The sequence below is a fragment of the Micromonospora sp. LOL_021 genome (assembly GCF_048060215.1).
GTDB lineage: Bacteria > Actinomycetota > Actinomycetes > Mycobacteriales > Micromonosporaceae > Micromonospora_E.
In genome coordinates this window covers 1-56951 of the sequence record NZ_JBHMIN010000022.1, presented here as the reverse complement: position 1 = coordinate 56951, position 56951 = coordinate 1, and the positions used below count along the sequence as shown (strand labels likewise).

The 56951-nt window shown below is 71.7% G+C and carries 48 protein-coding genes, 1 pseudogene and 1 riboswitch (1 of these 50 running past the window's edge); of the genes and pseudogenes, 18 read left to right on the top strand and 31 right to left on the bottom strand.

The features are described 5' to 3' along the window. Positions 1 to 913: the 5' end (the start) of a diguanylate cyclase gene (locus ACFHWT_RS16340; protein ID WP_416595508.1), read on the bottom strand. It extends 2591 nt beyond the left edge of the window; only the first 913 of its 3504 coding nucleotides appear in the window; its start codon is at positions 911 to 913; its stop codon lies off the left edge, out of view. Positions 914 to 1197: 284 nt separating this feature from the next. Here ACFHWT_RS16340 and ACFHWT_RS16335 point away from each other — a divergent pair, with 284 nt between their 5' ends. Next, positions 1198 to 2769 carry a S8 family serine peptidase gene (locus tag ACFHWT_RS16335; protein WP_416595506.1) on the top strand — a complete coding sequence of 524 codons (1572 nt, stop codon included), beginning with the start codon at positions 1198 to 1200 and terminating at the stop codon, positions 2767 to 2769. Positions 2770 to 2786: 17 nt separating this feature from the next. Here the strand turns inward: ACFHWT_RS16335 and arfB are convergent, their stop codons facing one another. The 5 genes from arfB to ACFHWT_RS16310 form a co-directional block, all read right to left on the bottom strand. Beyond that, positions 2787 to 3215, bottom strand: a complete 429-nt coding sequence (arfB, locus tag ACFHWT_RS16330; protein WP_416595505.1) for an alternative ribosome rescue aminoacyl-tRNA hydrolase ArfB — start codon at positions 3213 to 3215, stop codon at positions 2787 to 2789. Positions 3216 to 3260: 45 nt separating this feature from the next. Continuing rightward, positions 3261 to 4157, bottom strand: a complete 897-nt coding sequence (locus tag ACFHWT_RS16325; RefSeq protein WP_416595503.1) for a S1C family serine protease — start codon at positions 4155 to 4157, stop codon at positions 3261 to 3263. A 71-nt stretch (positions 4158 to 4228) separates the two neighbouring features. Further along, positions 4229 to 5191 (bottom strand): VWA domain-containing protein, encoded by a 963-nt coding sequence (locus ACFHWT_RS16320; protein ID WP_416595501.1) that lies wholly within the window; start codon positions 5189 to 5191, stop codon positions 4229 to 4231. Then, positions 5191 to 6195, bottom strand: coding sequence for a DUF58 domain-containing protein (locus tag ACFHWT_RS16315; RefSeq protein ID WP_416595500.1), 1005 nt, complete (start codon positions 6193 to 6195; stop codon positions 5191 to 5193). Before ACFHWT_RS16315 ends, ACFHWT_RS16320 begins: the two co-directional genes overlap by 1 nt. Further along, a complete protein-coding gene (locus ACFHWT_RS16310) occupies positions 6192 to 7238 on the bottom strand; it encodes an AAA family ATPase (RefSeq protein ID WP_416595498.1) in 1047 nt (348 codons plus the stop codon). The genes ACFHWT_RS16315 and ACFHWT_RS16310 overlap by 4 nt, the downstream gene beginning before the upstream one ends. Positions 7239 to 7443: 205 nt before the next feature. Between ACFHWT_RS16310 and ACFHWT_RS16305 the strand changes: the two are divergent. Then, positions 7444 to 8445: pseudogene (locus ACFHWT_RS16305) on the top strand (endonuclease/exonuclease/phosphatase family protein); the annotation flags it as partial. 3 nt (positions 8446 to 8448) lie between these two features. Here ACFHWT_RS16305 and cimA read toward each other — a convergent pair. Continuing rightward, a complete protein-coding gene (gene cimA / locus ACFHWT_RS16300; protein WP_416595497.1) occupies positions 8449 to 10053 on the bottom strand; it encodes a citramalate synthase in 1605 nt (534 codons plus the stop codon). Between the two features lie 336 nt (positions 10054 to 10389). Here cimA and ACFHWT_RS16295 point away from each other — a divergent pair, with 336 nt between their 5' ends. Beyond that, positions 10390 to 10851 (top strand): PRC-barrel domain containing protein, encoded by a 462-nt coding sequence (locus tag ACFHWT_RS16295; protein ID WP_416595495.1) that lies wholly within the window; start codon positions 10390 to 10392, stop codon positions 10849 to 10851. Positions 10852 to 10949: 98 nt separating this feature from the next. Next, on the top strand, positions 10950 to 11690 hold the full coding sequence (locus ACFHWT_RS16290; protein ID WP_416595494.1) for a tyrosine-protein phosphatase: 741 nt from the start codon (positions 10950 to 10952) through the stop codon (positions 11688 to 11690). Between the two features lie 60 nt (positions 11691 to 11750). Here ACFHWT_RS16290 and ACFHWT_RS16285 read toward each other — a convergent pair whose 3' ends face one another. Further along, complete coding sequence (locus tag ACFHWT_RS16285; RefSeq protein ID WP_416595493.1) at positions 11751 to 12848, bottom strand: branched-chain amino acid aminotransferase; 1098 nt, start codon at positions 12846 to 12848, stop codon at positions 11751 to 11753. A 359-nt stretch (positions 12849 to 13207) separates the two neighbouring features. Then, positions 13208 to 14239, bottom strand: coding sequence for a 3-isopropylmalate dehydrogenase (locus tag ACFHWT_RS16280; RefSeq protein ID WP_416595550.1), 1032 nt, complete (start codon positions 14237 to 14239; stop codon positions 13208 to 13210). 240 nt (positions 14240 to 14479) lie between these two features. Here ACFHWT_RS16280 and ACFHWT_RS16275 point away from each other — a divergent pair, with 240 nt between their 5' ends. Next, complete coding sequence (locus ACFHWT_RS16275) at positions 14480 to 15400, top strand: FAD:protein FMN transferase (protein WP_416595492.1); 921 nt, start codon at positions 14480 to 14482, stop codon at positions 15398 to 15400. A 247-nt stretch (positions 15401 to 15647) separates the two neighbouring features. Continuing rightward, positions 15648 to 16016, top strand: coding sequence for a hypothetical protein (locus ACFHWT_RS16270; RefSeq protein ID WP_233605690.1), 369 nt, complete (start codon positions 15648 to 15650; stop codon positions 16014 to 16016). 63 nt (positions 16017 to 16079) lie between these two features. Here ACFHWT_RS16270 and serA read toward each other — a convergent pair whose 3' ends face one another. The 6 genes from serA to ACFHWT_RS16240 form a co-directional block, all read right to left on the bottom strand. Next, complete coding sequence (gene serA / locus ACFHWT_RS16265) at positions 16080 to 17678, bottom strand: phosphoglycerate dehydrogenase (RefSeq protein ID WP_416595490.1); 1599 nt, start codon at positions 17676 to 17678, stop codon at positions 16080 to 16082. 270 nt (positions 17679 to 17948) lie between these two features. Continuing rightward, the gene (gene mpgS / locus ACFHWT_RS16260) at positions 17949 to 19184 is read right to left on the bottom strand and encodes a mannosyl-3-phosphoglycerate synthase (RefSeq protein ID WP_416595488.1); all 1236 of its coding nucleotides are present in this window, start codon (positions 19182 to 19184) and stop codon (positions 17949 to 17951) included. Positions 19185 to 19360: 176 nt separating this feature from the next. Beyond that, positions 19361 to 20374 (bottom strand): ketol-acid reductoisomerase, encoded by a 1014-nt coding sequence (ilvC, locus tag ACFHWT_RS16255; RefSeq protein ID WP_416595486.1) that lies wholly within the window; start codon positions 20372 to 20374, stop codon positions 19361 to 19363. 103 nt (positions 20375 to 20477) lie between these two features. Next, positions 20478 to 20993, bottom strand: coding sequence for an acetolactate synthase small subunit (gene ilvN / locus ACFHWT_RS16250; RefSeq protein WP_416595484.1), 516 nt, complete (start codon positions 20991 to 20993; stop codon positions 20478 to 20480). Between the two features lie 46 nt (positions 20994 to 21039). Next, a complete protein-coding gene (locus tag ACFHWT_RS16245) occupies positions 21040 to 22932 on the bottom strand; it encodes an acetolactate synthase large subunit (RefSeq protein ID WP_416595482.1) in 1893 nt (630 codons plus the stop codon). Positions 22933 to 23129: 197 nt separating this feature from the next. Next, complete coding sequence (locus tag ACFHWT_RS16240) at positions 23130 to 25457, bottom strand: putative bifunctional diguanylate cyclase/phosphodiesterase (protein WP_416595549.1); 2328 nt, start codon at positions 25455 to 25457, stop codon at positions 23130 to 23132. 150 nt (positions 25458 to 25607) lie between these two features. On the opposite strand from ACFHWT_RS16240, the gene ilvD reads away from it, so the two are divergent. The 3 genes from ilvD (at position 25608) to ACFHWT_RS16225 (ending at position 29568) form a co-directional block, all read left to right on the top strand. Next, positions 25608 to 27455: a dihydroxy-acid dehydratase gene (gene ilvD, locus ACFHWT_RS16235; RefSeq protein WP_416595480.1), complete on the top strand. Its 1848-nt coding sequence runs from the start codon at positions 25608 to 25610 to the stop codon at positions 27453 to 27455. Between the two features lie 90 nt (positions 27456 to 27545). Further along, positions 27546 to 28775, top strand: a complete 1230-nt coding sequence (gene dinB / locus ACFHWT_RS16230; protein WP_416595479.1) for a DNA polymerase IV — start codon at positions 27546 to 27548, stop codon at positions 28773 to 28775. Between the two features lie 55 nt (positions 28776 to 28830). Continuing rightward, positions 28831 to 29568: a carbon-nitrogen hydrolase family protein gene (locus tag ACFHWT_RS16225; RefSeq protein ID WP_416595477.1), complete on the top strand. Its 738-nt coding sequence runs from the start codon at positions 28831 to 28833 to the stop codon at positions 29566 to 29568. Between the two features lie 9 nt (positions 29569 to 29577). On the opposite strand, the gene ACFHWT_RS16220 is transcribed toward ACFHWT_RS16225, so the two are convergent. The 4 genes from ACFHWT_RS16220 to ACFHWT_RS16205 form a co-directional block, all read right to left on the bottom strand. Next, a complete protein-coding gene (locus ACFHWT_RS16220) occupies positions 29578 to 30234 on the bottom strand; it encodes a hypothetical protein (protein WP_416595475.1) in 657 nt (218 codons plus the stop codon). 80 nt (positions 30235 to 30314) lie between these two features. Continuing rightward, the gene (locus tag ACFHWT_RS16215) at positions 30315 to 30890 is read right to left on the bottom strand and encodes a GNAT family N-acetyltransferase (protein ID WP_416595473.1); all 576 of its coding nucleotides are present in this window, start codon (positions 30888 to 30890) and stop codon (positions 30315 to 30317) included. 145 nt (positions 30891 to 31035) lie between these two features. Beyond that, a complete protein-coding gene (locus tag ACFHWT_RS16210; protein WP_416595471.1) occupies positions 31036 to 32580 on the bottom strand; it encodes an RNA polymerase sigma factor in 1545 nt (514 codons plus the stop codon). Positions 32581 to 32617: 37 nt separating this feature from the next. Beyond that, positions 32618 to 33439 (bottom strand): hypothetical protein, encoded by an 822-nt coding sequence (locus ACFHWT_RS16205; RefSeq protein WP_416595469.1) that lies wholly within the window; start codon positions 33437 to 33439, stop codon positions 32618 to 32620. A 318-nt stretch (positions 33440 to 33757) separates the two neighbouring features. Between ACFHWT_RS16205 and ACFHWT_RS16200 the strand changes: the two genes are divergently transcribed. After that, entirely contained in the window at positions 33758 to 34678 is a 921-nt protein-coding gene (locus ACFHWT_RS16200; RefSeq protein ID WP_282234400.1) for a helix-turn-helix domain-containing protein, read from the top strand. Further along, the gene (locus ACFHWT_RS16195) at positions 34675 to 34860 is read left to right on the top strand and encodes a DUF397 domain-containing protein (protein ID WP_278167694.1); all 186 of its coding nucleotides are present in this window, start codon (positions 34675 to 34677) and stop codon (positions 34858 to 34860) included. The genes ACFHWT_RS16200 and ACFHWT_RS16195 overlap by 4 nt, the downstream gene beginning before the upstream one ends. A 92-nt stretch (positions 34861 to 34952) precedes the next feature. Here ACFHWT_RS16195 and ACFHWT_RS16190 read toward each other — a convergent pair whose 3' ends face one another. The 6 genes from ACFHWT_RS16190 to ACFHWT_RS16165 form a co-directional block, all read right to left on the bottom strand. Then, positions 34953 to 36974: a cellulase family glycosylhydrolase gene (locus ACFHWT_RS16190; RefSeq protein WP_416595467.1), complete on the bottom strand. Its 2022-nt coding sequence runs from the start codon at positions 36972 to 36974 to the stop codon at positions 34953 to 34955. Positions 36975 to 37008: 34 nt separating this feature from the next. Beyond that, positions 37009 to 37983: an ROK family protein gene (locus ACFHWT_RS16185; RefSeq protein ID WP_416595465.1), complete on the bottom strand. Its 975-nt coding sequence runs from the start codon at positions 37981 to 37983 to the stop codon at positions 37009 to 37011. Next, a complete protein-coding gene (locus ACFHWT_RS16180) occupies positions 37980 to 40511 on the bottom strand; it encodes a glycoside hydrolase family 2 protein (RefSeq protein WP_416595463.1) in 2532 nt (843 codons plus the stop codon). The genes ACFHWT_RS16185 and ACFHWT_RS16180 overlap by 4 nt, the downstream gene beginning before the upstream one ends. Before the next feature lie 56 nt (positions 40512 to 40567). Next, positions 40568 to 41425 carry a carbohydrate ABC transporter permease gene (locus ACFHWT_RS16175; RefSeq protein ID WP_416595461.1) on the bottom strand — a complete coding sequence of 286 codons (858 nt, stop codon included), beginning with the start codon at positions 41423 to 41425 and terminating at the stop codon, positions 40568 to 40570. Next, the gene (locus tag ACFHWT_RS16170; RefSeq protein ID WP_416595460.1) at positions 41422 to 42402 is read right to left on the bottom strand and encodes a carbohydrate ABC transporter permease; all 981 of its coding nucleotides are present in this window, start codon (positions 42400 to 42402) and stop codon (positions 41422 to 41424) included. The genes ACFHWT_RS16175 and ACFHWT_RS16170 overlap by 4 nt, the downstream gene beginning before the upstream one ends. Positions 42403 to 42525: 123 nt before the next feature. Next, positions 42526 to 43806, bottom strand: coding sequence for an ABC transporter substrate-binding protein (locus ACFHWT_RS16165; RefSeq protein WP_416595459.1), 1281 nt, complete (start codon positions 43804 to 43806; stop codon positions 42526 to 42528). A 366-nt stretch (positions 43807 to 44172) separates the two neighbouring features. Here ACFHWT_RS16165 and ACFHWT_RS16160 point away from each other — a divergent pair, with 366 nt between their 5' ends. Both ACFHWT_RS16160 and glyA read left to right on the top strand, forming a co-directional pair. Then, positions 44173 to 45192, top strand: coding sequence for a LacI family DNA-binding transcriptional regulator (locus tag ACFHWT_RS16160; RefSeq protein WP_416595457.1), 1020 nt, complete (start codon positions 44173 to 44175; stop codon positions 45190 to 45192). A 121-nt stretch (positions 45193 to 45313) separates the two neighbouring features. Further along, positions 45314 to 45399, top strand: a riboswitch (ZMP/ZTP riboswitch). Positions 45400 to 45464: 65 nt separating this feature from the next. Beyond that, a complete protein-coding gene (glyA, locus tag ACFHWT_RS16155) occupies positions 45465 to 46730 on the top strand; it encodes a serine hydroxymethyltransferase (protein ID WP_416595456.1) in 1266 nt (421 codons plus the stop codon). A 68-nt stretch (positions 46731 to 46798) separates the two neighbouring features. On the opposite strand, the gene ACFHWT_RS16150 is transcribed toward glyA, so the two are convergent. Beyond that, entirely contained in the window at positions 46799 to 49471 is a 2673-nt protein-coding gene (locus tag ACFHWT_RS16150; RefSeq protein ID WP_416595455.1) for a putative bifunctional diguanylate cyclase/phosphodiesterase, read from the bottom strand. A gap of 190 nt (positions 49472 to 49661) precedes the next feature. Between ACFHWT_RS16150 and ACFHWT_RS16145 the strand changes: the two genes are divergently transcribed. Then, positions 49662 to 50090, top strand: a complete 429-nt coding sequence (locus ACFHWT_RS16145) for a PH domain-containing protein (protein WP_416595453.1) — start codon at positions 49662 to 49664, stop codon at positions 50088 to 50090. Here the strand turns inward: ACFHWT_RS16145 and ACFHWT_RS16140 are convergent. Further along, the gene (locus ACFHWT_RS16140; protein ID WP_416595452.1) at positions 50084 to 51010 is read right to left on the bottom strand and encodes a 2-hydroxyacid dehydrogenase; all 927 of its coding nucleotides are present in this window, start codon (positions 51008 to 51010) and stop codon (positions 50084 to 50086) included. The two genes, ACFHWT_RS16145 and ACFHWT_RS16140, sit on opposite strands and share 7 nt — an antisense overlap. Positions 51011 to 51297: 287 nt before the next feature. Here ACFHWT_RS16140 and ACFHWT_RS16135 point away from each other — a divergent pair, with 287 nt between their 5' ends. Next, positions 51298 to 51432: a hypothetical protein gene (locus ACFHWT_RS16135; RefSeq protein WP_416595451.1), complete on the top strand. Its 135-nt coding sequence runs from the start codon at positions 51298 to 51300 to the stop codon at positions 51430 to 51432. Positions 51433 to 51510: 78 nt separating this feature from the next. Here ACFHWT_RS16135 and ACFHWT_RS16130 read toward each other — a convergent pair whose 3' ends face one another. Next, complete coding sequence (locus ACFHWT_RS16130; RefSeq protein ID WP_123600394.1) at positions 51511 to 51810, bottom strand: DUF1540 domain-containing protein; 300 nt, start codon at positions 51808 to 51810, stop codon at positions 51511 to 51513. Between the two features lie 232 nt (positions 51811 to 52042). On the opposite strand from ACFHWT_RS16130, the gene ACFHWT_RS16125 reads away from it, so the two are divergent. Together ACFHWT_RS16125 and ACFHWT_RS16120 are read left to right on the top strand one after the other, a co-directional pair. Then, positions 52043 to 53218, top strand: a complete 1176-nt coding sequence (locus ACFHWT_RS16125) for a PQQ-dependent sugar dehydrogenase (protein WP_416595548.1) — start codon at positions 52043 to 52045, stop codon at positions 53216 to 53218. A 44-nt stretch (positions 53219 to 53262) separates the two neighbouring features. Then, on the top strand, positions 53263 to 54924 hold the full coding sequence (locus ACFHWT_RS16120; protein WP_416595449.1) for a metallophosphoesterase family protein: 1662 nt from the start codon (positions 53263 to 53265) through the stop codon (positions 54922 to 54924). A 101-nt stretch (positions 54925 to 55025) separates the two neighbouring features. Here ACFHWT_RS16120 and ACFHWT_RS16115 read toward each other — a convergent pair whose 3' ends face one another. Continuing rightward, the gene (locus tag ACFHWT_RS16115) at positions 55026 to 55457 is read right to left on the bottom strand and encodes a DUF2000 family protein (protein WP_416595447.1); all 432 of its coding nucleotides are present in this window, start codon (positions 55455 to 55457) and stop codon (positions 55026 to 55028) included. Positions 55458 to 55508: 51 nt separating this feature from the next. On the opposite strand from ACFHWT_RS16115, the gene ACFHWT_RS16110 reads away from it, so the two are divergent. After that, positions 55509 to 56366 (top strand): AraC family transcriptional regulator, encoded by an 858-nt coding sequence (locus ACFHWT_RS16110; RefSeq protein ID WP_416595445.1) that lies wholly within the window; start codon positions 55509 to 55511, stop codon positions 56364 to 56366. Here ACFHWT_RS16110 and ACFHWT_RS16105 read toward each other — a convergent pair. Beyond that, positions 56296 to 56604 carry a hypothetical protein gene (locus ACFHWT_RS16105; protein WP_416595443.1) on the bottom strand — a complete coding sequence of 103 codons (309 nt, stop codon included), beginning with the start codon at positions 56602 to 56604 and terminating at the stop codon, positions 56296 to 56298. The genes ACFHWT_RS16110 and ACFHWT_RS16105 overlap by 71 nt on opposite strands. Then, a complete protein-coding gene (locus ACFHWT_RS16100; protein ID WP_416595441.1) occupies positions 56597 to 56863 on the bottom strand; it encodes a hypothetical protein in 267 nt (88 codons plus the stop codon). Before ACFHWT_RS16100 ends, ACFHWT_RS16105 begins: the two co-directional genes overlap by 8 nt. Between the last annotated feature and the right edge of the window lie 88 nt (positions 56864 to 56951).

Below are 56951 nucleotides of genomic sequence, written 5' to 3'. Positions count from 1 at the left end.
GACCGGACGGCCGGGCCGGTCCGGCCGGGCCGGTGCTAGCCTGCACCAACCCGAGCACGGCGGGCAGCAGTCGCGGCCGGGACCAGACCCGCAGCAGCTGCGGTACCCGGTCGACGGCGGCCAGGTCGGCGATCAGCAGCACCTGGTCGGCGAAGACCGGCAACGGCAGCGGCTCCGGTTCGGGCGGCACCGTGACCACGGCGAACCCGCGCAGCGCCGCCAGTCGGGCGGTCTCGGCGAGGAAACGGGTGTGCCCGGCACCCCGCTGCCCGTGGACCCGGGCCGACCCGCGTCCGGTGACCTGCAACCGGGTCAGGAATTCGTGGGTACGGCGCAGCGCCTCGTCGCGCTCCCACAGCCGCGAGCCGCTGTCGTCGGCGATCTCGACGTCGTCGGCGACCGCACTGTCCCGCCCTCGCCGTTTGGCGAGGTAGTTGCGCCGGTCGGCGTGGTCCAGCAGGTGTTCGGCGGTGGTGCCGTCCGCTGGTGCGCTCGCCACCCCGAGGCTGACCGTCAGGTGCAGCGGCGGGTCGCCGGGAAACTCGGTGTTGCGGATCCGTTCGGTCAGCCGCAGGGCGAGCCGGACCGCCTCGGTGCGGTCGGTCTGCGGTAGCACCACGACGAATTCGTCGCCGCCGTAGCGGAACAACACGTCCTGCGGCCGGCAGGTGGCGCGGACCCGGTCGGCGAGCTGGCGGAGCACCCGGTCGCCACGCAGGTGGCCGTAGACGTCGTTGACCGTCTTGAAGAAGTCGACGTCGAACAGGAACACCCCACAGGGGTGCCCCGCCCGGCTCAACTGGCGTCTGAGGAATGGCTCAAGGGATGCGCGCTGACGGGCTCCCGTGACCGGATCGGTCGCCGCCACGTCGTACGTCTCACCGCCCTCGTCACCACCGGCGTGCCGGGTCACCGGACCCGCCTGCCGCGACCTGGTGGGCCGACGGGCGTGTCGGCATGGTTAACGGTGCCCGCTGTGTACGGCACCCCCGAATTGGATGCTATCCGTCGGTCACCGGGCATGGGAGTCCACCGGCCCGACGCACGTCCTGCACGATAGGAGGATGTTGATTCTCACCCGAGAGGTTTCTGCTACGTAACATGTCCACCGTGGTGCCGGGGACACGTCCCTATCGGATGGACCCACCGGTAGCCATGATCTTGTTATTCGTCAGGAGGATCGCACCGGTGCCGACGATGAGCGCTGCGCGCGAACAGCGCGGATACCGAAAACAGATCGCTGCACTGTCGACGGTCATGGCGCTCGCCGCCGCCATGGCCGGCGGGTCGGCGGCCCCGCCCGCCGACGGGCCGGCGACGCGGCCGAATCCCGTACCGGCGACGCGGCCGGGCACCGTACCGGCCGGGGACTTCGCCAGCCTGTGGAACGGCTCCCCCGGCATCGGCCAGGGCACCTCGCTGGCCGACGTCCGCAGCATCGTCGGTGCGGACACCCCGGCGACGGCGGCACTGGACGGCACCGGGATCGGCATCGCGATGATCGACACCGGGGTGGTACCGATCCCCGGCCTGCCGGCCAACCGCCTGGTCAACGGCCCGGACCTGTCCTTCGAGTCCCAGGCGACGAATCTGCGCTGGCTCGACACCTACGGGCACGGCACCCACCTCGCCGGCGTACTGATCGGCGACGATCCGACCAGCGGCGCCCGCGGGCTGGCGCCGAAGGCGAACCTGACCTCGATCAAGGTCGGTACCGCCAACGGCGCGGTCGACGTCTCACAGATCATCGCGGCCGTCGACTGGGTCGTCGCCAACCGCGACCACGATCCCACCCATCCGATCCGGGTGCTGAACCTGGCATACGGCTCCGCCGGCAACCCGGCCTTCTGGACCGATCCACTGCACTTCGCCGTCGAACAGGCGTGGCACGCCGGGATCGTGGTCGTGGCGGCCGCCGGCAACGACGGCAACGGGTTCGGCCGGCTGGACAACCCGGCGACCAACCCGTACGTCATCTCGGTCGGCGCCAGTCTGACCAAGGGCACGCTGACCACCGCCGACGACGAGCTCGCGCCGTTCACCAACCTCACCACCACCGGCCGGCAACTGGATCTGCTGGCCCCCGGCGAATCGGTGCTGTCGCTGCGCAACCCGGGCTCCAACGTCGACAACCACTATCCCGGCGCCCGGGTCGGCAGCACCCTGTTCCGGGGCACCGGCACCTCGCAGGCGGTCGCGGTCACCTCGGCCGTCGCCGCGCTGCTGCTGCAGGCCAAGCCGTGGCTGACCCCGGACGAGGTCAAGCAGGTGCTGATGGAGAGCGGCACCTTCCTGCCCACCGGTGGAGGCGCGAACCTGGGCCTGCGCAGCGTCAACCTGCACGCGGCACTGACCTACACCCCGGTGTGGCAGCCGCAGCAGTGGACCCGGTCCGACGGCAGCGGCCCGATCGAGGCGTCCCGGGGCACCAGCAGGGTGGTCCGCAACAACGTGACACTGCAGGGCGAGCAGAGCATCTTCGGCCCGTTCAGCAGCCCGGCCTGGGCCAGCCAGTCGGCTGCCCGGACCGCCTGGTCCGGCGGCGTCTGGCTGGGCCACCGAATGGCTGCCGACGGCTGGACCGGCACCTCCTGGGCCAGTCGCACCTGGGGCGGCGCGGCCTGGACCTCGCCATCCTGGGACGGCTCCGGGTCGTGGGTGGACCCCGCCTGGTCGAGCCACTTCTGGTCCACTGGATCGTGGACCCCGGGCGACTGGGGCTCGCACTTCTGGTCCACCGACAGCTGGGCCAGCGCCTGCTGGTGCTGACCGGGCCGGGTACCGAATCAATCAGGGTCGCCGCGGCGCAGACGCTTCGTCTGCGCCCGGCGCTTCTTGTCGCTGATCCGCCGTTCCTTCGCCGCCCGGGACGGCCGGGTCGGCCGACGCGGCGGCGCCGGCGGCGCGATCGCCTCCCGCAGCAACGCGGACAACCGGTCCCGGGCCGCGGCCCGGTTCGCCAACTGGTTACGGTGCTCGCTGGCGGTGACCGTCAACACCCCGCCGACCAGCCGGTTGGCCAGCCGCTGCACCGCCCGCTCGCGCAGCCACGGCGGCAACGCGGTCGAGCCGGCGACGTCGAACGACAGCTCGACCCGCGAGTCCGCGGTGTTGACCCCCTGGCCGCCGGGGCCGGACGAACGGGAGAACCGCTCGGTCAACTCGCCCGCCGGGATCACCACTGAGTCGGTGACCCGCATCTCGCCTGCCGCCATCATCCGACAGTACCGCCGCGTCGGCGCCGACCACCGGGGCGGCGGTCAGCCGCCCCGCCGGATGATCTCGTCGGCTGTCTGCTGGGCCCGGTGGATCGGGATGGCGAACCCGATGCCGATCGACCCGACACCCTCCAACGTGGCGATCGCCGTGTTCACCCCGATCACCTCGCCGGCGACGTTGACCAGCGGCCCGCCCGAGTTGCCGGGGTTGATCGACGCGTCGGTCTGCACCGCGGTCTGCCGCCCGCCGTTACCGAGCATCACCTCACGGTCCAGGGCACTGACGATCCCGGCGGTGACCGTGCCGGACAGGCCGAGCGGGGAGCCGACCGCCAGGACCGACTCTCCGACCTGGGTGGCGCCGGGCTGGGCCAGGGCCAGCGGACGAAGACCGGCGGACGACGGCACCCGTAGCACCGCGATGTCGCTGCCCGGATCCCGGCCGACCACCTCGGCGACGAGCCGCCGGCCGTCCTGGGCGACGACGCTGACCTGGTGGCCGTTGAGCGGCGTCCCCGGTTCGCTGTCGCCATCCAGGATGTGGTCATTGGTGATGATGTGATGCTGGTCGTCGATCGCGAAGCCGGACCCGCCGGAGATCATGCTGCCCCGTTCGACCTGGACCGACACCACACCGGGCAGTACCTTGGCCGCCGCCGCCACCAGGTCCGGCGGCACCCCGGGGACAGCCGACGGCGACGGCAGCGCCGCCGGCTGTCCCGCGTCGCCGCCCCAGCCGGCGACCACCGCGCCGGCCAGCCCGCCGGACGCCGCCGACAGGGTGAGCACCGCGGCGGCGGTCAGCAGCCGGCGACGCCACCGTCGCGGCGGGGTCGGTTCCGGCGCTACGGCGGAGCCGTCCAGCCCCGGCCAGCGGTCCGCGTCCGGCGAGACGAACCACGGGCCACGCGGCTCGCCCAGCCCGGTAGGCACAGTCATCGGGCTCCTCCTCCACAGGTCCAGGTCAGGTCGCGGGGGTCACAGGGTGGCGCGGGTCAGCTCGCGCGGGGTCAGGGCAGCCGGGAGAACCACAACAGCGACGTCCCGGCGGCGGCCACCGCGAGCAGCAGACCGAATCCGATGAACCGGGCCGACACGTCGGCCAGCTCCAGCCGGTAGCCGACCGAGGTGCCGATGTCGGCGTAGACCGCGCTCAACTGCTTGCTGCTGGCCGCCTCGTGGTAGGCACCGCCGGTCAGCTCGGCCACCGCTTCGAGGTTCTCGCCGTCCACCGGCACCCGCAGCGGCCGGCCGCCGCCGTAGTCGATGTAGCCGGCGGCGGTCCCGACCGAGATGGTGTCGATCGGGATCCCCGCCTCCACCGCCTCGGCCGCCGCCGATTCCGGCGACCGCCCGGACGTGTTCGCCCCGTCGGACAGCAGCACGATCCGGGCCGGTGGGATCTCCTCGGCGGCCTGCGCGTCCAGCGACCGGATCGCCTCCAACGACGTCTTGATCGCCTCGCCGATGGCGGTGCCCTGGGCCCCGGTGATCCCTTCGGCGAGCCGGTCGATGCCGGCGCCCAGCGCCTCCCGGTCGGTGCCCGGCCCGACCAGCACCGAGGCGTTACCGGCGAACGCCACCAGGCCGACGTTGAACTGCGCCGGCAGATCGTCGACGAACTCGTGCGCCGATCGTTTGGCCGCGCTGAGCCGGTCCGGTCGTACGTCATTGGCCAGCATCGAGGTGGACACGTCCACCGCCACCATCACCGTGGCCCGTTCCCGGGGCACCCGGACCTCGTCCATCGGCCGGGCGAACCCGGCCGCCAGCAACGCAAGCATCGCCAGGAACAGGCCGGCCGGCAGGTGCCGACGCCAAGCCGGACGCTGCGGTGCCACCCGGTCCAGTAGCCGCAGGTTGGTGAACCGGACCGCGTACCGGGCACCGCGCCGTTGCATCAGCAGATAGCCGCCGGCCAGCGCGGCAACCGCGGCGAGCAGCCACAGCCGCTCCGGGGACTGCCAGGTCATCAGCTTCCTCCTGCCGGTACCGGGGCGGGACGGGCCGGTGCGCAGCCGGCCAGTTGCCGTTGGCGGTGCACGTGCCGGATGATGTCGGCCACCCAGTCCCGGTCGGTGCGCAGCGCCAGATGGGCCGCGCCGGCCCGGCGGATCGCCCCGGCCACCTGACTGCGCTGCTCGGCGGCGGCCTCGGCGTACCGTCGCCGCAGGTCCTGGCTGGCGGTGCTGATCTCCCGGCGGCGGCCGGTCTCCGGGTCCTCGACGGTGATCACCCCGACGTCGGGCAGGTCGAGTTCCCGGGGGTCGGTCACCTCGATCGCCAGCACCTGGTGCCCGGTGGCGAGCCGGCGCAGCGACCGTTCCCAGTCCGGCCGGCCGGCCGGGTCGTCCGGCAGTCCGTCCAGGAAGTCGGAGACCACCACCGCCAACCCGCGCCGGGTGGCGGCCCGCCGTAGCCCGTCGATCCCGTCGGCCAGCGGCGGCGGCGCGTCCCGACCGGACCCGCCGGCCGGTACCCGGGGTGCCGCGAGCAGCGCACGGAGCAGATGCAGCAGATGGTTCCGACCGGTACGGGCCGGGAACCGACGAACGCCGCCCGCCCCGATCAGCTGCGCCCCGACCGCGTTGCCGGTGCCGGCGGTCAGGAAGCCGACCGCGGCGACCGCCGCCACCGCCAGTTCCCGCTTCTCCAGCTCGCCGGTGCCGAAATCCATGCTGGCCGTCCCGTCGATCAGCAGCCAGCAGGTCAGCTCCCGGTCGGCGTCGACCTCGCGGACGTGCGGCACAGTGGTCCGGGCGGTGACCGCCCAGTCCATCCGGCGTACCTCGTCCTCGCCGGGCCGGTACTCCCGGCTGCCGGCGGGTTCGCTGCCGGCCCCGGGTAGCAGCCCCAGGTGCTGGCCGTGCAGCAGGCCGTCCAGCCGCCGGGTGATGGTCAGCTCCAGCCGGCGCAGCGTGTCCGGTGGGGTCAGCTCCGTCAGGGTCGCCGGGCCGATCGGGTCGTCGCCGGTCACGCGACGGCCACCAGTCCGGGTCGCTGGTCGTGGGCCGGCGCGATCCGCGGCGGTGGGACCACCTGGATCAGCCGGCGGACGATCGACCTGGCGTCGACGCCGTCCGCGACCGCGTCGAAGGAAAGCACCAGCCGGTGGGCGAGCACGTCGGTGGCGAGTTCCCGGACGTCCTCGGGCAGCACGTAGTCGCGGCCGCGCAGCAGCGCCAGGCCCCGGGCGGCGGCGACCAGGCCGAGGGTGGCGCGCGGGCTGGCACCGTACGCCAGCAGCCCGGTCAGCTCCGGCAGCCCGAACAGTTGCGGGCGGCGGGTGGCCAGCACCAGCCGGACGATGTACTCGGCGAGCGCGTGGTGGACGAACACCTCCCGGGCCTGCTGCTGCATGGCGCACAGGGTGGCCGCGTCCAGCACCTGGCGGGGCTGCGGGCGGTCCACCCCCATCCGGTAGAGGATGCCGAGCTCCTCCTCGTCGGTCGGGTAGTCGACCACGACCTTCATCAGGAACCGGTCCCGTTGCGCCTCCGGAAGCTGGTAGACGCCCTCGGACTCGATCGGGTTCTGGGTGGCCAGCACCAGGAACGGGTCCGGCACCGGGTAGCTGCGGCCGCCGATCGAGACCTGCCGCTCGGCCATCGCCTCCAGCAGCGCCGACTGCACCTTGGCCGGTGCCCGGTTGATCTCGTCGGCGAGCACCAGGTTCGCCATCACCGGCCCGAGCTCGACATCGAACGACTCGGTCGACGCCCGGTAGATTCGGGTGCCGACGATGTCGGAGGGCACCAGGTCGGGGGTGAACTGGATCCGGGAGAAGCTGCCTCCGACGGCGACCGCGAGGGTCTGCGCCGCGAGGGTCTTGGCGATCCCCGGTACGCCCTCCAGCAGGCAGTGTCCGTTGGCGAGCAGCGCCGTGAGCAGCCGCTCGACCAGCCGGTCCTGCCCGACGATCACCCGTTTGACCTCGAACAGCGCCTGTTCCAGGGCGGCCGCAGCCGGGGTGGCGTCGGTTGGCTGTTCCGTACTGACTTGTGGCTCGGTCGTCGTCATCGCACCGTCCTGACGCTGGTCGCCAATCGCCGGTCGGCCCCGACGGCGCGGGGCCGCTGCGGCGCCGGCCGGGGGGTGCCCCGAATCGGGCCGTTCTAACGCCGGGATCCGTCTCCGACCGGGTGATTGACGGCCGGGGGCGGTCCGTCCGACACCGGACCGGGGTGGCCCGTCCACACCGGGACACACCGGATACCGTTCCGGCGTGACCGCGCCGCAGACCAGTCCCACCCCGCAGCCCCCGGCCAGCACCCGGCGTCACCCGGCCGGTTGGCTGGTGTGGCCGGTGGTGCTGCCGGGGCTGCTCTGGGCGGTGCTGCGGCTGGCCGGCTGGGAGTACGGCCCGCTGGTGCAGCTGCTCGCGTTCACCCCGTACGTGGCGGCGTGGACCGTTGTCCCGCTGGCGGTGGCGGTCTGGTCCCGGCGGTGGTGGGCGAGCGGCGCCGCGCTGCTGGCGGTGGTGTCGTTGGCCGTCGCGGTGCTGCCCCGGGCGCTGCCGGACGGCGACCGGACCGCGACCGCCGCCGACGGCGTCCCGGTCCGGGTCGCGACGGCGAACCTGCTGGCCGGGGCGGCGGACCTGACGGTGCTGATGGAGCTGCTGCGCCGGGAGCGGGTGGACGTGCTGGCGATGCAGGAGTTCACTCCGGCGGCCGAGGCCGGACTGGACCGGCTCGGCCTCGGTGACCTGTTGCCGTACCGCCGGGCCGATCCGGAGGTGGGGACCACCGGTTCGGCGGTCTACGCGCGCTGGCCGGTCACCGACGACGGCGTGCGACGCAACGTGGGCGGCTTCGCCCAGTCGTACGGCACGGTCCGCCCGCCGGGCAGCGGGTCGGTGCTGGTCGAGTCGGCGCACCCGATGGCACCGTTCGCGCTGCACACCCTGTCGTCGTGGCGGGCCGACCTGGCCGGGCAACCCCACCCCGACCCGCAGGGCCCGCCCCGGATCCTGGCCGGTGACTTCAACGCCACCCTGGACCACGCGGCGCTGCGCCGGCTGATCGCCGCCGGCTACGTCGACGCCGCCGACGCGACCGGCGACGGGCTGGTCGGCACCTGGGGGCCGTACGACGGCAGCCCGATCCCGCCGGTGACGCTGGACCGGGTGCTGGTGGACGACCGGATCGGGGTGCGGTCGGTGGCCGTGCACCGGGTGCCCGGCAGCGACCACCGGATGGTCGTCGCCGAGCTGGTGCTGCCGCCCGGGTCAGACGCCGGAGGTGGTCCGGCTGCGGGCCAGTCCGTAGGTGAGCGCGTCGACCAGGGCGTGCCAGCTGGCCTCGACCACGTTCTCGTGCACCCCGACGGTGGTCCAGTCCCGGGCGTTGCCGTCGACCGTTTCCACCAGCACCCGGGTGATCGCCCCGGTGCCCTGGCTGCCTTCCAGGATCCGCACCTTGTAGTCGGCCAACCGGAAGTCGGCCAGGTCCGGGTAGTGGCTGCGCAGCGCCACCCGCAGCGCCTCGTCGAGGGCGTTGACCGGCCCGTTGCCCTCGGCGGTGGCGATCACCCGCTCGCCGCGTACCCGGACCTTGACGGTGGCCTCGGAGACCACCGCGCCGTCCTCGCGGTGCTCCACCAGCACCCGGTAGGACTCCAGGGCGAACGGTCGGGTGGTGACCGTGCCGGTGTCGGCGGCCAACTCGGAGCGGACCAGCAGCTCGAACGAGGCGTCGGCGGCTTCGAAGGACCAGCCGCCGGCCTCCAGCTCCTTGACCCGCTTGGTGACCCGCGACAGCGCGTCCGGATGGCCGGCCAGGTCGACACCGAGTTCGCGGCTCTTCAACTCGATGCTGGCCCGGCCGGCCATCTCGGTCACCAGGATCCGCATGTCGTTGCCGACAACCGACGGGTCGACGTGGTTGTACAGCAGCGGATCCACTTTGATCGCACTCGCGTGCAGCCCCGCCTTGTGAGCGAAGGCGGCGGCCCCGACGTATGCCTGGTGGGTGTCGGGGGCGATGTTGGCGATCTCGGCGATGGCGTGCGAGACGCGCACCATCTGTTCCAGACAGCCGTCCGGTAGGACGGGCAGCCCGAGCTTGAGTTGCAGGTTGGCGACGACGGCGAACAGGTCGGCGTTGCCGGGGCGTTCGCCGTAGCCGTTGGCGGTGCCCTGGAAGTGCCGGACGCCGGCCTCGACGGCGGCGATGGTGTTGGCCACCGCGCAGGAGGTGTCGTTCTGGCAGTGGATGCCGAGCCGGTCGGCGCTCAGCCCGGTCCGGTCGACCAGGTCGGCGATCGCCGCGCCGATCTGCGACGGCAGCATGCCGCCGTTGGTGTCGCACATCACCACGACCTCGGCGCCGGCGGCCGCCGCCGCGCTGACCACCGAGGCGGTGTACGCCGGGTCGTACCGGAAGCCGTCGAAGAAGTGTTCGCAGTCGAGGAAGACCCGCCGGCCCTCGGCGACGAAGTGCGCGACCGTGTCGGTGACCATCGCCAGGTTCTCCGCGCCGGTGGTGCGCAGTGCCCGCTCGACGTGCCGGATGTCGGACTTGGCGACCAGGCAGACCGCCGGAGTCTCGGCGTCCAGCAGGGCCCGTACCTGCGGGTCGTCGGCGACCTTGACGCCGGCCTTGCGGGTGGCACCGAACGCGACGAGTACGGCGTGCCGCAGGTCGAGTTCGGTGCGGGCTCTGCGGAAGAACTCGGTGTCCTTCGGCATCGCACCGGGCCAGCCGCCCTCGATGAAGCCGACGCCGAAGTCGTCCAGCAGCCGCGCGACGGCGAGTTTGTCGACCACCGAGTAGCTGATGCCCTCACGCTGCGCACCGTCGCGCAGAGTCGTGTCATAGACCTGGAAAGTCATTTCGATCCTTTCGACGGGCGTCCCGTACCACCCGCTGCTCGCGCCGGGCCGTCCTCACCCGCTCGTCCGGCCGACCTCGTACGGCCAACAAAAAGACCCCCCGCGGATGCGGGAGGTCTGCGCGCTCGGCGGACGGTTGCCGGGCGCGCTAGCTGCCAATAATGAGTACGAGGCGAGTCACGCAGGGTACTTTGCCACCGACCGCGCCCGAACCGGTAGTCGAATCCACATCGCGGGACAGTGGGATCGTCCGAGGTCAGGTGTACCGATCGAGCGCCATGGGTATTCCAGGGACGACGACGCAGTCAGTTCCGCCGAGCGAAGGAGCGACCTCCGATGGACAGGCTCGATCCGCAACACACCGCGCTGCCGGGGCCGGCCGGTGGTCAGGGCGACGTCGTGGGCGGCACCCCGGCCGGCACGTTCGACCCGTGGCGCTACCGCGACGACGCGGGGGTCGACGGCGCCAACCTGGCCGGCTACCACGTCGAGGCGATCGACGGCGGCATCGGCAAGATCGACTCCGCCACCGAGGAGGTGGACGGCAGCCATCTGGTGGTCGACACCGGGCCGTGGATCTTCGGCCGGAAGGTGATGCTGCCGGCCGGGGTGGTCAACCACGTCGACCACGACGCGCAGAAGGTCTATGTCGACCGCGACAAGGGCCAGATCAAGGACGCCCCCGAGTACGACGAGACCAGCGCGACGGATCCGGCGTACCGCGACAAGCTGAGCGCCTACTACGGCGGTGCCACCGGCACCCCGGTCCCGCCGATGGCGCCGGGCCGGATCATCTGACCCGGTGAAGACCCACTAGGCGCGGGTGGCCGGCGCCACGTGGCGCCGGCCACCCGCGCCGTTTACCGGTGTCGGTCCGGCTGGCTACCGTAGAACACATGACTGCCGCCGCCACCCGCTCGTTGGCCTTCGCGACCATGTTCAACTTCCGCGACATCGGGGGCTACCCGGGGCTCGACGGCCGTACGGTCCGCTGGCAGCGGATCTACCGGGCCGACTCGCCGCACCGGCTCGACACCGACGACGCGGCGGCGTTCGACGCACTCGGCGTACGGACCGTGATCGACCTGCGCCGGCCGCACGAGGTGCAGACGTACGGACGGATCCCGCCGGCGGACGGCTTCGAGTACCACAACATCCATCTGCGGCACCAGGACTGGGGCGAGATCCCCTACCAGCCGGAGCAGGGTGCCGCCCGCTACCTGGCCGACCGCTACCACGATCTGACCGAGCAGGCCGCGGACGGCTTCGTCGCGGCGATCTCGCTGCTGGCCGAGGCGCGGACCGCACCGGCGGTGGTGCACTGCATGGCCGGCAAGGACCGCACCGGGCTGGTCTGCGCGATGACGCTGTCCCTGCTCGGGGTCCGGGATTCGGTGATCGCCGAGGACTACGCGTTGAGCAACGCCGGCAGCGAACGGCTGCTCGCCTGGCTGCGTACCCAGGCCGGCAACGACCATCTGGTGCCGGTGCCGTTCTTCTCCTGCCCGGCCGAGGCGATGCAGACGTTCCTCACCGAACTGCGGCAGCGGCACGGCTCGGTCGAGGGGTACCTGCGCACCGCCGGGCTGTCCGCAGACCGGATCACCGAGCTGCGCGCCCATCTGTTGACGCAGTGACCGGGGCCGAGTCGACGCGGTGAGCGGGCCGGCGGCCCGCTCACCGCGTCACGGCACTGCTCAGAACACCCGGTGCACCCAGCCGTCCGGGTCGGTGCCCCGGCCCCGCTGCAGGTCCACCAGGCTCTGCCGCAGCGCCGTGGTGACCTCCCCCGGCCCACCGTCGGCCACGGTGAACTCGCCGTCGGCCGACCGGACCCGGCCGATCGGGGTGATCACCGCGGCGGTGCCGCAGGCGAACGCCTCGCGCAGTCGGCCGCTGGCCGCGTCAGCCTGCCACTGGGCCAGGCTGACCGGCTGTTCCACGACCTGGTGACCGGCCCGGCGGGCCAGGGTGATCACCGACTCGCGGGTGATGCCCGGCAGGATCGCGCCGGTCAGTGGTGGGGTGACCAGCGAACCGTCGTCGTAGACGAAGAAGACGTTCATGCCGCCGAGTTCGTCGACGTACTGCCGCTGCACCGCGTCGAGGAAGACCACCTGGTCGCAGCCGTGCTCGATCGCCTCCGCCTGGGCCACCAGTGAGGCGGCGTAGTTCCCCCCGCACTTCGCGGCCCCGGTGCCACCCGGAGCGGCCCGGGTGTAGACCGACGACGCCCAGACCGTCACCGGTTTGACCCCACCGGAGAAGTAGGAGCCGACCGGTGAGGCGATCACTGCGTAGAGGTATTCGCGGGCCGGCCGGACACCGAGGAAGACCTCACTGGCGAACATGAAGGGTCGCAGGTAGAGGCTGCCGTCGTCACCGGCTGGGATCCACTGTCGATCAATCGTGATCAGGTGCCGCAACGAGTCGAGGAAGACCTGCTCCGGCAGGGCCGGCATGGCCATCCGGGCACCGGAGGCGATGAACCGCGCCGCGTTGGCGTCCGGCCGGAACAGGGTCACTCCCCCGTCCGCCGTGTGGTAGGCCTTCAGTCCTTCGAAGATCTCCTGGGCGTAGTGCAGCACCGCGGTCGCCGGATCCATCGGGATCGGCGCCCGTGGCTCCACCCGGGCGTCGTACCAGCCCTTGCCCTCGGCGTACCGGACGGTGACCATGTGGTCGGTGAAGATCTGACCGAACCCGGGATTGGCCAGCAGCGCGGCGCGTTCCGCGTCGGCTACCGGGTGTGGATTCGGACGGATCTCGAATTCGAGTTTGTCACCGCCGATCATCGGGCTGACCTCCATGGCGAGAAAACGACGAAGCTGTGTGTCATGCAACTTACCCCGAACGTTCGTTCAGCGGGAACCGGCGCGGCGGCCGGTAGTCCGCCGCCTGGCGATTGGCCGTCGGCAGGGGTGCCCACGGCGAAGGTACGGTCGGTACGCCAACCGGCGCCGGGCAGACGACTCGACCTGCGCAGCTTTGCGTAGTCGACGGTGCCGTACCGGACTACGGCTTGGCGGGTGACGGGGCGTGGACCTGGGCCGCCGACGCGCGTGGCACGGGCGGACGCCGGTCCGCGCGGCCGGCGCGCGGTGCGGCGCCGGCAGGGGTCGACCGGAGCGGTACGCGGGTCGGCCGGTTGGGCTCAGCCCACGGCGTGGGCGGCCAGCCGATCGCCGATCTCGGCGGTACGCAGCGTGGCTCCCGGAGCACGGGAGGCCAACTCGGCCGCGACCGCCCTGGCTACTCGCTCGGCCGACTCGGGGTGACCGAGGTGGTCGAGCAGTAGCGACGCGGACAGCACGGCGGCCACCGGGTCGGCGACGCCCTTGCCGGCGATGTCCGGCGCGGAGCCGTGCACCGGCTCGAACATCGACGGGTAGCGGCGTTCCGGGTTGATGCAGCCGCTGGCCGCCAGCCCGATCCCGCCGGTCACCGCAGCGGCGATATCGGTCAGGATGTCACCGAACAGGTTGTCGGTGACCACCACGTCGTACCGCTGAGGCTGGGTGACCATGAACATGGCCGCGGCGTCGACGTGCTGGTACTCGGTGTCGATGTCCGGGAAGTCGGCCTTGACGGCGGCGAAGGTCCGCGACCACAGCGACCCGGCGTGGGTCAGCACGTTGGTTTTGTGCACCAGGGTGACCTTGCGCCGCTCCCGGCGGGCAGCGCGGGTGAAGGCGTCCCGGATCACCCGCTCCACCCCGTGCCGGGTGTTGAGGCTCTCCTCGGTGGCGACCTCGGCGGGGGTGTCGCGGTGCATCGTGCCGCCGGCCCCGGTGTAGAGGCCCTCGGTGCCCTCGCGGACCACGACGAAGTCGATCTCGCCCGGCTTGACGCCGCCGAGCGGGCTCGCCGTGCCGGGCCAGAGCCGGGACGGACGCAGGTTGACGTACTGGTCGAAGGCGAACCGCAGCTTGAGCAGCAGGCCGCGCTCCAGCACCCCGGGCGGGACGCTGGGGTCGCCGACCGCGCCGAGCAGGATGGCGTCGTGACCGGCGAGTTCGTCCAGCACCGAGTCGGGCAGCACCTCGCCGGTGCGGTGGTAGCGGGCGGCGCCGAGGTCGTACTCGGTCGCCTCGACGCCGGGCAGTACCGCGTCGATGACCTTCCGGGCCTGCGCGGTCACCTCGGATCCGATGCCGTCGCCGGCCACGACCGCGATCCGCGCCATCGCCACGTCAACTCCCTCGTCTGCTCCGTCGACCGCCTAGCGCACGTTAAGCGATCGTCCCGGAAATCGGTACGTCGGTCCCAGGATACGGACTCACCCGCTGGAATACCGATCCCGGCCCGCTGGTCGCGGCGCCCCGCGCCGCCCAGGGAGCACACAGCCGGGCTTAACACCATACTTACCTCGGACGGCTACTGTAGGTGAAGACCGGATCCGGGCACCGGCGAAGGAGAATCGACAATGCTGGCGTACCGCGCCGCCCAGCCGGAACCCCCCGATCTGCGGATCGGTCCAACGCCGAGAGCCGGCACTCCGACCGGACCGCCCGGTACCGCCACGCCGGCCGACGACACCCGCCCGGCCGGCCAACTGGTCGCCCGGCACACCGTCGCCACCTCCACCACCGAGTACCAGCTCGTCCTGGTGGGCAGCGAACGGATCGGCCGGCGCGGGCTGAGCGAGGCGATCGGCGACGCGGTCGCGGAGCTGCGGGCGATCGACGTAACGTACAGCCCGCTGCGGCCGAACAGCCTGGTCTCGCTACTGCGCCGGGGTGAGGTCGCGGCCGAGGTCTACCCGCCGCTGGCCGACATCGTGCACCGCTGCGAGGCGATGCGGGTGGCCACCGAGGGCTGGTTCGACCCGTGGGCGGTGCCCGGTGGGTTCGACCCGGCCGGCATGATCAAGGGCTGGGCCATCGAGCGGGCCGCTGGCCGGTTGCGCGCCGCCGGGATCACCGACTACGCCGTGGTCAGCGGCGGCGATCTGGTGGTACGCGGACGCGCGCCACACGGTGGACCGTGGCGGATCGCCCTGCAGCAGCCGCTGTCCGCAGGCACCGGCGACGGCCCTGCCGGCGCCACGCCGGGCAGCCCGCCGACCACCGTGACCATGGTGGACGGCGCGATCGGGACCAGTGGACTGACCGTCGGCCGCCGAAAGGTCGTTGACCCGCACACCGGGTCCCTGGTGGAGCGAGACAGCGCCGCCATGGTGATCGGCGCGGATCTCGCGGTGGCCGACGGCTACGCGACCGCACTGTTCGCCGCCGGCCCAGCCGGCCGCGACTGGTTCCCACAGTGGACGGCTACCACGTGCTGGACCTGGTCGGCTAGACGCTCGACCCCTGGCGCGGCCCGCCCCCGTGATCTCGGCAAATGACCACGGGGGCGGGCCGGCGACACGTGCGCTCAGCTCGCGCACCGGGGGTGCAGCCACCCGGGAGACCCACGGCCCGGCCGGAACGTCACCCGAAGACGCGACCGGCGCCCGAGCAACTCCTGAGCAACCGCACCGCCACGCTATCGATTCCGCACAACCGGGCGCAAGGTTCCAATTCCTCTGACATTGCTTGTCGGCCACGGCACTGGGTGGAATGATCCCCCTGATGGATGGCACGCTGTGCGGCGTGACATTCGATCTAGTCGTATGGGCGTTGGACGATCAGTCCACCTCGGCGGACGTACACGCCGCACATGAACTGTGCCGGCAGGGTGAGCACGCCGACGGTGAGACCGACCGCCGGATCACGTCCTTCCACGCCGCGCTGACCGCCAGCTACCCGGATCAGGGTGCCGCTTCCACCACAGAAGACTGCCCCTGGGCAAAGGTCCCATTACATACCGCAACCGACCACGTCGAGATGAACCTGCGTCAGACCTGCGCCGACGAGGTGCTGCTCACCATCGAACGGCTGGCGCAGGAACACGACCTGCTGCTGCTCGATCCGCAGGACGGCTCGGTCTACCCGCCGCCGGCCAGCGCGTCGACCCGCTGAGCGGGCGGCGGTTCGGGGACCCGGGTCCCCGAACCGCCGGAGCCGGACGGCACGTCCGGCAGGTCACTCCTCGCGCAGATCCACCGCGCTGGCCGCAGTCGCCCCGATCGAGCTGGCGGCATTGTGCAGCGACTCCGCGCCGACGGCGGAGTCGACGGTGAGGGTCATCAGCGCCTCACCACCGGCGGACCGCCGGGCCACCTGCATGGCGGCGATGTTGACACTGGACTCACCGAGGATCGAGCCGATGGTCCCGACCACGCCCGGCCGGTCGGCGTACCGGAAGAAGAGCAGGATGCCCTCGGCGGACAGTTCGAGGTCGAAGCCGTCGACCTCGGTCAGCCGGACCACGTCCCGGCCGGCGGACTGCACCACGGTGCCGGAGACGCTGGCCGTACCGCCGTCGGGCAGCACGCCCCGGACGGTGACCAGGTTGGGCTGGTCGGCGGTGTCCGGGTGGGTGATCAGCTCCACCTCGACGCCCCGGTCGGTGGCCAGGTGCGGCGCGTTGACGTAGGTGACCTGCTCCTCCACCACCGAGCTGAACAGCCCCTTGGTGGCGGCCAGCTTGAGCACCGACACCTCGTTGCCGACAACCTCGCCGCGTACCTCGACGGTGACGCTGGCCGCGACCACCCCGGCCACTGCGGTGAACACCTTGCCCAGCTTCTCGGCCAGCGGCAGCAGCGGCCGGACGTCCTCGGCGACCACCCCACCGGCCTGCACGTTCACCGCGTCGGGGACGAATTCGCCCTGTAGCGCGAGCTTGACGCTGCGGGCCACGGCCAGGCCCGCCTTGTCCTGCGCCTCGGCGGTCGAGGCCCCCAGGTGCGGGGTCGCCACCACGTTGTCGAAGGCGAACAGCGGCGAGGAGGTGCACGGCTCCTTCGCGTACACGTCGACGCCGGCACCACCGACCCGGCCCTCGGCCAGCGCGTCGGCCAGCGCCTGCTCGTCGACGAGCCCACCCCGGGCGGCGTTGACGATCCGGACCCCGGGCTTGACGATCGTCAGCTCCTTCTCGCCGATCAGGCCGAGCGTCTCCGGGGTCTTCGGCAGGTGGATCGAGATGAAGTCGCTCTCCCGTAGCAGCTCTTCCAGCCCGACCAGGCGAACCCCGAGCTGCGCCGCGCGGGCCGGCTGGATGTACGGGTCGTACGCGATCAGCCGGGTGCCGAACGCGGCGATCCGCTGCGCGAACAGCACGCCGATGCGGCCGAGCCCGACCACGCCGACGGTCTTGCCCTGCAGCTCCACGCCGGTGTACTTCGACCGCTTCCACTCGCCGGCCTTGAGCGCGGCGCTGGCGCTGGCGGTGTTGCGGGCCACCGCGAGCAGCAGGGCGATCGCCTGCTCGGCTGCGGAGACGATGTTGGAGGTGGGTGCGTTCACCACCATGACGCCACGGGCGGTAGCGGCCGGTACCTCGACGTTGTCCAGTCCGACGCCGGCGCGGGCGACCACCTTCAACTGGGGTGCGGCGGCCAACGCCTCGGCGTCGATCTGGGTGGCGCTGCGCACGATCACCGCGTGGGCGTCGGCGAGCGCGGCGAGCAGGGCGGGACGGTCCGTGCCGTCGACGTGGCGGACGTCAAAGTCATGAGCGAGTACGTCGATTGCGGCGGGCGCGAGCTCTTCAGCGATCAGTACGACAGGATTCATTGGTCCTCAAAGTCGTCCGGGACGGGTATCTGCGGCGGTGGGGCGCCGCTCTGCGCCCTACGCTCCCCCGCCCGGGTGTCGCGCCGGCACGGAGGCGGCCTACCCGCGATCGTAGGCGCAGCCGTGGACGGCGCGGCTCGGGGCCGGGGGTGAGGGCCCTCACAAATCAGACCTAACACCCGCCCCCGGCCAACCGACGTCGTACTCCGCCCGCGCCGCCGGACCGTCAGCCGGCCGCCGCCGGACCGTCAGCCGGCCGGTGCCGGACCGTCAGCCGGCCGCCGCCGGACTGACCGGTTGACGGGGGATCCGGCCGCGGACGATGCCGCCGTCACCGATCTGCCGGAACGTGCCGGCCTCCGCCTCCAGGGTGTCGTAGAGCAGGTCGAAGGCGAGCGAACCGACCGGCGGATAGACCCGTTCGCGGGGCGGCTCGGCGCCCGGCGACAACGCCCCCTGGTCGACCATGAACTCGAGGATCGCCTCGCGGACCGCCGGCAGGCACACCGGGGAGTGGTACAGCACGTTGAGCGCCTGCATCCGCATGCCCTGGACGTGCTCCTCGCCCTTGTTGTCGTGGAAGTGCGGGTTGCGGGTCTCCACCTGCAGCACCGGCACCGAATGCGCCATCACCTCGGGGCTGTCGGTGTCCAGGATGCCGCCGAAGCGTTCGAACAGGTCGACGTACTCGTACGGCTCGACCGCGAAACCGCCGGCCAGCCGCAGTCGCAGGCCGAGGTCGAGACTGAGCGCGTGTTCGCCGGCGTTGCCGGTGGCGATCACCTCGGTGCCGAAGCCGGAGTACTCGGCGATCAGCCGGTTCAGGAACCCGTTGGTGATCTCCGAGCTGCGGCCCCGGCGGCTGAAGAACAGTCGGCCGTCGCGCAGCTTGGGCTTGGAGTGCCAGGAGATCCGGACCATCGAGTACGGGCTGTCGGCCAGGTGCAGGCCGGCGGCGTACACCTTGCAGTATTCGTGGACCGCGCCGGGGACGTAGTTGTCGGCGTCCACGTAGCCGACGTACCGGCGCCCGGTGAGCGCGGCGACCGCCATGCCGATCAGCATGGCCTCGCCCTTGCCGGTGCGGATCAGCCCGCTCTCGTCGATCAACTCCGGCATGCCAGCGGCTTTCAGCGCCGCGGCCAGCCCTGGATCCCGTTGGTGCACGGTGATCGCCGGCCGGTCCGCCGACCGGCAGAACTGCTCGACGGTATGGGCCTCGATTTCATAACGGTCCACCGGCTGCCGGCCGCTGTTCGAGACGAGCACGATCAGGCAGTCGTGCGGAATGCCGGAGAGCACTCCTTCGATCACCCTGCGTGTTTCATTCATGCAGGGTATGACCACCACCATGTCCCGCTCGACGGCCCGGATGTCCTCCTGGGAGACCAGCCCACGGCCGCGGTCACCGGCGACATCCCCCGAGTCCAGCTCGATGACACGCTGAAGCTCATGGATGCGAACGGCCCCGAAGCGCTCCGTGCGGTGCGATTGCTCCAGACGCATGCGGGGCACATTACCCGAGGCGGCCATTAACTACCTGTAACCGTAGGTCAATTATCGGCGTCGGAAACCAACTACCCGAAACCGACCCCAAGCCGCAATCTTCCGGTAACGAAACTCGCCCCGAGATCGGCACAGAGCCCATCACCGATCACTGTCGGTGATGGGCTCTGTCGGCGTCAGGCGGTCTCGGTGATCGGCCGGTCGACCCAGCTCATCATGCCGCGCAGCTTGCGCCCGGTCTCCTCGATCGGGTGCGCCGCGCCCTCGGCCCGCCACTTGGCGAAGTTTGGCCGGCCCGCGTCGTCCTCGGCGATCCACTCCCGGGCGAACTCCCCGGACTGCACCTCGGCGAGGATCTTGCGCATCTCCTCCTTGACCCGGGCGTCGACCACCCGTGGGCCACGGGAGTAGTCGCCGTACTCGGCGGTGTCCGACACGCTGTAGCGCATCCGGGCGATGCCGCCCTCGTACATCAGGTCCACGATCAGCTTGAGCTCGTGCAGGCACTCGAAGTAGGCGATCTCCGGCGCGTAGCCGGCCTCGGTCAGCACCTCGAACCCGGTCTGCACCAGCGCCGACGCGCCGCCGCAGAGCACCGCCTGCTCACCGAACAGGTCGGTCTCGGTCTCCTCCTTGAAAGTGGTCTTGATCACGCCGGCCCGGGTGCCGCCGATCGCCTTGGCGTACGCCAGGGCGAGGCCGAGGGCAGCACCGCTGGCGTCCTGCTCGACCGCGACCAGGCAGGGCACGCCCTTACCGTCGACGTACTGCCGACGGACCAGGTGCCCGGGGCCCTTCGGCGCCACCATCGCCACGTCCACGTCGGCCGGCGGGGTGATGAACCCGTACCGGATGTTCAGCCCGTGGCCGAAGAAGAGCGCCTTGCCCGCGGTCAGGTTCGGTGCGATCGCCTCGGCGTAGAGCGACCGCTGCGCGGTGTCCGGGGCCAGCACCATGATCACGTCGGCCCAGGCCGACGCCTCGGCCGGACCGAGGACCCGCAGCCCTTGCTCCTGCGCCTTGGCCCGGCTCTTGGAGCCCTCCGGCAGGCCGATCACGACGTCGACACCCGAGTCGCGCAGCGACAACGCGTGGGCGTGGCCCTGGCTGCCGTACCCCAGCACGGCGACCTTCCGCCCCTGGATGACGGCCAGGTCGGCGTCGTCGTCGTAGAACACCTCAGCGGTCATGACTTCCCTCTCGTGTGCCCGGCCACGGTGGCCGGCTTCTCCTCGGGCGGCAGCTGCCTGCCGCAGGTCATCAGGGCCGGCAGCCGATGCTGCCGGCCGGCGGTCAGGCGGCGCGCAGCGCCGGCCCGGTGGTGATCGACCGGGAGCCGCGCCCGATCGCGACCAGACCGGACTGCACCATCTCCTTGATGCCGAACGGCTCGAGATCGCGCAGCAACGCGTCCAGCTTGTCGGACGTGCCGGTGGCCTCGACGGTGAGGGTGTCCGGTGCGACGTCCACCACCCGGGCGCGGAACAGGTTCACCGTCTCCAGCACCTGCGACCGCATCGCCCGGTCCGCGCGGACCTTGACCAGCAGCAACTGGCGGGCGACCGACACCGCCGGATCGAGTTCCACGATCTTCAGTACGTTGACCAGCTTGTTCAGCTGCTTGGTCACCTGCTCCAGCGGCGACGAGTCGGCGTCGACGACGATGGTGATCCGGGAGACCTCCGGATTCTCGGTCTCGCCGACCGCCAGTGAGTCGATGTTGAACCCGCGCCGGGAGAACAGTCCGGACACCCGGGCCAGCACCCCGGGCTTGTTCTCCACCAGCACGGAGAGCGTGTGCTTGATCATTTCTTCCTCGTCGTCATCGGATGGGCCGGGTCGTGACAAGTCGTCGTCACAGGTCGTCCTCGTCGAAGGTGGGCCGGACGTCCCGGGCGAACATGATCTCATCGTTGCTGGTGCCGGCGGCGACCATCGGCCAGACCATGGCGTCCTTGCCGACCACGAAGTCGATCACGACCGGGACGTCGTTGATCTCCATCGCGGCGGCGATGGTCTTGTCCACGTCGGCGGCGTTCTCGCAGCGCAGCCCGACGCAGCCGAGCGCCTCGGCGAGCTTGACGAAATCCGGGATGCGGTGCTTGTGGGTGCCCAGGTCGGTGTTGGAGTAGCGCTCGCCGTAGAACAGCGTCTGCCACTGCCGGACCATGCCCAGGTTGCCGTTGTTGATCAGCGCCACCTTGACCGGGATGCCCTCCAGGGCACAGGTGGCCAGCTCCTGGTTGGTCATCTGGAAGCAGCCGTCGCCGTCGACCGCCCAGACCACCGTCTCCGGCTGGCCGACCTTGGCGCCCATCGCGGCCGGGACCGCGTACCCCATCGTGCCCAGCCCACCGGAGTTGAGCCAGGTGTTCGGCTTCTCGTAGGAGATGAACTGGGAGGCCCACATCTGGTGCTGACCGACGCCGGCGACGTAGATGGCGTCCGGTCCGGCCAGCTTGCCGAGCCGCTCGATCACGTACTGCGGGGACAGCGTGCCGTCATCCGGCTCGTCGTAGCCCAGCGGGTAGCGCGCCCGCAGGTCGTCCAGCTGCGCCCACCAGTCGCTGCGGTCGCCGGCCGGGCCGGCGGAGCGGGGCACTCCCGCCGGCCGGCCGGCGGGAGTGCCCCGCTCCGCCGCCGGGTACGCCTCGATCAGCTCGTCGATGACGTGCCGGGCGTCGCCGACGATCGGCACGTCGGCGGTCCGGTTCTTGCCGATCTCGGCCGGGTCGATGTCGGCGTGGACCACCGCCGCGCCGGGAGCGAAGGAATCCAGCTTGCCGGTCACCCGGTCGTCGAACCGGGCGCCGAGCGCCACGATCAGATCCGCCTTCTGCAGCGCGTACACCGCCGCGACGGTGCCGTGCATACCGGGCATACCCAGATGCTGCGGGTGCGAGTCGGGGAAGGCGCCCCGGGCCATCAGCGTGGTGACCACCGGGATGCCGGTCAGTTCGGCGAGCCGGCGCAGCCCTTCGGTGGCCTGCGCCTTGAGCACGCCGCCGCCGACGTAGAGCACCGGACGGCGGGCGCCGGCCATCAGCCGGGCCGCCTCGCGGATCTGCTTGCCGTGCGGGTGCAGGGTGGGCCGGTAGCCGGGCAGGTCCAGCGTGGGCGGCCAGGCGAAGGTGGTCTGCGCCTGCAGCACGTCCTTGGGGATGTCGACCAGCACCGGTCCGGGCCGGCCGGTGGCCGCCAGGTGGAACGCCTCGGCCAGCACCCGGGGGATCTCCTCGCCCGACTGCACCAGATAGTTGTGCTTGGTGATCGGCAGGGTGATGCCCTGGATGTCGGCTTCCTGGAAGGCGTCGGTGCCGATCGACGGGCGGGCCACCTGGCCGGTGATGGCCACGATCGGCACCGAGTCCATGTACGCGTCGGCGATCGGCGTGACCAGGTTGGTGGCGCCCGGACCGGAGGTCGCCATGCACACCCCGACCCGACCGGTCGCCTGGGCGTAACCGGTCGCGGCGTGCCCGGCGCCCTGCTCGTGGCGGACCAGGATGTGCCGCACCGTCGAGTCGTACAGCGGGTCGTAGGCCGGCAGGATCGCCCCACCGGGGATGCCGAACACCACGTCGACGCCGAGTGCCTCCAGGGACCGGACCAGGCAACCCGCGCCGGAGACCGGCACCGGCGGGGCCGGCGGCGGGGTCACGGCGTTGGCGAGGGTGGCCGGGGTCGGCGCGGCCGCCGCGGCCGAGTGCGCGCGGTGGGCGAGGGTCTCGGGCGTGGGTCTCGTCATGACGATTCAGGCCTTCAGCTCAGTGGTCTCGTGACATGGGTCTCGGCGGCGTATCCGGCAGATGGGACCGATCGGCCGGAACCGGCAGGGATTTGGCAATAAAAACGGCCCTCGTGCAGATGCACGGGGCCAGCGCACTCTCGATCGGAGAGTGCGCTCAGGTAAGTACTCGAGACGACAGAGTCAGCGACATGGGGCTAAGCCTGACGCATCTCACGCGATGAGTCAACTGATCTCACATCCTGGGCGGATAACGGCGCCGCACCGGCGCTGGCCTGCTGATCTTCGCCGGAACGGCGGCGGCCGCCGATTCCACGCCGGTTACCGGACGACGTCGCCGCCGACAGCATCGCCTCCAGATGCTCGGCCGGCACCCCCCACCCGAACAGCGCGCCCTGCCCGAACCGGCAACCCGCCTCCACCACGACCGCCAGTTCGGCCTGGTTGGTCACCCCCTCGGCGATGACCTCCAGACCCAACTGGTGCCCGAGCCGCATCACCACGTCGACCATCGGCGCGAACGCCCGCCGCCCCGGCAGCGGCGGCGCTACCGGCCCCTGCTCGGCCACCAGGCTGTGGTCGATCTTGAGAATGTCGATCGGCAGGTTCCGCAGCTGGCCGAGCGACGAATAGCCGGCACCGAAATCGTCCAGGGCGATCCGTACCCCGGTGGCGCGCAGCGCCTTCAGCCGGCGGATCAGCTCCGCGAGGTCCCGGGCGACCGCATGCTCGGTGACCTCCAGCACCAGGCGTTGCGACGGCACCCGGTGCCGTCGCAACGCCTCGTCGACCTGCAGCACGTACTCCGGGGCGTGCAGCTCGTGCGGCGACACGTTGACCGACACCCAGACGTCGTGCCCCTCGGCCAGCCAACGGGACAGCTGCCGGCACGCCTCGTCGAGCACCCAGGCACCCAGCCGGCTGATCATTCCGCACTCCTCGGCCAGCGGGATGAACTCGTCCGGCGGCACCTTGCCCAGCTCCGGATGGTGCCAACGGATCAACGCCTCGGCACCGACCGGCCGTACCGACGGCACCGCCACCACCGGCTGGAAGGCCAGCCGCAGCTCGCCGCGGTCGATCGCGCCGCGCATCTCGTGCTCCAGCCGGACCCGGCGACGCTGGGCCTGGTCGTAGGAGACGTCGTAGCGCTCCACCCGGTTCTTGCCCCGCTGCTTCGCCGAGCGCAGCGCCAGGTCCGCGTTGCGCAGCAACGTCGGTACGTCCTGCGCGGTCGAACAGCAGGCCATCCCGATGCTCGCCGACACGTAGATCGGCCCCTTGTCATGCGGGTACGGCTCGTCGAGGGCGCGCAGGATCCGAACCGCGACACGGTGCGCCTCGTCCGGGTCGGACAACGACAGCAGTACGGCGAACTCGTCGCCGCCCAGCCGGGCGGCCAGCCCTGCCCCGGCCAGCTCGGCGACCAGCCGCCGGCCCACCTCGATCAGCACCGCATCGCCGACGTCGTGACCCCGCATGTCGTTGACCGTCTTGAACCCGTCCAGGTCCAAGGTGAGCAGCCCGCCTTGACGTTGATCGGCGACACAGTCGTACAGCTCACGCAGCAGCGCCCGCCGGTTGGCCAGCCCGGTCAACGGGTCGGTGTGCGCGAGGTTGCGAAAATGGGCCTCACTGGACGCCAGCCGGGCGGCGTACCGACGCACGTCGAGCAGGGCCAGATACTGCCGGCCGACCAGGATGAAGCCCTCCAGGCTGCCGACCGCCACCGCGACAGTGGTGAACTCGCCGCCGCTCGCCACGTGGTAGAACCCGGCGGCGGCCATCACCACCATCGGCAGGAACGCGTAACCGGCCCCGCGCGGCACCAGGCCAGCCGGCGCGCTACCGCCACACCCCGGCCGTCCCCCACCGAGCCAGATCAGGGTCAGGCCGACCGGCAACCCGACGGCAGCGGCCAGGACGAGCCCCACACCGTACTGGCAGATGCCCGCCGCCGTGCCGATGCCGCTGAGCCCGATCAGCACGGCGCCGGCACCGCCGAGCAGCGGGCCGGTCGGATGCCGGCCGCTGTGCAGCGCGGTCATCACCGCCACCCCGGTGATCGCGGCGACCGTGGCGGTGGCCAGCAGGATCGCCGGGCAGACGGCCGGGGTGGCGGCACCCAGCAGCCGGGTCGGTGGGGCGACCAGCACCCAGCCGGTGAACCACAGCGCCGCACCGACCGCCAGGCAGTCGAGCAGGTGGCGGGCGGTCGGCGCGGACCGCCCGGCGATGTCCGGCAGCCGCAGCAGGCCCCAGATCAGCAGCAGCCCGCCGAGCGCGCAGCCGACCGCGACGACCGTGGCGAGCAGGCTCCGCTGGGGCTGTTGCCGATCCCACTCGGCGGTCATCGTCACGGCGCCGACCAGCCCGGCGAGCACGCTGACGGTGGTCAGCCCGGCGCCGACCGCGAGCAGCCGGTGGGCCCGGCCGGACGCCCCGTCCCGACGGCGGGCCACGACGAACAACCATCCCGCGCCCAGCGCAGCCGCGAGCCCACTCGCCAGCGCGAGCGCCTGCATGCCCGAGGGGAGGTGCACGGCACAACTCTGCCGGATCGGCGCCGGGTCGTGGTGCCGGGGTGCGGGTTTGCCGGCAGCAAACATCCCGACACGTGAAACGCGACACGGCTGACATCGTCTGCCCGGCAACCGTGGTGTAACACTTGTCGAATGCCTGAGCTGCGGTCGAGGACCTCCACCCACGGTCGGACGATGGCCGGCGCCCGGGCCCTGTGGCGGGCCACCGGGATGACCGACGACGACTTCGGCAAGCCGATCGTCGCCATCGCCAACAGCTTCACCCAGTTCGTGCCCGGCCACGTACATCTGAAGGACCTCGGCGGGCTGGTCGCCGACGCGGTGGCCGACGCCGGCGGGGTCGGGCGCGAGTTCAACACCATCGCCGTCGACGACGGCATCGCCATGGGCCACGGCGGCATGCTCTACTCGCTGCCCAGCCGGGAGCTGATCGCCGACGCCGTCGAGTACATGGTCAACGCGCACTGCGCCGACGCGCTGGTCTGCATCTCGAACTGCGACAAGATCACCCCGGGGATGCTGCTCGCCGCGCTGCGGCTGAACATCCCGACCGTGTTCGTCTCCGGCGGCCCGATGGAGGCCGGCAAGACCGTCGCCGTCGAGGGCGTCGTGCACGCCAAGCTCGACCTGATCGACGCGATGATCGCCGCGTCGAACGACGCCGTCACCGACGCCCAGCTCGACACCATCGAGCGGTCCGCCTGCCCGACCTGCGGCTCCTGCTCGGGCATGTTCACCGCCAACTCGATGAACTGTCTCACCGAGGCAGTCGGGCTGGCGCTGCCGGGCAACGGCTCGGTGCTGGCCACCCACGCCGCCCGCAAGTCGCTGTTCGTCGAGGCCGGCCGGACCGTCGTGGAGATCGCCAAGCGGTGGTACGACGGCGACGACGCCTCGGTGCTGCCCCGCGCCGTCGCCAGCCGGGCCGCGTTCGAGAACGCGGTGGCCCTGGACGTGGCGATGGGCGGTTCCACCAACACGGTGCTGCACCTGCTGGCCGCCGCCCGTGAGGCCGAGCTGGACTTCGGCGTCGCCGACATCGACGACATCTCCCGCCGGGTGCCCTGCCTGGCCAAGGTCGCCCCGAACACGCCGAAGTACCACATGGAGGACGTGCACCGGGCCGGCGGCATCCCGGCGATCCTCGGCGAACTGGACCGGGCCGGCGCGCTGCGTCGCGACGTGCACGCCGTGCACTCACCGTCGCTGACCCGGTGGCTGGCCGACTGGGACATCCGCGGCGGCAGCGCCACCGACGAGGCGGTCGAGCTGTTTCACGCCGCGCCCGGCGGGGTGCGCACCACCGAACCGTTCTCCACCACCAACCGCTGGTCCAGCCTGGACACCGACGCGGCGCAGGGCTGCATCCGTGACGTGGCGCACGCGTACTCCGCCGACGGCGGACTGGCGATCCTGCACGGCAACCTGGCCCCGCAGGGCGCGGTGGTCAAGACCGCCGGGGTGCCCGACGACTGTCTGACCTTCCGCGGCCCGGCCAAGGTGTACGAGTCGCAGGAGGACACCGTCTCGGCGATCCTGGCCGGCGAGGTGGTCGCCGGTGACGTGGTGGTGGTCCGCTACGAGGGCCCCAAGGGCGGGCCGGGCATGCAGGAGATGCTCTACCCGACCTCGTTCCTGAAGGGCCGCGGCCTCGGCCGGGCCTGCGCGCTGATCACCGACGGCCGGTTCTCCGGCGGCACCTCGGGGCTGTCCATCGGGCACGCCTCCCCCGAGGCCGCCTCCGGTGGGCTGATCGCCCTGGTCGAGCCGGGCGACGAGATCGTCATCGACATCCCGGCCCGCCGGCTGGAGCTGAACGTGCCCGACGAGGTGCTGCAGGCCCGCCGGATCGCCCAGGAGAAGCGGGACCGCCCGTACACCCCGGTCGACCGGCAGCGGCCGGTGTCGGCGGCGCTGCGGGCGTACGCCTCGATGGCCACCTCGGCCAGCGACGGCGCGTACCGCCTCGTCCCGGACTGATCCGCCGCCACCCGCGGTGACCCGCCGCCGATTCGGGGGCGTCTCCGCAGCTCACACCCGTTGGTCGAACATCTGTGCGATGATGACCCGGTGGCGGGTGAGGCCAGCATCCTGCACGCCGACCTGGACGCGTTCTACGCCTCGGTCGAGCAGCGCGACGACCCCCGGCTGCGCGGCCGGCCGGTGATCGTCGGCACCGGGGTGGTGCTGGCCGCCAGCTACCAGGCCAAGGCACGCGGCGTACGGACCGCGATGCCCGCCCGACGGGCCCGGCTGATCTGCCCGGAGGCGGTGGTGGTGCCGCCCCGGATGGCGGCCTACACGGCGGCCAGCCGGGCGGTGTTCGACGTGTTCCGGCAGACCACACCGCTGGTCGAGCCGCTCTCCATCGACGAGGCGTTCCTCGACGTCGGCGGGCTGCGCCGGCTCGTCGGAGCGCCGGCCGACATCGCCGCCCGGCTGCGGGTCGCGGTCCGCGACCGGGTCGGACTGCCGATCACCGTCGGGGTGGCCCGGACCAAGTTCCTGGCCAAGGTGGCCAGCGGCGTCGCCAAACCGGACGGGCTGCTGGTGGTGCCGCCCGACGAGGAGGTGGCGTTCCTGCACCCGCTGCCGGTCGAACGGCTCTGGGGCGTCGGCCCGGTCACCGCCGGCAAACTGCGCGAACGCGGCATCACCACGGTCGGCCGGGTGGCCGGCCTCGGTGAGGCCGCGCTGGTCAGCATCGTCGGCGCCGCCGCCGGCCGGCACCTGCACGCCCTCGCCCACAACCAGGACCCGCGCCGGGTCCAGACCGGCGGCCGACGCGGCTCGATCGGCTCCCAGCAGGCGTTGGGCCGGGCCAGCCGGGACCCGGCCGACGTGGACGCACTCCTCGCCGGGCTGGTCGACCGGGTCGGCCGCCGGATGCGGGCCGCCGGGCGCACCGGCCGGACGGTCACCCTGCGGCTGCGGTTCGGCGACTTCACCCGCGCCACCCGCGCCCACACCCTGCCCCGGGCCACCGCCCAGACGTCGACCCTCCTGGACACCGCCCGCGACCTGCTGACCGCCGCCGGACCGATGATCCGCGAACGCGGGCTGACCCTGGTCGGCGTCTCGGTCGGCAACCTCGACGACGGGCAGGCCACCCAGCTGGCGTTGCCCCTCGGACCGGCCGACGCCGCACCGCAGGCAGAAGCACCCCAACCCGGCGGTCGGCAGGAGAGCCTGGACGCCGCGCTCGACGCGGTCCGCGACCGGTTCGGGTCCAGCGCGGTCAACCGGGCGGTGCTGCTCGGCCGCGACCTCGGCCCCGCCGCCCCACTGCTGCCGGACTGACCCGGCCCTGGCAGCGACGGCCCGTGTCAGGCCGGCCTCGGAGCTAGCATCAGGCATGCGCGGTCCCCTCACCCTCACCGTGGCCCAGCCGCCGACCGTCGGGCATGACGTGGCGGCCAACGCGCTCGCCCACGCCGACGCGGTCCGGACCGCCGGCGCGATGCGGGACGGTGACGCACAGCCAGCCGCCGGCCAGGTGGTGCTGTTCCCGGAGATGTCGCTGACCGGCTACGAACTCGACGCGGCACCGGTCGACCCCGACGATGCCCGGCTCGCCCCGATCGTCGACGCCTGCCGCGAAACCGGCAGCCTCGCGCTGGTCGGCGCGCCGGTCACCGGCGACAAGGGACACCGGCACATCGGCGTACTCGCGGTCGACGGCGGCGGTGCGCGGGTGGCGTACCGGAAGATGTTCCTCGGCGGCGCGGAGCCGGCGCACTTCACGCCGGGGCCGACCCCGACGGTGGTCGAGGTCGCCGGCTGGCGGCTCGGCCTGGCCGTCTGCAAGGACACCGGGGTGCCCGAGCACGCCGCCGCGACCGCCGCGCTCGGCATCGACGCCTACCTGGCTGGTGCGGTCGACGCGCCCCACGAATCGGTCGTCCAGCAGCAACGGGCCGCCCGGATCACCGCCGCGCACCGGGTCCGGGTGGCGATCGCCAGCTTCGCCGGCGGCACCGGCGGCGGGTACACCGAAACGGCCGGCCGGTCCCGGATCTGGGCCTCGGACGGGCAGGTGGTCGCCGAGGTCGGCCCGCAGCCCGGTGAGCTGGCCCGGGCCACCTTCAGCTGAGGCCACCGGTCAGTGAGCCGGTCGGTCGACGCCGCCCGGTCGATCGGTCGGCGCCACTCGATTGGTCGGCGCCACTCGATTGGTCGGCGCCGCTGCCGGCCACAGCTCGACGGCACCGGCCGCCGCCTGCCGGATCAACTCACCGGACACCTCCACCCGGCTGTGCGGGATGTCCCGCGCCGGCCAGGCGCACCCCACCGTCACCGGACCGTCCGGCGGCAGCGGCCACACCCAGAAGCGGGCGTCGTGCCGCTGCTGGTCGGTGCTGGCCGCCACGGGCGACAGCAGCGGGCCGGCGGGTTCACGGTCGGCCGGCACCGTGCTCCGGTGCAGGCTGCTCAACGCCGTCCCGTCAGCGAACCGGACCATCACCTGCAGGCCGCCGACCCCGTCGACCGGGGTACGCGGCCGGGCCGCCCCCGACGCAGCGGCGGCCGGCTCCCGCGCCGGACCGGCGGCGGTGGCCGGTTCCGGGGCCCGCAGGATCGCGCTGATGCCGAACTCGAAACCTGTCGGGTACGCCAGCAGACTGGTCAGGATCACCGCGGCCTGATCGCTACGGGCCAGCAACAGTTGCCCGGCGACCACACCGCCGAGCACCGCCACCGGGCGGGCCAGCCACGGCTGGGGGGCATCAGACGCCGGTGCGGAATCTGCCGTTTCCATCGATAAACCATGCCATGGATCGAACCTAGCCCACGTCACCGCACCGCCCGGTCCGGCGACCCCACCAGCTGATGTCAGGGTCAGCGGATCCGCTGGCTGAGGATCTGGCCTGGCCACGGGCCGTCCGGCTGGTCGATGGTGAACGGCTCCGCGGCGGTGAACCCGGCCCGCTCGTAGTAGCGGACCAACGCCCGGTCGCCGCCGGCGTAGCAGTCGACCCGCAACAGGGTCGCGCCGCGTTCGACGGCGAGCGTCCGAGCCCGGTCCAGTAGCGCCTGGCCGACCCCTCGACCGGCCCACGACCGGTCGGTGACCAGCAGGTTCACGTACAGTTCGGGTTCGTTGACCGGCGGCGCGTAGGACCGGGCCGTGCCGACGGCGAGCGCCCCGACGACCCGCTCACCACCGTCGCCGGTCGGCACGCAGGCCAGCACCAGGCCGCTCTCCTTCGCCCACCCGGTGACCATCGCGATCCGACGCGGGTCGGTCGACTGCGGTTCGGTCCCCCACTGACCGGTACGGCCGTGTTCGGCCAGCCAGCGGACCGCGTCGTCGAGCAGCGCGAGGACCGCCGGGACGTCCGCCTGAGTGCCGGCCCGGTGGTAGATCCGACCCTGGTCGTCGAAGCGGTCGCCGCCGTCGGTGTCACGTTGCATGCCGGACATCCTGCCGTCTCGGCCGAGGTGACGTCGACCGGGCAGGACGTCGATCACAGACCCTTGCCCGCCGGGCACATCGACGCCGGTCTTCCCTGGTCAAGGCGATGCCTCTCGCCGGTCCAGCGCGGCGCCTCCCCACTGGTCAGCGCGGCACCGGGCACGGGTTGGCTGCCGGGTACGGGCCGGCACCGGCCCGCCGCCCGTCAGCTGCCACGACGATGACCTGCCAGGCGACCGATGCGACGGCCATCCGCCAGACCTGCCCGGTCGCGGTGTCCCCGGAGACGGTCATCGCCACCTCGCCGCCCCGCGCCGGCACCCCGCCCTGCGCGGCGATGCCACCCGGGCCGCCGGCACCGGGTCCGGACGTCGGATCCGGGTCGGTTCCCGGCCCTTGCGTGGGAGCCGTGGTCGGCGGCTGCGTCGGACCGGCCGCGCCGCCGGTCCAGGTGAGCACCGCCGACTCAAGGGTGCCGCCGGTGACGGTGGCGACCACGGTCAGCTGGTAGCGGCTGGATCCGGTGCAGGAGACCCGCGCCGCGGCCTGGACCGTCAGCGACGGCGCCGGTTCGGCGGGGCCGGTCGGCTCGGGAGCGCCGCCCGCCGACGCGGTCGGCAGCGTCGGCGTCGGCGGTGCCGGTTCGCCCGGGGTGGTCGGCGGTGCGCTGCTGGCCGACGGCGCGGGCGGTAGCGCGGCCAGGCCCGGCGACCCGGCCGGCACCGGCCGGGCGGTGTCGTCGACCGCTCCCAGCCGGGGCACCACCACGGCACCGCCGATCAGCAGGGCCAGCACAGCGACCGCCGCCAGGCCGGCCAGCAGCCGATTTCGACGCGGCCTGCCCCGGCGGGGGAACCCGGTGGCCGGGTCGAACCGGCCGGCCCGCTGCTCGATCCGCGCCCGGGCCGCCGCCTCCCCGGCGTCAGCGCTGGTCAGCTGCAGCCGGGGCCAGAGTTCCGCCGGTACGACGAGCATCGGCAGGGTCGCGTACGCGGAGAACAACGCGGCCGGGCTGACCTGCCGGCGGCGACGCTCGGCGCAGGTCGGGCAGGATTCGAGGTGCCGGCTGACCCGTTTGCGCAGCAACACGGTGAGGGTGCCGTCCCAGCCCTGCAGCAGCTCACCGAGCGTCGGGCAGTCGTCGGCACCGGTTCGGGCCACCAGCAGCGCGCCGATGGCCCGTTCGAGTTGGGCCCGGGCCCGGGACAGCCGGGCGTGCGCGTGGCTGTCGGAGACCCCCAGTACGGCACCGACGTCGGCGGCGGACAGGTCGTGCCGGATGGCGAGCTCGATCACCTGCCGGTCACCGGGGTTCAGCCCGGCAGCGGCCGACCGGACCAGCTCCTGCAGCTGTTCGGCACCGAGCCCGGTGACCGGGTCTACCGGCGTGGCGGGCAGTTCGCCCACGTCGTCCAGCGGCAGCTGCCGTCGCCGGCCACGGATGACCCGCAGGCACTCGTTGCGGGCGATGGCGTACAGCCACGGGCGCAGCCGCTCCGGGTCGCGCAGCTGCGCCGCCCGCTGATTGGCCAGGACGAACGTGTCGTGGACGGCGTCGGCCGCGCCGTCCGCGTCGCGCAGCACGAACCGGCAGTACGTGTACAGCCGGTCGGCGTACGTGCGGTAGGCACGGTCGAGGCCGCGCGGGTCACCGGCGACCAGCGCGGCCACGATGGCGCGATCGTCCACCCGGGCAATGCTAGGCGGCGCGATCCAGGCCGGATCGTCACTGTCGCCAATACTCCAGTTGATAGCGCGACGGGTCGGGCTGCCCGTTGCCGTGGCCGATGAGGCAGAGCCGGGTGTTGCCGGCCGCGACCAGCCGGGCCCGTTCGGCGTCGGCCGCACTGGCCAGGAAGAGCAGCGGGGTGGCCGCGGCCCGCAGCCCCCAGCCGTCGCCGTCGGGTCCGTGCACCGCCAGCTCCGCCGGGTCGTACGTGATGCAGTCGAAGTGCGGAGCGGGGCCGAACGGCAGCCCGGACGGGCTCTGGAAGTAGGTGATGATGTAACGGTGCCGGTCGGCGCGGTCGTTGTCCCGGCCGATGAAGCAGAGCCGGGTCCAGTTGCGGGCCACTTTGACGCCGTCCTCGGCGTCGGTCTTGGTGGCGAAGAGCTTGATGGCGTGACCGCCGTCGCGCATCCGCCACGCGTCGCCGCTCTGCTCGATCGTCAGGTTCGCCGGGTCGTACGTTACGCAGTCCTCGGCGGCCGGCTGCACGGTTGGCACCGGTTCACCGTCGTCACCGCCGTCACCGGAACTCCCACCGTCGGGGTGGTCAGGATCGTCGCCGGTGCCGCCGGTCTGCGGCTCGCCGCTACCAGCCGTCCCGCTGTCGCCGCCCCCGGTCGGCGCGCCACCGAGCCCTGCTGCCCCGGACGCCTGGCCACCGTCTGACGCTGCGCCGACTCGCCCGGCCCCGGACGGGCCGCAGGCCGCCAACACCACCGCGAGCAGCACGCCCAGGACGGCGGCGGCGGCGAAGGTGACGGTGCCCCACCGCCAGGTCGACCGCCGCGCCAGCACCCCGAACTTGGTCGTGTAGATCATCTGGTCCTCCAGCCTCTCCCTCTCCGTGCCGGGTGAGTCGACGCCCAACCGGGTCCCGGCCCGCCCGGGGCACGGGACGTCCGGCGACGTCGCCGGACACGGGTGAGAGGCGGCGGCCGGCCGAGGACCAACAACTTTTCGCCGGCCCGTCAGCCGGTCGTGCCGCCGGCGGGTCAGCCAGATGTGCGGCTGACCTGCTGGTGAAGTGCCCGTGCCAGCTCCCCGGACCCAAGGTGTCTCCGCGATCTTGATGCCACAGGTGCATCATGATTCACCTCTGGCATCAAGCTCGACGAGCATCTCCAATCCGGAACGGAATTGGACGAAGATGATCAATACAAGTTTCGTCTCCACCCTGGACTATGTGGGCACGACGGGAGAAGATACCGGCACGCAAGGCAGTCGATTCCTGGTAGGAAGCTGCCCCGATACGGGCCGGAAGGACAAGCAGCAGTGAGCAGCAACGGCATTCCGCAGGTGCTCAGGTTTCTTCGTTCACTCAATGGCGGCATGACACAGGAGCAGTTGGCGCAGCGACTAAGCGTCTCGACGTCGTTGATCGCCAAGTTCGAAACCGGTCGACAGATACCGATGCCCGACACGGCAGACCACATCGATCAGGTATTCAGCAGCGCCCCGCTGATCAAGGAACTCTCCGAGAACGCCCGCAAGAGCATCCCGCCAGAGTGGTTCCGGGCGCTACCGGAGTTGGAGCAGGAGGCCTCCGCGATTCGGCGGTACGAGTGCCAGATCATCCCTGGACTGCTCCAGACGGAAGCGTACGCCCGGGCCATCCTGCACAGCGGCCTGCTAACTCCCGCTAAGGCCGACGAGTACCTCGCTCTCAGGATGACGCGACAGGCCGCCGTGTTCGAGCGGGAGGAGCCGCCGGTGTGTCAGTTCATCATTGACGAGGACGGACTTCGCCGGGGAGACCCCGTGATCATGCGGGAGCAATTGGAGCACATCGCCGAGATGAGCACCCGGTCGCGGGTGCTGGTGCAGGTGGCCCCGGTTTCCGCCGGCTTGCATCCCGGGCAGAACGGGCCGTTCATGCTCGCCAGCATGGCCGAGACCGGCGGCACCGTCGGCTATGTCGACGACCAGTTGGAGGGCCGCCTGGTGACCGATCCGAAGCGGGTTGCCACCCTCGAACAGGCCTGGCAGGCTCTGAGTGGTGTTGCGTTGCCGCGCGACCAGTCGCGAGACATGATCTTGAAGTTGGTGAAGGAACTATGACCGAGCCGGCGTGGCGCAAGTCCAGCCGCAGCAACAGCAACGGAAGCGACTGTGTCGAGGTGGCGGACAACCTTCCCGGTCGCATCCTGGTCCGCGACAGCAAGGACCAGGGCGGTCCCACGCTCGCCTTCGGCCCGACCGCCTGGCGCTCCTTCGTCGCTGAGGCACCCACGCTCCGCTGAGCCGTAGGATCAGCAGGTCAGCAACGACGTGACGAGCCCCGGCCCCACGCCGACGGGGCCGGGGCTCGACGCGTACCGGTGACCGCGCCGTCCTACTCGACCCGGATGTTGTCGAGGTGGACAGAGCCCGGGTTGACGTAGACGTAGAGCTCCCGCACGTCGGCCAGCGCCTCGGCATCACACGACATCTCGGTCAGCAGGTCGATCTCGGCGGTGCCGGTCCAGTCCTGGTTCAGCCAGGTGAACGTCGACTGGCACCAGGTGTAGGACGGACCGGTCTGCACCGCGATCGCCGCGTTGGTGCCCGCCGACGGGTCGGTACGCAGGTCGTACTTGAGGGTCACCCGGCCGGACAGGTCGACCGGCTCGACGAACGACGTACCGAACCAGCCGCCGTCGACCGAGTCGACCCGCAGCCCGTACGACCCGTCGGTGGCGAACGTGTCCGACTGGGCGACGCTGCCGATGCCCGGCTCCCACGACGGCGGCCCCCAACCGTCGGTGCCGGTCTCGAACGAGAACAGCGTCTGCACCCCGGCCGGGTCCGGCTTCACGGTGACCACCAGGTCCGCGACGTTCGAGACGCGCCACGCCCGGTCCCACACCCGGTACCGGGCGCTGGCCCGGCCGGCGAAGCCGTCCGCCGGGGTGAAGGTGACCACACCGTCGTCGCCGAGCGTGAACTCCCCGCCCTCGACGCTGACCTGCTTCTGCTGGCCGCGTTCCGTCGGGTCCAAGTCGATGGTGGCGGCTCGCACCGTACCCCGCCAGGCGATGTCGTTGGCCGTCGGCCGCAGCGTCGCGACCTGGCCGAACTCGACGGTGGTGGTGTCGTGGTCAGCGACCGGCGGCCACGGCCTGCGGTCGCCGCGCGCCGCCGCGCCCGCGTTGGACAACGTGGTGCAGACCGGGCTCGGGCAGTAGACGGTGTAACCGTCGTAGTCCGGGTAGCGGCTGCCGTCGTCCTGCACGCCGGAGAGGATCCAGTAGAGGAAACCGCTGGTGCCGCCGGCGATCGCCGCGTCGGTCCACTCCCGGTAGACGACGTTGCGGGTCGACTTGTCGTGGATGCCGAACTCGCCGAGCATCACCGGCTTGCGGACCTTCTTCGCCTCGTGGGCGTGCCGGGTGATCCACTCGGTGCCCCAGGCGGCGTCCTTGCCCCAGTGGTCCGGGTAGAGGTGGTAGGAGACGACGTCGACGGCGGGCAGCCTGCTCAACGCGACGCTGTCCACCCCTTCGCCGCAGTTGGTGGTCCAGTCGGCGCTGGTCGGATCGTCGCAGAAGAAGCCCTCGTCGCCGACGCTGACCAACTGCCGGGGCGCGGTCGACTTGACGTGCCGGGTCATCTCGTCAGCCCAGCCGGTCAGCGTGTCGGTGGTGCAGTCCGGTGAGGTCGGGTAGACGCCGGATCCCTTGCAGCGTGGTTCGTTGCCCAGCTCCCAGGTCATCACCGTCGGGTCGTCCTTGTACCTGACCCCGGTGATGGTGTTGGTGCGGTTCAGTACGTGCGAGATCCAGTCGGAGTACCAGCCGCGGATCACCGGGTCGGTGTAGAACTCGTCGTGGTACTGCCCACCGCGCCAGCGGACATACTGGTCCATGCCGCCGAAGTCGCGCCAGTTGTTGGTCAGCGGAACGACCAGTTTGATGCCGGCTTCGCGGGCGGCGGCGAGGACGTAGTCGAGGCGTTGCAGGCCGTCCGGGCCGTCGTTGTACGCCGGCCGTTCGCCGTCGAAGTACTGGAAGTAGACACCGTCGGCCGGGCCGGCGACCGAGTCGGAACCGTCGGCGTTGCCGATGTCGAGAAATCCCCAGGTACGCAGCACGGTGAACCCGGCTGCCTTCGCGTCGGCGAACACGTCGTCGACCATCGTCGGCGACTTGTACATCAGGTAGTAGTTGTTGCTGCCGGCGAACCGGAACTTCCGGCCGTCGAGTGTGAGGTCGTCGCCGTGCCGGGTGACGAATCCGGCGGTCGGCTGACCAGGCGTACCGGGATGACCGGGATGACCGGGACGGTGGGCCGGCGGTGCGGCCTGGGCCGGGGCTGCCGCTGCGGTGAGCAGCAGCCCGGCCAGTGCCAGCAGCAGGCCGGCGGAGCGTGGGCGCATTACGGGGTTCTCCTTGACCGTGGAGCGGTGGAGGTCACCGGCGCGCGGCGGCCTCCAGGGCGAGTGCGGCGGCACCGAGCAACCCCGCGTCGTTGCCGAGACTGCTGGTGTGGATCCGAACCCGGCGGACGAAGTCGAGCCCGGCCAGCTCCGCTACGGCCGCGCGCAGCGGAGCGAAGAGCAGGTCACCGGCGGCGGCCACCCCGCCGCCGATGACGACGACGTCGAGGTCGACCAACGCGGTGGCGGAGACCACCGCGGCGGCCAGCGCCCTCGCGCCACGCCCGAACGCCGCGACGGCGAGCGGTACGCCGGCCCGGGCGTCCTCGGCGAGGGTACGGGCGTCGCCCGGCCGGTCCCCCGGCGTCCAGCCCTGGTCGACGGCCCAGCGGACCATCGCCGGACCGCTGGCGATCGCCTCGACACAGCCGCGTCCGCCACACGGGCAGGGCGGGCCGGCCATGTCCACCACGATGTGTCCGATGTGGCCGGCGTTGCCGCTGCCGCCCGGCTGGACCCGGCCGTCGATGACCAGTCCGCCGCCGACGCCGGTGGAGACGACCATGCCGAGCAGGGCGCGGCCGGGGTAGCCGCCGCGCCAGTGTTCGCCGAGCGCCATGCAGTGCCCGTCGCCGGCGAGCGCCGCCGGCCGGCCGGGCAGCAACGGCCGCAGCGAGTCGAGGATGCCGAAGTCGCGCCAGGCGTGGATGTTGACCGGGCTGACGGTGCCGGCGGCCGGATCGAGCGGGCCGGCCGAGCCGACGCCGAGCCCGGTCAGCGTGGCCGGGTCCCGGTCGCCGATGACCTGGCGGACCACCCGGTGCAGGGCGACGGTGACGGTCGCGGTGTCCCCGCCGGCCGGCGTCGGCACCGCGCCCTGCACGGCGATGGTGCCGTCGGGTTCGACGACGGCGGCGGCCAGCTTGGTGCCGCCCACGTCGATCGCGAGAACCGGGCCGGGGGCGTGGTCGGCCGCTGGTAGGCCGGCGATCGGCGGGCCGGTGCTCATGCGCCGGCCGCCGGGTTGTCGCTGACGATGTCGTTGACGCAGCGCAGCACCGGCCGGCTGGTCAGCGCCACCGGGTCCAGTTCGGTCCCGGTGCGGACCACGAACTCCGTCGACTCGCCGGGCAGCAGAGTGACCAGTGCCCGGTCCACCTCGGCGGCCGGGTCGAGCCGGTCCGGGTAGAGGGTCAGGTCACGCAGGATGGTCCGGGCGGTGACGATGACCCGCAGCCCGCCATCGGTCGGCTCGACCGCCGCGTCGTACCCGGCCACCGGGTAGTCGACCTCGTTGTCCTCGGCGAAGAACCACCAGGCCCGCTGCCCGGCCGCGGCGGCGAGCAGCAGCTCGCGGCGCGGGTCGCCGCTGGTGGTCAGGTCGGCGACGAGCGGTACGGTGACCGCCGAATGGGCCGGTACGGCCAGCTGGTAGCCGATCTTGGCCAGTGGTTGGCCGGTCAGGGTGAGCCGGGTGACGTCGGTCTGCGGGTGCCAGTCGGTGCCGGTGTCGTTGACCGCCACCAGGGCGAGCCCACCGTCGCGTGGCTCGATGCTGAGCAGCCGGTCGGCGTAGGCGTCGCGCAGCGCGTACCACAGGGGTTTGCGCCGTCCGTCACCATCGACGGCGGCCCACGAGGTGACCGGCCAGCAGTCGTTGAGCTGCCACAGGATGGTGCCCATGCAGACGCCCCGGTGGGAGCGGAAGTGCCGCACCCCGACGGCGATGGCGCGGGCCTGGTTGAGCTGGGTCAGGTAGTGCCAGTCGTCGAAGTCGCGCGGTGCCGGCAGGTGCGCGTCGAGGCCGCGTCGCAGTTTCCGGTCGCCGTCGATGGCCTTCTGGTGGTGGGCCATGCCGGGCGAGTCGGGCGTGAGCGGGTCGTCGCTGATCGCGCGGCGCAGGGTGGCGTACGCGGGTGGCCCCTGGTAGCCGAACTCGGCGAGGAACCGGGGCACGTACTGCCGGTACTTCAGGTAGTCGTCGGTGTTCCACACGTCCCAGATGTGCATGGTGCCGTGCGACGGGTCGTTGGGGTGCAGGTCGTCGCGGCCGGAGTACGGGCTGCCCGGCCAGTACGGGCGGGTCGGGTCGAGTTCGGCGACGATGCCGGGCAGCACGTCGAGGTAGTAGCCGAGCCCCCAGGTGCGTCCGTCGAGGACCTCCTGCCAGCCCCAGTCGTGCCAGCCCCAGATGTTCTCGTTGTTACCGGTCCACAGCACCAGGCTGGGGTGCGGGGTGAGCCGGGCGACCTGGTAACGGGCCTCGGCGGCGACTTCGCTGGCGATCGGCTCCTCTTGCGGGTACGCGGCGCAGGCGAACAGGAAGTCCTGCCCGACGAGCAGGCCCAGTTCGTCGGCGAGGTCGTAGAAGTCCTCGGATTCGTAGCGTCCGCCGCCCCAGATCCGCAGGAAGTTGACGCCGGCCTCGACGGCCTGGCCGAACCGGTGGGCGTAGCGGGCCCGGTCGACCCGGGTGGGGAACGCGTCGTCGGGGATCCAGTTGACGCCCCGGACGAAGACCGGCATCTCGTTGACGACCAGGGTGAACGCGCTGCCGGCGGCGTCGACGGTGGTGTCGAGGCGGACCGACCGGAAGCCGATGTGCCGCTGCCAGGTGTCGAGTGTGCTGCCGTCGGCCCTGTTGAGGGTGACGTCGAGTGCGTGTCGGGCGGGTTCGCCGTACCCCCGGGGCCACCACAGCTCAGGCTCGGCGACGGTGAGGGTCACGACGGCGCTGCGCTGCCCGGCCGGGACGACGGTTTCGGCGCGGGCGCCGGCAACTGCGGCGACCACGGTCAGCGGGGCGTCGGCACCGTCGGCGCGGTCGACGTCGACGTGCACCTCGACCCGGCCGGTGACACCGCCGGACCCATCGTCGCCGGCCGACCGGCTGGCCGTACCGCTGGCCGTACCGCCGGTGTGGTCGACGGTGACCAGCGGCCGGACGGTGGCCAGCCGGGCGGTGCTCCAGACGTGCAGGCCGATTTCCTGCCAGATGCCGGCGGTGACCAGGTTGGGGCCCCAGTCCCAGCCGAAGTTGCAGGCCATCTTGCGGATGAAGTTGAACGGTTCCGGGTAGGCGTTGGGCCGGTCGCCGAGCCGCTCACGCACCGCCTCGGCGTGCCGGTACGCGGAGTCGAACCGTACCCGCAGGGTGTTGCGCCCGGGGTGCAGCGCCGCGCGGGCGTCGAACCGGTAGCCGCGGTGCATGTTGGCGGTGCGGCCCAGTTCGACGTCGTTGAGGGTGACGGTGGCGACGGTGTCGAGGCCGGCGCAGACCAGGTCCACCCGGGGATCGCCCGGGTCGGCCCAGTCGAACGTGGTCTCGTAGACCCAGTCGGCCCGGCCGATCCACGACAGCCGGGTTTCGTTGTCGTCGAGGTAGGGGTCGGGGATCAGGCCGGCGGCGAGCAGGTCGGTGTGGACGCAGCCGGGTACGGCCGCGGGGACGCTGCGGTCACCGACGCCGTCGGGTACGTCGGACCCGTCGGCCGGTCGTACGGTCCAGCCCTCGTGGAGCGGTCGTACGGTGTTCATGCCATACCTCACTAGTGCTGGAGCGGGACTGGGCCACGGTACGGGTCCGCGCCGGGTCAGTTCTTGACGGCGCCTTCCATGATTCCCCGGACGATCTGCCGACCACCGATGAAGAGCATGATCAACAATGGGATGGTCGCCACGAACGCACCGGCGAGTACCCGCCGGTACAGCACGTAGTTGCCGCTGGCCAGGTCGGAAAGGGCCACCATCGACGTCGGGTAGTAGGTGCCGCCGAGGGTGATCAGCGGCCACTGGAAGTCGTTCCAGGTGGCCACGAAGGTGAGCAGGCCGAGCACGGCCATCGCCGGGCGGACCGCCGGCAGCACCACGCTCCAGTAGATCCGCAGGGTGGTGGCGCCGTCGATCCGGCCGGCCTCGATCAGCTCGTCGGGCACCGCTTCGAGGATGAACTGCCGCATGTAGAAGACGCCGAACGCGGTGACCAGACCGGGCACGATGACCGCGACCAGGGTGCCGTTCCAGCCGAGTTCGCCCATCAGGATGTAGAGGGCGACCACGCCGAGCTGGTTGGGCACGGTGAGGGTGAGCACCACGATGACCATCAGCGCGTTGCGGCCGGCGAACCGCAGCTTGGCGAAGGCGAAGCCGGCCAGCGAGCAGAAGAACAGCACCGAGAACGTCACGATCGACGAGACGACGAAGCTGTTACCCAGCGACTGGACGAAGTAGACGTTTTTGAGGGTGAAGACCTCGTTGACGTTGTTGAGCAGTTGGCCGCCGGGCAGCAGCTGCGGCGGGATCTTCGCCAGGTCGGCGTCGGTGCCGCTGGCGATCACCACCATCCAGTAGAGCGGGAACGCGGAGAACAGGATGACCAGGCTGAGGAACAGGTAGTTCCAGAAGCTGCCCGGCGTACTGGCCGGGGGACGGCCGACGTTGCTGGTGCTCATTTGCGGCCTCCGCCCAGCCGGTTGGCGACCAGCGCGTTGACGACCGCGATGATCACGATGATCAGGAACAGCGCCCAGGACATCGCGGCGGCGTACCCGAGATTGAGGTCCTTCCAGCCGACCTTGTAGATCAGCTGGGCGATGGTCTGGAACTGGCCGTTGGATCCACCGGTGGCGGCCTGCGAGTTCTGCTCGAACAGCATCGGCTCGGTGAACAGTTGCAGCCCGCCGATGGTGGACAGGATCACGGTGAAGACCACCACCGGGCGGATCATCGGTACGGTGATCCGCCACAGCTGCCGCCACGGGCCGGCGCCGTCGACCGCGGCCGCCTCGTAGATGTCGCGTGGGATCGACTGCATCGCGGCCAGGTAGATCAGCGCGTTGTAGCCGATCCACTTCCAGTTGACCATGGTGGCGATGGCGACCCACGACGCGGCCTTGCTGGACCGCCAGTCGATCGGCGCCTCGCCGCGCAGGTGCAGTACGTCGAGCACCCAGTTGGCGATGCCGAAGTCGCGGGCGAAGAAGACCGCGAACAACAGCGTCGACGCGGTGATCGGGGTGATGTACGGCAGCAGGATGCCGACCCGGAACCAGGTCTGCGCCCGCAGCTTGCGGTTCAGCAGCGACGCGATGATCAGGGCCAGGAACAGCTGCGGCACGGTGGAGAGCAGGAAGATGCCGAACGTGTTGTACAGCGCGTTCCAGAAGCTGTCGTCGGTGAACAGCCGCCGGAAGTTCTCCAGCCCGGCCCAGCCGGTCAAATCGGCGTTGTCCAGCCGCCAGTGCCGCAGCGCCACCACGCCGTTGAAGATGATCGGGAAGAGTCCGAAGGCGATGAACAGGAGAAAGAACGGGGAGATCAGGATGTACGGCATGTACCGCATGTCGAAGCGGTGCATCCGGTTGCGCCAGGTCAGCTTGTGCCAGGTCGGGTCCGGTGCTGGTGGTGGCGCGGCGCGGGTTACGGACATGGGTTGCCTCCAGGTTCAGCCGTGCGACGGCCGGCCCGCCGCGTGGCGGGGGTGGGCGTCCGACCGGGTTCGTTTCCCGCCGGAGACCCACCCCTGCACGCTCGGCTCGCGGCCCGCGAGCGGTTACGCGTTCGTCGCCTTCTCGGCTTCCGCGATGGCTTCCGTCCACGCCTCGTCGGGCTTGCCCTCCAGGTCACCGCTTTGCAGCCGGTTGAGGACGTTTTCCACCGCGACCCGGACCGGACCGTTCTTGCGGCCGAGGTACTGCGGGGTGAGGTTGGCGGCGGTGGCGGAGAAGATCTGGCCGACCGGCGCGTCGTTGAAGAACGGGTTGGAGAACTCGACGATCGCCGGGTCCTCGTATAGCGCCGGCTGCGACGGCAGGTTGCCGACCTTCTTGAAGATTTCGATCTGCTGCTCGGGCTGGATCAGCCACTCCAGGAACTTGTACGCCTCGTCGACGTTCTCGCCCTGCGCGGGGACGGTCAGGAACGAGCCGCCCCAGTTGCCGCCGCCACCGGGAATGGCCGCCACGTCCCACTTGCCGGCGGTGTCGGGGGCGGTGTTCTGGATGTGGCCCATCATCCACGCCGGGCAGGCCAGCACGGCGAAGTCGCCGTTGACGAAGCCGTTGTTCCACTCCGGGGAGAAGGCCGCGAGGTTGGCGGACAGTCCGGCACCGACGACGGCGGCAGCGGTGTCGAAGGCGACCTTCGGACCGCCTTCCATGGCCAGGTTGTCGCTGGTGTCGAAGAGGCCGACCGGCTGCTGGCCGAGTACCGGGTTGAAGATGTTGGTGGCCGAGTCGACGAACTTCTTTCCGCTGGCCGCGACGTACTCCTCGCCGGTGGCGACGAACGACTCCCAGTCGGGCCAGAGGTCGGAGACCTCGTCCCGATCGGTCGGCAGCCCGGCCGCCTCGAACAGGTCGGTGCGGTAGCACATGGCCAGCCCGCCGACGTCGGTGCCGAGGCCGATCTGGGTGGCCCCGTCGGCGGACAGGGTCTGTTGCCACTTCCAGTCGAGGTAGCGCTCCTCGTACTGGCCGGCACCCTTGTCCAGCAGGTTGACGAACTTGTCGGCCTGCTCGCGGAACTGGACGACGAAGCCCTCGTCGATGGCGGCGATGTCGGCGGCGCCGGACCCGGCGATCAGCTTCTTCTGCAGGTCCTCGTGCTGGGCGTTGTACTCACCGGAGTTGAGGTTGATCCGCACGCCCGGGTTGTCCGCCTCGTACGCGGCCTTGAGGTCGTCGAGGCCGAAGTCGCCCCAGAACGCGATGGTCAGAGTGGTGCCGCCGTCGTCGCTGCCGCCACCGGGTTCGCCGCTGCAGCCGGCGATCAGCAACGCGCCGGCAGCGCCGACCACCGCCGTACGCGTCCAAGGAGTCCAACGCTGCTTCATCCCATCCTCCGAACACAACTGGAAACGCTCCCAACATCGAGGAACGTCGACTGAACCGGATAAGTGAAGCCACGGTACGAGTGGCTTCGGCACGTGTCAATGGCGGGTTAACGCCGTGGCCAACCCGTAACCTTGGTGACCTCGGTCACTCGCGACATCCCGCGGCAGAGCACCCAGCTACGTCTCGTAGCGCACCGGGGGCGGGGTGGCCGCCGCGCCCGCCCGGCGCCGGATATCGTTTCGGGCAGCAGACTTAACCGGGCAAGGCCAGCGGAACCCATTCACCGCACCGCCCGCCACCCGGCTCGACGCACCGCCTGGTGCACCGCCCTGACCAGCAGAAACGAGCCCAAAGGAGCGCCGCCGGTGAAACGGCCGACCATCGCCGACATCGCCCGCCGAGCAGGCGTTTCCAAGGGCGCGGTCTCGTACGCGCTCAACGGCCAGCCCGGGGTCTCCGAGGCGACCCGGCAGCGGATCCTCGCCATCGCCGCCGAGATCGGGTTCAACCCCAACAGCGCCGCCCGCGCCCTGTCCGGGGCCACCGCCAACGCCGTCGGCCTGGCACTGAGCCGCCCGGCCCGGATACTCGGCATCGAGCCGTTCTTCATGGAGCTGATCAGCGGCGTCGAGGCCGAACTGTCCGCCCGGTCGTACGCGCTGACCCTGCAGGTGGTGGCCGACACCGGGGCCGAGATCGCGGTCTACCGGCGCTGGTGGGGTGAGCGCCGGGTGGACGGCGTGTTCCTCTGCGATCTACGGGTCGACGACGACCGGGTGCCGGCGCTGGAGGCGCTGCAACTGCCGGCGGTGGTGATCGGCGGCCCCGGGCACACCGGTTCGCTGCCGAGCATCTGGTCCGACGACGCGTCGGCCCTGGTCGAGACGGTCGAGTACCTGGTCGCGATGGGTCACCGCCGGATCGCCCGGGTCGGCGGCCTGCCCGGCCTGCTGCACACCGAGATCCGCGCGGACGCGTTCACCGGGGTCTGCCGCCGGCTGGGCCTGGACCAGTGCGTCACGGTGCCGTCCGACTACACCGGCGAGGAGGGCGCCCGGGCCACTCGGCGGCTGATCAGCACCGCGGCCCGCCCCACCGCGGTGATCTACGACAACGACGTGATGGCGATTGCCGGTCTGGCGGTGGCCCAGGAGATGGGGCTGGCCGTGCCGGGCGACCTGTCGATCGTGGCCTGGGACGACTCGCCACTGTGCCGCCTGGTGCATCCGCCGTTGACCGCGCTGGGCCGCGACATCCCGGCGTACGGTGCGCACGCCGCACGGCAACTGCTGGCGACGATCGCCGGTGAGCCGACGCAGGCGTACCAGGACGAGACGCCGCGCCTGACCCCGCGCGGCAGCACTGCACCGCCGCGCCACGGCTGACCTGCTGCCAACTCAGTGAACCGGTTAAGTTTCCGGAGCGTTAAACGGTTCAAACACCGGCAAATCTCGCCGCGTACCGTCGGGGTCCGCCCGACCCGCCGACCACCGCGGGTTATGCTCGGACCGGTCACGCGACTGGCGCAGCGAAGGTGGAACCGACCACCGGGGAGCGACCACCGACGTGCGCCGCGCGCCTGGGTGCACCGTCGACGGCACCGTCATGTCCGGGGCGCCCCGGCCGGCGGAGCCGCCCGACCCCAGGAGGGCACGTCGTGCACGTACCGCAGATCCCGCAACTGACCGCCACCGACCCCGAGCTCGCCGCCCTTGTCGAGGGTGAGGCCCGCCGCCAGCACGACAAGCTACGGATGATCGCCTCGGAGAACTACGTCTCCGCCGCCGTGCTGGAGGCCAGCGGCACGGTGCTGACCAACAAGTACTCCGAGGGCTACCCGGGCCGGCGCTACTACGAGGGCCAGCAGTTCGTCGACCCGATCGAGACGCTCGCCGTCGAGCGGGCCAAGACGCTGTTCGGGGCGGCCCACGCCAACGTCCAGCCGTACTCGGGCTCCCCGGCCAACCTCGCCGTCTACCTCGCCTTCCTCTCCCCCGGCGACACCGTGCTGGGGATGTCGCTGCCGATGGGCGGGCACCTCACCCACGGCTGGTCGGTGTCGGCCACCGGCAAGTGGTTCAACTCGGTCCGCTACAACGTCTCCCGGTCCACCGGCCGGATCGACTTCGACGAGGTACGTGACCTGGCCCGCCGCGAACGGCCGAAGGTGATCTTCTGCGGCGGCACGGCGGTGCCGCGGACCATCGACTTCCCCGCCTTCGCCGAGATCGCCCGGGAGATCGACGCGGTGCTCGTCGCGGACATCGCGCACATCGCCGGCCTGGTCGCCGGCGGCGCGCACCCGTCGCCGATCGGCCACGCCGACGTGGTCACCACGACCACCCACAAGACGCTGCGCGGCCCGCGCGGCGCGATGATCCTCACCACCGAACAGCACGCCGCAGCGATCGACAAGGCGGTCTTCCCCGGCCTGCAGGGCGGCCCGCACAACCACACCACCGCCGGCATCGCCGTCGCGTTGCGCGAGGCGGACACCGACGACTTCCGCCGGTACGCCCACCAGGTGGTCGCCAACGCGAAGGCACTGGCCGCCGCGCTGGTCGACCGGGGCTTCGAGCTGATCTCCGGCGGCACCGACAACCATCTGATCCTGGCCGACCTGACCGGCAAGGGCGTCGCCGGCAAGCCGGCCGCGCAGGCGCTGGACCGGGCCGGGATCGAGCTGAACTACAACACCGTGCCGTACGACCCGCGCAAGCCGTTCGACCCGTCCGGCATCCGGCTGGGCACCGCCGCGCTGACCACCCGCGGGCTGACCGAGGCGCAGATGCCGCAGGTCGCCGCCTGGCTGGACGACGCGGTGACCGCGGCGGTCAAGGACGACGGCGCCGCCCTCGACCGGATCGCCGGGGAGGTCGCCGACCTGCTGGCCGGATACCCGATGCCCGGCTACGCGGCCTGACCGCCGCCCACCCGCGCCCGAGCTGCGCCCACCACCGCCCACCACCGCCCGATCCGCGTCCGTCCGGGTCAGTGCGACGGGGTGGGGAAGTCGGCGATGTACGCCTCGGTCCGCTCCGCAGGTGCGGGGCGGGCCAGGGCGTACCCCTGACCGAACCGGCAGCCGGCCACCTGCGCCTGGCTCACCTGGCCGTCCGTCTCCAGCCCTTCGGCGATGATCTCCAGCCCGAACCGCCGGCCCAGCCCGGCCACCGCCTCCAGCATCGGGTGGACGGTGTCCGGGCCGGCACCGGCGTCGGCGACCAGCGACCGGTCGATCTTGACGACGTCCAGCGGCAGCCGCCGCAGCTGGGCGATCGAGGCCTGACCGGCGCCGAAGTCGTCCAACGCGATCCGCACCCCGTGCGCCCGCAGGTTCGCCAACTGTGCGAGGACCTGCGGATTCTCGGCGGCCGCCAGCTCCTCGGCGACCAGCGACTCGGCGACCTCGACGACGAGCCGCTCCGGCCCGACGCCCTGGGCGGCCAGCATGGCCATCAGGTCGGCCACGAAGGTCGGCGCGGCCAACTCGGCCGGAGCGACGTTGACCGACAGCCACAGCCCGTGCCCTTCCCGTGACCAGGACGCCAACTGCCGACAGGCGGTGGCCCGCGCCCACCGGCCGATGTGGCCCAGCAGCGACAGTTCCCGGGCCACGGCGAGCAGCTCGGCCGGCAGCACCGTGCCGAGCACCGGGCTGCGCCAGCGCAGCAGCGCCTCGACCCCGACCGGTTTGCCGTCGACCAGGTCCACCACCGGCTGGTACACCACGTCCAACTCGCCCCGCTCGGCCGCGCCCGGCAGCTCCCGCTCCAGATCCAGCCGCCGAACCAGCTGTTCCTCCAGGTAGGAGTCGTACCACTCGACCCGGTTACGACCGAGCTGGTGGGCCCGGCGGCGGGCCAGATCCGCCCGGCGCAGCACATCGTCGGCCCCGGCGCCGCCGGCCACCTCGGCCATGCCGATGCTGGTCTGCAGCGCGACCACCGCGCCGGGCAGCTGGCACGGCTCGCGCAGCGCCGCGACCAGCCGCGCCCCGGTGCCGTACGCCAGCATCGGGCCGGCGACGGTGATCACCGCGAACTCGTCACCGCTGAGCCGGGCGACCACGTCGTCCGGCTCGACCGTGTCCCGCAGCCGCCGCCCCACCTCGACCAGCACCGCGTCGCTGACCTCCCGCCCGTACTGCTCGTTGACACCGACCAGCCCGTGCAGGTCGATGATCAGCAACGCACCGGGATGACCGGGCAGGTCCCGCTGGTTGGCGATCTGGCGCATCAGCTCCCGGCGGTTCGCCAACCCGGTCAGCTGGTCGGTGAAGCCGAGCTTGTACAGCCGCCGCTCCAGGTGCACCCGCTCCCCCACGTCGCGCACATGCACCACGAGCGCTCCGACCTCGGGCACCGTCCGCTGGTCGGACACGGTGGACTCGGTGTCCCGCCAGCGACCATGGCCGTCCCGCAGCCGGGCGGTGACCAGCGGGGTCCGGCCGGTCGGTCCCAGCCGGCCGGTCACCACGCCGGTCAGCACCGTGATCACCTCGGGGACGTCCTCCGGATGCATCAGCTCGATGAACGGTCGGCCGAGCACCTGTGCATCGGCCAGCCCGAACAGTCGCGCGGCGGCCGGTGACTGCCACCGCACCCGCAGGTCGTCGCCGAGGGTCAGGGTCAGATCGTTGCCGCCGGAGACCAACGACCGGAAATGCGCCTCCTGGATGCTCAGTCGCCGGGCGTAGGACCGCACGTCGGCCGCGGCCATCATCTCCCGGACCACCAGCGTCGGAATCACCGCGAGGCCGAGCAGGACCGACGTACGGTCGAACGATCCCTGGGTCGCCACGTGGTACGCGGCGGCCAGCGCGGCCACCACCGCCGGCACCGTCAACAGTGGGTACGCGGTGAGCCGGCCACGCGCCGGGGTGACCGGCCGCGAGCTCGCGCGCTGCGCCCGCTGCGCCCCGATGACCAGCAACAGCATGCCGCCAACCGCCGGGGCCGTCGCCAGGCACCAGAGCCAGCCGGCGGTGCCGTACGCGAAGCAGACCGTCGGGGCGGCCAGCCCGATGAGCACCGCGATGGAGCCGCCACCGCAGTACAGCACCGCTGGGCGCTGCCTCCGTACCGCCAGGGCGGTGACCGCGATGATCGCCCCGGCCCCGATCACGGTCAGCTCGACGAAGAGCACGGCCGACGGCACGGTGTCGACCGGCGACAGCAGCCATCCGGCGAAAATCAGGCTGATCCCCAGGCTCAGCCCGTCGACCACCCGCCGCAGCCGCAGCCGCCAGGTCTCGGCGATGCCCGGCAGCAGCAGAATCGCCGCGAGGTGACCGGCCAGGGCGATGACGAGCCCGCTGAGCGCCAGGCCGGTCCGGGCCGCCGGCGGGCTGAAGGCGGCGACGCAGACCACGGTGGCGCCGCCGACGCTGGTCACGGCGAGCAGGCCGGCGCCGCGACAGTCCCGGAAGTCGCCGGTACGGGCGTGCGCGGTGACGGCCATCCGCGACAACCGCCAACCGGGCATGCCGACGCCGAACAGCACCGCGCCGAGCAGCGCGACCGGGGCGGTCAGCAGGCCGGCGGCGCCGGCGGTCAGTAGCAGCGCGGCGGCGCCGGCCGGTGCGGGCAGGGTCCAGCCGGGGGGTTCGGCCCGATGGGGGCGGGGACGGGTACGGGGTGGTTCGGGGAACGCCTCAGGCACGGTGGCCGTCGCCTCCACGGAAGGGGTCGGGGCACAGCCGGGCCGGGTCGGCCCTCTGTGCCGGTCACAACGAACCAGTCCGGCGCCGGGTTACGGGACGGTCACCGGAGATTTCCGTCGGGTTTCGGCACCGGTGCCGCCCGACCTACCCGGCAGCCGACACCCACCGGCCGGATGCCAGGATTGTCGGATGAGTCGCAGGGTAACTGTCCGGTTCCGGCCGCACCAGGCGATCATGCTGGCGGCGGTGATCGCGTTCGTCGGTTCGCTGCCGCTGGCCAGTGCCCGCTGGTATCTGCTGCCGGTACTGCTGCTGCCGCTGGCGATCGCGATCTGGGCGGTCCGCTCCGGAACCGACGCCGACCCGGCCGGGCTCCGGGTGCGGGCGCTGATCGGCCAGCGCCGGATCGGCTGGACGCGGGTGGCCGAGCTGGCGGCCGACCCGCACGGGCGGGCGGTGGCTCTGCTCACCGACGGCGAGCGGGTACGGCTGCCCGCCGTACGGGCCGACGACCTGCCCCGGCTGATCGCCGCCAGCGGACAACCACTGGCCCCGGCGACTCCGCCGACACCGGCGGCCGACGCGACCGACGGACCGGCCACGCCGCCGACTCAATAGCCGTCCACCACCACGTTGTCCAGCGGCTCGCCCGCGGCCAGCCGGGTGACCTGCCGACCTGCCAGGGCGTACGCACGCGGCAGCAGTCCGCGTACCGACCCGGCGATGTGCGGACTGATCACCACGTTCGGTAATGTCCATAGAGGATGGTCTGCAGGCAGCGGTTCGGGGTCGGTCACGTCGAGTACGGCGCAGATCCGGCCGGTGGACAGCTCGGCGGTGAGCGCCGCAGTGTCGACCACCGGGCCTCGCGCGGCGTTGACCAGCAGCGCACCGTCACGCATCGCGGCCAGCGTGGCCGCGTCGACCATCCCCCGGGTCCGGTCGGTCAGCGGCACGATCAGCACCACGATGTCGGCGTGCGGCAACAGGGCGGGCAGCTCGTCGACGCCGCGCACCTGTTCGGCCGGCCGGGCGGTCCGGGCCACCAGCGTGAACTCCACCTCGAACGGGGTCAGCCGGGCGCGCAGCGCGGCACCGATCGATCCGGCACCGACGATGAGGACCCGTTTGCCGGCCAGCTCGTCGGTCGGGGCGAACCGCTCGTACGACCATTCCCTGCGGGTCTGCGCCCGGATGAAGCCGGCGAAGTCGCGGACGTGGGTGAGAATCGCGGCGGCGATCCACTCCGCCGTCGACGAATCGTGCACCCCGCGCGCGTCGCAGAGCGTCAGGTGCTCCGGCAGCCGCCCCACCCAGGCGTCGGCACCGGCGGACAGCAACTGCACCACCTGAAGGTCCGGCATCTTGCCGGCCAGCTCCGCCGCTCCAGGTCGGGCCAGGAACGGCGGCACCCAGAGGCGTACCCCGGCCGGGTCGGACGGCAGCTGAGTGATGTCGGCGGCGACCTCGACGGTCACCTCGTCGGGCAGCCGGCCGAGCAGTTGTCGGCCGCGCTCGTGGGGGATCCAGACTTTCACCGGTCCGACGATAGCGGGCCATCCGGGTCCGGTCCGCCCAGGCCGGACATCACATGATCATCCGGTACGAGGCCGATCAAGGCACGGACACGCCTCCTACTTTGCGAGTACCTTACTCGTTCGAAAATCCACTTTATCGATCATGCTGCATCGTTCTATTTTTGTCTTCAAATTCTTGGCACTCGGACGCATGTCAACCACCGGCATGCACGGACGGGCGAAAAAGTTAAACCAACTCCGGAGCGCTTGGCGACGGCACCACCATCAGGCGCCTCACGCCGGTACGGGTGTGCGCGGCGGAGCAGGTCGCGCCCCGCACGCAGTACCTGTACGGGGTCCGGAACATCGATGCCGGCTCACTACAGGTCGACTACACCGTGGTCTCCTGGGGCGGGAACTACTACCCGGAGATCCGCTCGTAGCCGGTGGGGCGGGAGCGGCCCGGTCGCGGACTCTTCCCACGACCGGCACCGCTGCGACTCTGGCCGGAACCTGTGGGGTCAGGCCGGTTCGTAGGTCATGCAGTCGGCCGTTTCCCGGCTCGGCCCGACCCGGATCGCCGGGGCCCGGCACTCCAACTCGGCGTTGAACCGGCAGTCGGCACGCTTGCAGGCACCGACCTGGGCGATCACCGCGTCGAGGCCGCCCTTGGACGAGATGTCGAAAAAGGTGGTGCAGCTGGCGCTGTCCGCCTCGGTGCCGATCGTGATGGCGAAGGCGTGGCAGCCCTCGTGCTGGTTGTACGCGCACTCCACGGCGGTGCACTCCTGCACCCGGGGCATCTCCATCATCGCGGTCATGGTGGTCCTCCTAGCTCGGCAGCATCCGGCAGTGGCAGCGTCGTAGCCACTGTGGGAAAACCGTAGTCCACTGCGATCGAATATATGGCGCTTATTCATTTCTCGCAATTTTGGGAACCCTTACCTAACACCAACCAAAGCTATTTTGGATACCCTTACCTAAGCGCTAAGGGGGACGCCGTCGGATGCGGATGTCCAGCAGCGGGCTAGTCTGGTGCGGGTGAACGCTCGCCTGCCGTACCGCCGCTCGTCGCGCCGCCCGACCGCCGCGACCACAGCGACCGCCGCCGCCAGTCTGACCGCCCTGCTGCTCGCCGGCGGCTGCGCGTTCGGCGAGCCGGAGCCGGACCAGGCCGGCGCGCCCCCCACCTTCCCCGCCCCCACCGAGACGCCGACCGGCGGCGGCGTCGACCAGCAGGTGGCCGTCACCGTGCTGGCCAGCGGGCTGGCGGTGCCGTGGGGGGTGGCGTTCCTGCCGGACGGCGCCGCGCTGGTCACCGAACGGGACAGCGCCAAGATCCTGCAGGTCGGGCCCGGTTCGAGCCAGGACGGGCTGGACGTCACCGAGGTGCAGACCATCGACCAGGTCGACGGCGGCGGCGAAGGCGGGCTGCTCGGCATCGCCGTCTCCCCCGAGTACGCCACCGACGAGACGGTGTTCATCTACTACTCCACCGCCGAGGACAACCGGATCGCCCGGCTGACCCTGGGCGGCGAACCAGAACCGATCGTCACCGGCATTCCGCACTCCGGCATCCACAACGGCGGCCGGCTCGCCTTCGGGCCCGACGGCTTCCTCTACGCCACCACCGGCGACGCCTCGGACACCGGCCTGTCCCAGGACCAGGAGAGCCTCGGCGGCAAGATCCTGCGGATGACGCCGGACGGCGAGCCGGCCCCCGGCAACCCGTTCGCCGACTCGCTGATCTGGTCGCTGGGCCACCGCAACGTGCAGGGCATCGCCTGGGACGGCCAAGACCGGCTGTACGCCACCGAGTTCGGCCAAAACTCCTGGGACGAGATCAACCTGATCGAGCCGGGCGAGAACTACGGCTGGCCACAGGTCGAGGGCGAAGGCGACGACGGGCGTTTCGTCGACCCGCTGGTCGTCTGGCCGACCGAGGAGTCCTCCTGCTCCGGGGCGGCCGTGGTGGAGCGGATCCTGGCCGCCGCCTGTCTGCGCGGCGAGCGGCTGTGGCTGGTTGAGCTGACCGAGTCCGGTACGGTGTTCGGCCAGCCCCGCGCGCTGCTCACCGAGGAGTACGGTCGGCTGCGCACCGTCGTGCAGGCACCGGACGGCTCGGTCTGGGTGACCACCTCGAACCAGGACGGCCGGGGCGAACCGGCTCCGGAGGACGACCGTATCCTGCGGCTGGTATTCGCCGACGGCGGAGCCGGGCGCAGCTGACCCACCCGCCTCCCCACCCTCGATCAGACAGGCATCATCTCACCATGAGCGACGAGCAGACGGCCGACCAGAGCCGTCCCGGCCAGCAGCCGGGCCGCCCCAGGCGACGGCTGGCGCGTGCCGGGCGGCGGCTCGGCTCGGTCAGCCGTACCGCTGGTCGCGGATTCGGGCGGGCCGCCCGGTCCCGGGCGACCCGGCGGATCGGCGTGGCGCTCGCGGTCGTCGCGGTCAGTCTGGCCGGAGTCGTCATCGGCGTCCTGCTCGGCGCCCGCGCCGACGTCGACATCGGCCCGTTCCGGGCCGAGATGTCGGTGACCCCGGCGGTGGACGGCGGCACCACCATGGCCATCCCGCCGCTCGGCGCGCTGCACGTGGACAGCCACGAAGGGCCGGTCCAGCTCTCCATCCGGCTCGGCTCCCTCGACCAGGTCCGCACCCTCGCCCTGCTCGACGACCCGAACGCGATCACCCGGGCCAGTCAGACCGTGGTCGGCGACGTCACCGAGGGGGTGCTGCGGCTCGGTATCCGTACCATCGCGGTCGCCGTGCTCACCACCTTGGTCCTCGCCGCGCTGGTCTTCCGCGACACCCGCCGGGTCGCCTGGTCCGGCACCCTGGCGCTGCTGATCACCGGCGGCAGCATCGGCGTCGCGGCGGCGACCATCCGGCCGGAGTCGATCGAGGAGCCACGGTACGAGGGTCTGCTGGTCAACGCCCCGGCGGTGGTCGGTGACGTGCAGCGGATCGCCACCAACTACAGCCAGTACGCCGAACAGCTGCAGCACATCGTCAGCAACGTCAGCCGGATCTACACCACCGTGTCGACGCTGCCCGTCTACCAGGCGGCCGAGGGCACCACCCGGGTGCTGCACGTGTCGGACATGCACCTCAACCCGACCGGCTGGTCGGTGATCCGTACCGTGGTCGAGCAGTTCGACATCGACGTGGTGATCGACACCGGGGACATCACCGACTGGGGCAGCGAGCCGGAGGCGAACTACGTCGCCTCGATCGGGCTGCTGGAGGTGCCGTACGTGTTCATCCGCGGCAACCACGACTCAGTCCGCACCCAGGAGGCGGTGGCCAGCCAGCCGAACGCGGTCGTGCTGGACAACGAGGTCACCGAGGTCGCCGGGCTGACCATCGCCGGTATCGGCGACCCCCGGTTCACCCCGGACAAGCAGACCAGCCCGGCCGAGGGCGGCCTGTCCAAGCCGGCCACCGACCAGGTCATCGGGGTCGGCGAGCAACTTGCCGCGACGATCCGGGGCACCGACGAGCCGGTCGACATCGCCCTGGTGCACGACCCGGTGTCCGCCGGGCCGCTGTCCGGCACCACGCCGCTGGTGCTGGCCGGGCACACCCACAACCGGGAGGTCCGGATGCTCGCCGAGATTCCCGGGGAGCAGCCGACCCGCCTGATGGTGGAGGGTTCGACCGGCGGAGCCGGACTGCGCGGCCTGGAGGGCGAGGAGCCGACGCCACTGGCCATGACGGTGCTGTACTTCGACGCCGAACACCAGTTGCAGGCGCACGACGACATCCGGATCGGGGGCACCGGCCAGGCCCAGGTCACCCTGGAACGGCACGTCATCGCCGGCCCGGAACCGGAGCCAGACCCGTCGCCATCGCCGACTCCTACCGCCGGTCCGTCCGCGACCCCGACTACCACTCAGTCCGCGACCCCGGCACCCAGCCCGTCCTGAGCCCGCGCCCACCCCCGCCGGAGCCGCGCCCACCCCGCGATCTAGAAGGATCTGGCCGGTATATCGACCACGATCCTTCTAGATCGCGTCCCGACAAGGGGTCACGGGTGCATCCGGGCGCCCTTGACGATCTTGTCGACCGGATTACGCGGGCCGTACAACGCCAGGCCGACAAGGTCGAGCTTATCCGCGGGTACGCCGCGCACCGCCGCCCGGTTCGCGGCGTCGTGCCCGGTGGCGAACAGGTCGCCGGTGAACACCGAGACCGCCAGACCCCGGTCGACGGCGCGGCGGTGGGCGGCGGTCAGCAGTTCCTTGCCGCCGCAGAAGATCAGCACCGGCTGGCGGAACATCGGCAGATAGCCGGTGCCGTCGGCGTCGGCGTACGGCTCGCCGATCACCTCGGGCGCGGCGGTGCCGATCCCGCTGACCAGGAACGCTGTCACGTTGAGCCGCTGCCAGGTGGCAAGGTCGTCGCGGATCAGCACCGCGATCTTGGTGTCGAACCGTACCGCTGGGATCGTGTCGTCCATGTCGATCAGCGTCGCCCGGACCACGCGGCCCGGTCTTGTACGATCCTGACCATGTCGGCTGGTCCAGCCGAGTCGGTGCGGGCCTGGCGGCCGCCGGTGCCCGGGGTCGCCGAGGTGTTCCACGCCCGGTTCACCGCCCACCGGTACCCGATGCACACGCACAGCGCCTGGACGCTGCTGATCGTCGACGACGGCGCGGTCCGTTACGACCTGGACCGGCATGCCCGCGACGCGCTGACCGACCTGGTCACGCTGCTGCCGCCCGGGGTGCCGCACAACGGCGCGGCGGCCACCCGGTACGGCTTCCGCAAACGGGTGTTCTACCTCGACGACGGCCAACTGCCGGCTGACCTGGTCGGTGCGTCGGTCAACGCCCCCGGTGTGCCGGACCCCGGGTTACGCCGGCTCGTCCACCGGGCACATCTGGCGCTGGCCCACCGCGGTGACGAGTTGGCCGCCGAGACCTACCTCAAGCTGGCCGTGGATCGGCTGCGCTGGCACCTGGGCAGTGCCGCACCCGGGTCTACGGATACCGGCCCGGCCGTCGGTTCGCGCCGGTCCGGGCCTGCGTACCGGTTGCGGGAGTTGCTGGACGCGCGGATCACCGCCGGGCTCACCCTCGACGAGGCGGCGGCGCTGCTGCATTTCGACCCGGCATATCTGGTACGCGCGTTCAGCCGCGAGTTCGGCATGCCGCCACACCGCTACCTGACCGCCGGCCGGGTGGACCGGGCCCGGCGGCTGCTGCTCGACGGCACCTCGGTCGGTGTCGCGGCGACCGAGGCGAGCTTCTTCGACCAGTCCCACCTGACCCGGCATTTCACCAGGATCGTCGGCCTCACTCCGGGCCGTTTCGCCCGGTCCCGCCATCTGTCGCAGGGTCGACCGAGCGCGTCGCCGGCCGGCTGACCGCGCCGGGGCGGCGTAGCGCCGCCGCGCGGACCATCACCATCATCATCTGGCCGTCCCGGTTGCCGTGCAGTCGGATGCCGAGCAGGTGAATCCATTCGATGTTCGGGTAGGCGGCCTCGGCGCGGACGTGGATGACCCGCAGCCGCAGCGCTCCGTCTCCGTTGAGATAGTCGGACCCGCCGATCTCGATGACGTCCCACGGCTGCACCAGCGGCGATCTTGTCGACTCAGTCATCGCCACCTGCCCCGGTGGTCGGGTCAGCGGTGAGCCAGATGCCGACCGAGGCGAGCAGCCGACGAATGGTCCGGGCGGCGTCACCGTCGTACCGGTCCAGGTAGGCCACCGCGAGCCGCAGCCTCGGACAGACGATCGTGCCGCAGCGCGGACACCCGGTCACCGGGTCGGGCAGGTGCATCGCGGCCAGGTGCCGGGCGCGGGCGATCACCGGGTGGTTGACGTAGCCGGGCACGGCGCTGCCGGTCGGCACCGACATCCAGCCGAGTACGCCGTGCCGGGACAATGAGCTGATCTCAGCAACGCAAAAGGTTTGATTGGTGCGACACGGGCGAATCCGGTGAAGC

Bases quoted from the DNA above. Each gene is read 5' to 3' on its own strand.
- ACFHWT_RS16335 (WP_416595506.1), top strand. From the start codon at position 1,198: ATGAGCGCTGCGCGCGAACAGCGCGGATACCGAAAACAGATCGCTGCA.
- arfB (WP_416595505.1), bottom strand. From the start codon at position 3,215: ATGGCGGCAGGCGAGATGCGGGTCACCGACTCAGTGGTGATCCCGGCG.
- ACFHWT_RS16325 (WP_416595503.1), bottom strand. From the start codon at position 4,157: ATGACTGTGCCTACCGGGCTGGGCGAGCCGCGTGGCCCGTGGTTCGTC.
- ACFHWT_RS16320 (WP_416595501.1), bottom strand. From the start codon at position 5,191: ATGACCTGGCAGTCCCCGGAGCGGCTGTGGCTGCTCGCCGCGGTTGCC.
- ACFHWT_RS16310 (WP_416595498.1), bottom strand. From the start codon at position 7,238: ATGACGACGACCGAGCCACAAGTCAGTACGGAACAGCCAACCGACGCC.
- cimA (WP_416595497.1), bottom strand. From the start codon at position 10,053: ATGACTTTCCAGGTCTATGACACGACTCTGCGCGACGGTGCGCAGCGT.
- ACFHWT_RS16295 (WP_416595495.1), top strand. From the start codon at position 10,390: ATGGACAGGCTCGATCCGCAACACACCGCGCTGCCGGGGCCGGCCGGT.
- ACFHWT_RS16290 (WP_416595494.1), top strand. From the start codon at position 10,950: ATGACTGCCGCCGCCACCCGCTCGTTGGCCTTCGCGACCATGTTCAAC.
- ACFHWT_RS16285 (WP_416595493.1), bottom strand. From the start codon at position 12,848: ATGATCGGCGGTGACAAACTCGAATTCGAGATCCGTCCGAATCCACAC.
- ACFHWT_RS16280 (WP_416595550.1), bottom strand. From the start codon at position 14,239: ATGGCGCGGATCGCGGTCGTGGCCGGCGACGGCATCGGATCCGAGGTG.
- ACFHWT_RS16275 (WP_416595492.1), top strand. From the start codon at position 14,480: ATGCTGGCGTACCGCGCCGCCCAGCCGGAACCCCCCGATCTGCGGATC.
- serA (WP_416595490.1), bottom strand. From the start codon at position 17,678: ATGAATCCTGTCGTACTGATCGCTGAAGAGCTCGCGCCCGCCGCAATC.
- mpgS (WP_416595488.1), bottom strand. From the start codon at position 19,184: ATGCGTCTGGAGCAATCGCACCGCACGGAGCGCTTCGGGGCCGTTCGC.
- ilvC (WP_416595486.1), bottom strand. From the start codon at position 20,374: ATGACCGCTGAGGTGTTCTACGACGACGACGCCGACCTGGCCGTCATC.
- ilvN (WP_416595484.1), bottom strand. From the start codon at position 20,993: ATGATCAAGCACACGCTCTCCGTGCTGGTGGAGAACAAGCCCGGGGTG.
- ACFHWT_RS16245 (WP_416595482.1), bottom strand. From the start codon at position 22,932: ATGACGAGACCCACGCCCGAGACCCTCGCCCACCGCGCGCACTCGGCC.
- ACFHWT_RS16240 (WP_416595549.1), bottom strand. From the start codon at position 25,457: ATGCAGGCGCTCGCGCTGGCGAGTGGGCTCGCGGCTGCGCTGGGCGCG.
- ilvD (WP_416595480.1), top strand. From the start codon at position 25,608: ATGCCTGAGCTGCGGTCGAGGACCTCCACCCACGGTCGGACGATGGCC.
- ACFHWT_RS16225 (WP_416595477.1), top strand. From the start codon at position 28,831: ATGCGCGGTCCCCTCACCCTCACCGTGGCCCAGCCGCCGACCGTCGGG.
- ACFHWT_RS16220 (WP_416595475.1), bottom strand. From the start codon at position 30,234: ATGGAAACGGCAGATTCCGCACCGGCGTCTGATGCCCCCCAGCCGTGG.
- ACFHWT_RS16215 (WP_416595473.1), bottom strand. From the start codon at position 30,890: ATGCAACGTGACACCGACGGCGGCGACCGCTTCGACGACCAGGGTCGG.
- ACFHWT_RS16205 (WP_416595469.1), bottom strand. From the start codon at position 33,439: ATGATCTACACGACCAAGTTCGGGGTGCTGGCGCGGCGGTCGACCTGG.
- ACFHWT_RS16195 (WP_278167694.1), top strand. From the start codon at position 34,675: ATGACCGAGCCGGCGTGGCGCAAGTCCAGCCGCAGCAACAGCAACGGA.
- ACFHWT_RS16190 (WP_416595467.1), bottom strand. From the start codon at position 36,974: ATGCGCCCACGCTCCGCCGGCCTGCTGCTGGCACTGGCCGGGCTGCTG.
- ACFHWT_RS16185 (WP_416595465.1), bottom strand. From the start codon at position 37,983: ATGAGCACCGGCCCGCCGATCGCCGGCCTACCAGCGGCCGACCACGCC.
- ACFHWT_RS16180 (WP_416595463.1), bottom strand. From the start codon at position 40,511: ATGAACACCGTACGACCGCTCCACGAGGGCTGGACCGTACGACCGGCC.
- ACFHWT_RS16175 (WP_416595461.1), bottom strand. From the start codon at position 41,425: ATGAGCACCAGCAACGTCGGCCGTCCCCCGGCCAGTACGCCGGGCAGC.
- ACFHWT_RS16170 (WP_416595460.1), bottom strand. From the start codon at position 42,402: ATGTCCGTAACCCGCGCCGCGCCACCACCAGCACCGGACCCGACCTGG.
- ACFHWT_RS16165 (WP_416595459.1), bottom strand. From the start codon at position 43,806: ATGAAGCAGCGTTGGACTCCTTGGACGCGTACGGCGGTGGTCGGCGCT.
- ACFHWT_RS16145 (WP_416595453.1), top strand. From the start codon at position 49,662: ATGAGTCGCAGGGTAACTGTCCGGTTCCGGCCGCACCAGGCGATCATG.
- ACFHWT_RS16130 (WP_123600394.1), bottom strand. From the start codon at position 51,810: ATGACCGCGATGATGGAGATGCCCCGGGTGCAGGAGTGCACCGCCGTG.
- ACFHWT_RS16120 (WP_416595449.1), top strand. From the start codon at position 53,263: ATGAGCGACGAGCAGACGGCCGACCAGAGCCGTCCCGGCCAGCAGCCG.
- ACFHWT_RS16115 (WP_416595447.1), bottom strand. From the start codon at position 55,457: ATGGACGACACGATCCCAGCGGTACGGTTCGACACCAAGATCGCGGTG.
- ACFHWT_RS16110 (WP_416595445.1), top strand. From the start codon at position 55,509: ATGTCGGCTGGTCCAGCCGAGTCGGTGCGGGCCTGGCGGCCGCCGGTG.
- ACFHWT_RS16105 (WP_416595443.1), bottom strand. From the start codon at position 56,604: ATGACTGAGTCGACAAGATCGCCGCTGGTGCAGCCGTGGGACGTCATC.
- ACFHWT_RS16100 (WP_416595441.1), bottom strand. From the start codon at position 56,863: ATGTCGGTGCCGACCGGCAGCGCCGTGCCCGGCTACGTCAACCACCCG.